49 protein-coding genes (1 of these 49 cut by a window edge) are annotated in these 45,261 nt (G+C 31.6%); 39 read left to right on the plus strand and 10 right to left on the minus strand.

From position 1 onward, the window contains the following. The 9 genes from CN946_RS17290 to CN946_RS17330 all read left to right on the plus strand — a co-directional run. Positions 1-1,029 carry the 3' end of a S8 family serine peptidase gene (locus CN946_RS17290; RefSeq protein WP_098862282.1) on the plus strand. It extends 3,069 nt beyond the left edge of the window, so only the last 1,029 of its 4,098 coding nucleotides appear in the window; the start codon falls outside the window, past its left edge; it ends in the stop codon at positions 1,027-1,029. Positions 1,030-1,334: 305 nt separating this feature from the next. Beyond that, positions 1,335-1,550, plus strand: a complete 216-nt coding sequence (locus CN946_RS17295; RefSeq protein WP_141546937.1) for a hypothetical protein — start codon at positions 1,335-1,337, stop codon at positions 1,548-1,550. A gap of 289 nt (positions 1,551-1,839) precedes the next feature. After that, on the plus strand, positions 1,840-2,280 hold the full coding sequence (locus CN946_RS17300) for a GNAT family N-acetyltransferase (protein WP_098862284.1): 441 nt from the start codon (positions 1,840-1,842) through the stop codon (positions 2,278-2,280). Between the two features lie 335 nt (positions 2,281-2,615). Further along, positions 2,616-3,719, plus strand: a complete 1,104-nt coding sequence (locus CN946_RS17305; protein WP_098862285.1) for an amidohydrolase/deacetylase family metallohydrolase — start codon at positions 2,616-2,618, stop codon at positions 3,717-3,719. Then, positions 3,697-4,806, plus strand: coding sequence for a DgaE family pyridoxal phosphate-dependent ammonia lyase (locus tag CN946_RS17310; RefSeq protein ID WP_098862286.1), 1,110 nt, complete (start codon positions 3,697-3,699; stop codon positions 4,804-4,806). Before CN946_RS17305 ends, CN946_RS17310 begins: the two co-directional genes overlap by 23 nt. Beyond that, positions 4,803-5,555 carry a 2-dehydro-3-deoxy-phosphogluconate aldolase gene (gene dagF / locus CN946_RS17315; RefSeq protein ID WP_098862287.1) on the plus strand — a complete coding sequence of 251 codons (753 nt, stop codon included), beginning with the start codon at positions 4,803-4,805 and terminating at the stop codon, positions 5,553-5,555. The genes CN946_RS17310 and dagF overlap by 4 nt, the downstream gene beginning before the upstream one ends. Next, positions 5,548-6,561 (plus strand): sugar kinase, encoded by a 1,014-nt coding sequence (locus tag CN946_RS17320; RefSeq protein ID WP_098862288.1) that lies wholly within the window; start codon positions 5,548-5,550, stop codon positions 6,559-6,561. Before dagF ends, CN946_RS17320 begins: the two co-directional genes overlap by 8 nt. Before the next feature lie 18 nt (positions 6,562-6,579). Then, positions 6,580-7,302 carry a GntR family transcriptional regulator gene (locus tag CN946_RS17325; RefSeq protein WP_098862289.1) on the plus strand — a complete coding sequence of 241 codons (723 nt, stop codon included), beginning with the start codon at positions 6,580-6,582 and terminating at the stop codon, positions 7,300-7,302. A gap of 52 nt (positions 7,303-7,354) precedes the next feature. Beyond that, on the plus strand, positions 7,355-8,680 hold the full coding sequence (locus tag CN946_RS17330) for a GntT/GntP/DsdX family permease (protein ID WP_098862290.1): 1,326 nt from the start codon (positions 7,355-7,357) through the stop codon (positions 8,678-8,680). A gap of 546 nt (positions 8,681-9,226) precedes the next feature. On the opposite strand, the gene CN946_RS17335 is transcribed toward CN946_RS17330, so the two are convergent. Then, positions 9,227-10,201 (minus strand): ring-cleaving dioxygenase, encoded by a 975-nt coding sequence (locus CN946_RS17335; RefSeq protein ID WP_098862291.1) that lies wholly within the window; start codon positions 10,199-10,201, stop codon positions 9,227-9,229. Positions 10,202-10,355: 154 nt separating this feature from the next. Here CN946_RS17335 and CN946_RS17340 point away from each other — a divergent pair, with 154 nt between their 5' ends. The 3 genes from CN946_RS17340 to CN946_RS17350 all read left to right on the plus strand — a co-directional run bounded on the left by CN946_RS17340 (position 10,356) and on the right by CN946_RS17350 (position 13,539). After that, positions 10,356-11,246, plus strand: a complete 891-nt coding sequence (locus tag CN946_RS17340; protein WP_286133969.1) for a DMT family transporter — start codon at positions 10,356-10,358, stop codon at positions 11,244-11,246. A 101-nt stretch (positions 11,247-11,347) separates the two neighbouring features. After that, entirely contained in the window at positions 11,348-11,884 is a 537-nt protein-coding gene (locus CN946_RS17345) for a GNAT family N-acetyltransferase (RefSeq protein ID WP_098862293.1), read from the plus strand. 137 nt (positions 11,885-12,021) lie between these two features. Then, a complete protein-coding gene (locus tag CN946_RS17350; protein WP_098862294.1) occupies positions 12,022-13,539 on the plus strand; it encodes a diguanylate cyclase in 1,518 nt (505 codons plus the stop codon). A 40-nt stretch (positions 13,540-13,579) separates the two neighbouring features. On the opposite strand, the gene CN946_RS17355 is transcribed toward CN946_RS17350, so the two are convergent. Beyond that, positions 13,580-13,930 (minus strand): transporter, encoded by a 351-nt coding sequence (locus tag CN946_RS17355; protein ID WP_098862295.1) that lies wholly within the window; start codon positions 13,928-13,930, stop codon positions 13,580-13,582. 741 nt (positions 13,931-14,671) lie between these two features. Here CN946_RS17355 and CN946_RS17360 point away from each other — a divergent pair. From CN946_RS17360 to CN946_RS17390, 7 genes are all read left to right on the plus strand, one after another. Further along, positions 14,672-15,715: an ATP synthase beta subunit C-terminal domain-containing protein gene (locus CN946_RS17360; protein ID WP_098862296.1), complete on the plus strand. Its 1,044-nt coding sequence runs from the start codon at positions 14,672-14,674 to the stop codon at positions 15,713-15,715. Positions 15,716-15,931: 216 nt separating this feature from the next. Next, positions 15,932-17,038 (plus strand): sensor histidine kinase, encoded by a 1,107-nt coding sequence (locus CN946_RS17365; protein WP_176547367.1) that lies wholly within the window; start codon positions 15,932-15,934, stop codon positions 17,036-17,038. Then, entirely contained in the window at positions 17,035-17,724 is a 690-nt protein-coding gene (locus tag CN946_RS17370; protein ID WP_098862297.1) for a response regulator transcription factor, read from the plus strand. The genes CN946_RS17365 and CN946_RS17370 overlap by 4 nt, the downstream gene beginning before the upstream one ends. A gap of 295 nt (positions 17,725-18,019) precedes the next feature. After that, complete coding sequence (locus CN946_RS17375; RefSeq protein WP_098862298.1) at positions 18,020-18,547, plus strand: hypothetical protein; 528 nt, start codon at positions 18,020-18,022, stop codon at positions 18,545-18,547. A gap of 789 nt (positions 18,548-19,336) precedes the next feature. Further along, positions 19,337-20,362: a Delta(5) desaturase DesA gene (desA, locus tag CN946_RS17380; RefSeq protein ID WP_098862299.1), complete on the plus strand. Its 1,026-nt coding sequence runs from the start codon at positions 19,337-19,339 to the stop codon at positions 20,360-20,362. A 104-nt stretch (positions 20,363-20,466) separates the two neighbouring features. Then, a complete protein-coding gene (locus CN946_RS17385; RefSeq protein ID WP_098426172.1) occupies positions 20,467-21,603 on the plus strand; it encodes a sensor histidine kinase in 1,137 nt (378 codons plus the stop codon). Then, positions 21,600-22,199 (plus strand): response regulator transcription factor, encoded by a 600-nt coding sequence (locus tag CN946_RS17390; RefSeq protein ID WP_098862300.1) that lies wholly within the window; start codon positions 21,600-21,602, stop codon positions 22,197-22,199. Before CN946_RS17385 ends, CN946_RS17390 begins: the two co-directional genes overlap by 4 nt. Positions 22,200-22,305: 106 nt before the next feature. Here the strand turns inward: CN946_RS17390 and CN946_RS17395 are convergent, their stop codons facing one another. Beyond that, positions 22,306-23,166, minus strand: coding sequence for an alpha/beta fold hydrolase (locus tag CN946_RS17395; RefSeq protein WP_098862301.1), 861 nt, complete (start codon positions 23,164-23,166; stop codon positions 22,306-22,308). A gap of 338 nt (positions 23,167-23,504) precedes the next feature. Between CN946_RS17395 and CN946_RS17400 the strand changes: the two genes are divergently transcribed. Next, positions 23,505-23,744, plus strand: coding sequence for a hypothetical protein (locus tag CN946_RS17400; RefSeq protein ID WP_098862302.1), 240 nt, complete (start codon positions 23,505-23,507; stop codon positions 23,742-23,744). 44 nt (positions 23,745-23,788) lie between these two features. Next, a complete protein-coding gene (locus CN946_RS17405) occupies positions 23,789-24,658 on the plus strand; it encodes a proline iminopeptidase-family hydrolase (RefSeq protein WP_098862303.1) in 870 nt (289 codons plus the stop codon). A 770-nt stretch (positions 24,659-25,428) separates the two neighbouring features. Here the strand turns inward: CN946_RS17405 and CN946_RS17410 are convergent. Beyond that, on the minus strand, positions 25,429-26,076 hold the full coding sequence (locus CN946_RS17410; protein WP_098862304.1) for a 2OG-Fe(II) oxygenase: 648 nt from the start codon (positions 26,074-26,076) through the stop codon (positions 25,429-25,431). Between the two features lie 472 nt (positions 26,077-26,548). Continuing rightward, a complete protein-coding gene (locus tag CN946_RS17415; protein ID WP_098862305.1) occupies positions 26,549-27,376 on the minus strand; it encodes a 5'-nucleotidase, lipoprotein e(P4) family in 828 nt (275 codons plus the stop codon). Between the two features lie 217 nt (positions 27,377-27,593). On the opposite strand from CN946_RS17415, the gene CN946_RS17420 reads away from it, so the two are divergent. The 4 genes from CN946_RS17420 to CN946_RS23565 all read left to right on the plus strand — a co-directional run bounded on the left by CN946_RS17420 (position 27,594) and on the right by CN946_RS23565 (position 29,671). Beyond that, complete coding sequence (locus CN946_RS17420; protein ID WP_098862306.1) at positions 27,594-28,058, plus strand: GNAT family N-acetyltransferase; 465 nt, start codon at positions 27,594-27,596, stop codon at positions 28,056-28,058. Positions 28,059-28,161: 103 nt separating this feature from the next. Next, positions 28,162-29,013, plus strand: coding sequence for an alpha/beta fold hydrolase (locus CN946_RS17425; protein WP_098862307.1), 852 nt, complete (start codon positions 28,162-28,164; stop codon positions 29,011-29,013). Positions 29,014-29,291: 278 nt separating this feature from the next. After that, entirely contained in the window at positions 29,292-29,444 is a 153-nt protein-coding gene (locus tag CN946_RS23560) for a hypothetical protein (protein WP_176547368.1), read from the plus strand. A gap of 68 nt (positions 29,445-29,512) precedes the next feature. Then, positions 29,513-29,671 (plus strand): histidine phosphatase family protein, encoded by a 159-nt coding sequence (locus CN946_RS23565; RefSeq protein ID WP_176547369.1) that lies wholly within the window; start codon positions 29,513-29,515, stop codon positions 29,669-29,671. 58 nt (positions 29,672-29,729) lie between these two features. Here CN946_RS23565 and CN946_RS17430 read toward each other — a convergent pair whose 3' ends face one another. Further along, positions 29,730-30,194 carry a hypothetical protein gene (locus CN946_RS17430; RefSeq protein ID WP_098862308.1) on the minus strand — a complete coding sequence of 155 codons (465 nt, stop codon included), beginning with the start codon at positions 30,192-30,194 and terminating at the stop codon, positions 29,730-29,732. Between the two features lie 198 nt (positions 30,195-30,392). Between CN946_RS17430 and CN946_RS17435 the strand changes: the two genes are divergently transcribed. Beyond that, complete coding sequence (locus CN946_RS17435) at positions 30,393-30,773, plus strand: FixH family protein (protein WP_176547370.1); 381 nt, start codon at positions 30,393-30,395, stop codon at positions 30,771-30,773. Between the two features lie 129 nt (positions 30,774-30,902). Here CN946_RS17435 and CN946_RS17440 read toward each other — a convergent pair whose 3' ends face one another. Then, on the minus strand, positions 30,903-31,343 hold the full coding sequence (locus CN946_RS17440) for a cupredoxin domain-containing protein (protein WP_098862310.1): 441 nt from the start codon (positions 31,341-31,343) through the stop codon (positions 30,903-30,905). Positions 31,344-31,543: 200 nt separating this feature from the next. Here CN946_RS17440 and CN946_RS17445 point away from each other — a divergent pair, with 200 nt between their 5' ends. From CN946_RS17445 to CN946_RS17465, 5 genes are all read left to right on the plus strand, one after another. Next, the gene (locus CN946_RS17445) at positions 31,544-32,299 is read left to right on the plus strand and encodes a sporulation protein (RefSeq protein ID WP_098862311.1); all 756 of its coding nucleotides are present in this window, start codon (positions 31,544-31,546) and stop codon (positions 32,297-32,299) included. Positions 32,300-32,471: 172 nt separating this feature from the next. Then, on the plus strand, positions 32,472-32,768 hold the full coding sequence (locus tag CN946_RS17450; RefSeq protein ID WP_097976928.1) for a hypothetical protein: 297 nt from the start codon (positions 32,472-32,474) through the stop codon (positions 32,766-32,768). A gap of 85 nt (positions 32,769-32,853) precedes the next feature. Beyond that, positions 32,854-33,138: a hypothetical protein gene (locus CN946_RS17455; RefSeq protein WP_098862312.1), complete on the plus strand. Its 285-nt coding sequence runs from the start codon at positions 32,854-32,856 to the stop codon at positions 33,136-33,138. Between the two features lie 11 nt (positions 33,139-33,149). Then, positions 33,150-33,473, plus strand: a complete 324-nt coding sequence (locus tag CN946_RS17460; RefSeq protein WP_286133970.1) for a DUF2085 domain-containing protein — start codon at positions 33,150-33,152, stop codon at positions 33,471-33,473. An 83-nt stretch (positions 33,474-33,556) separates the two neighbouring features. Then, the gene (locus CN946_RS17465; RefSeq protein WP_098862313.1) at positions 33,557-33,688 is read left to right on the plus strand and encodes a DUF4023 domain-containing protein; all 132 of its coding nucleotides are present in this window, start codon (positions 33,557-33,559) and stop codon (positions 33,686-33,688) included. A gap of 216 nt (positions 33,689-33,904) precedes the next feature. On the opposite strand, the gene CN946_RS17470 is transcribed toward CN946_RS17465, so the two are convergent. Further along, positions 33,905-34,057, minus strand: a complete 153-nt coding sequence (locus CN946_RS17470) for a YpzG family protein (protein ID WP_082459321.1) — start codon at positions 34,055-34,057, stop codon at positions 33,905-33,907. A 569-nt stretch (positions 34,058-34,626) separates the two neighbouring features. On the opposite strand from CN946_RS17470, the gene CN946_RS17475 reads away from it, so the two are divergent. Continuing rightward, the gene (locus CN946_RS17475) at positions 34,627-34,953 is read left to right on the plus strand and encodes a hypothetical protein (protein ID WP_176547371.1); all 327 of its coding nucleotides are present in this window, start codon (positions 34,627-34,629) and stop codon (positions 34,951-34,953) included. A gap of 45 nt (positions 34,954-34,998) precedes the next feature. Continuing rightward, positions 34,999-35,784 carry a DUF4931 domain-containing protein gene (locus CN946_RS17480; protein WP_483295404.1) on the plus strand — a complete coding sequence of 262 codons (786 nt, stop codon included), beginning with the start codon at positions 34,999-35,001 and terminating at the stop codon, positions 35,782-35,784. Between the two features lie 104 nt (positions 35,785-35,888). Here CN946_RS17480 and CN946_RS17485 read toward each other — a convergent pair whose 3' ends face one another. After that, complete coding sequence (locus tag CN946_RS17485) at positions 35,889-36,371, minus strand: DinB family protein (protein ID WP_098862315.1); 483 nt, start codon at positions 36,369-36,371, stop codon at positions 35,889-35,891. Positions 36,372-36,670: 299 nt separating this feature from the next. On the opposite strand from CN946_RS17485, the gene CN946_RS17490 reads away from it, so the two are divergent. The 6 genes from CN946_RS17490 to CN946_RS17515 all read left to right on the plus strand — a co-directional run bounded on the left by CN946_RS17490 (position 36,671) and on the right by CN946_RS17515 (position 44,080). Further along, positions 36,671-37,426 carry a DeoR/GlpR family DNA-binding transcription regulator gene (locus CN946_RS17490; protein ID WP_286133972.1) on the plus strand — a complete coding sequence of 252 codons (756 nt, stop codon included), beginning with the start codon at positions 36,671-36,673 and terminating at the stop codon, positions 37,424-37,426. Continuing rightward, positions 37,423-38,334, plus strand: coding sequence for a 1-phosphofructokinase (pfkB, locus tag CN946_RS17495; protein ID WP_098862317.1), 912 nt, complete (start codon positions 37,423-37,425; stop codon positions 38,332-38,334). Before CN946_RS17490 ends, pfkB begins: the two co-directional genes overlap by 4 nt. An 11-nt stretch (positions 38,335-38,345) precedes the next feature. Continuing rightward, positions 38,346-40,196: a PTS fructose transporter subunit IIABC gene (locus CN946_RS17500; protein WP_098862318.1), complete on the plus strand. Its 1,851-nt coding sequence runs from the start codon at positions 38,346-38,348 to the stop codon at positions 40,194-40,196. A gap of 177 nt (positions 40,197-40,373) precedes the next feature. Beyond that, positions 40,374-41,870, plus strand: a complete 1,497-nt coding sequence (locus CN946_RS17505) for a spore germination protein (protein ID WP_098862319.1) — start codon at positions 40,374-40,376, stop codon at positions 41,868-41,870. Further along, positions 41,860-42,963: a GerAB/ArcD/ProY family transporter gene (locus CN946_RS17510; RefSeq protein WP_218012665.1), complete on the plus strand. Its 1,104-nt coding sequence runs from the start codon at positions 41,860-41,862 to the stop codon at positions 42,961-42,963. Before CN946_RS17505 ends, CN946_RS17510 begins: the two co-directional genes overlap by 11 nt. Next, complete coding sequence (locus CN946_RS17515; protein ID WP_098862321.1) at positions 42,953-44,080, plus strand: Ger(x)C family spore germination protein; 1,128 nt, start codon at positions 42,953-42,955, stop codon at positions 44,078-44,080. The genes CN946_RS17510 and CN946_RS17515 overlap by 11 nt, the downstream gene beginning before the upstream one ends. A gap of 218 nt (positions 44,081-44,298) precedes the next feature. Here the strand turns inward: CN946_RS17515 and trhA are convergent, their stop codons facing one another. After that, on the minus strand, positions 44,299-44,946 hold the full coding sequence (gene trhA, locus CN946_RS17520; protein ID WP_098862322.1) for a PAQR family membrane homeostasis protein TrhA: 648 nt from the start codon (positions 44,944-44,946) through the stop codon (positions 44,299-44,301). Between the last annotated feature and the right edge of the window lie 315 nt (positions 44,947-45,261).

The raw sequence follows: 45,261 nt of genomic DNA on the forward strand, positions 1-45,261 counted from the left end.
CGAGCAGGTAATTCAACGATGGCAAAAGTCGTTTACTATATGAAACCAGGGACACAATATATTTATGCCAAACCAAATAAAGAATCCTTTACAATGGGCGATCAATTAACCTATACGTTCTATGCTCACGGTTTGCAAAATGCAAAAGATCTAACACTTAAATTTGATTACACATCAAGATTTTTTAATACAGTAGTAATTAATAAAAATAAAGCTTTATCTGATGATACCCAATTTACCGCTACAGCAACAGGAACTACCAGCAAATCAAATACAATTAATATAAAGGCACCAGGTGATGGTATAACTGGCGATACGCCATTGTTTGATATGATAGTAGATACGAACCGAGATACATTTGTAAACGTTAATACTACTTTTTTCTATGTCACCTCATCTTCGTATAAAGATATAAACGGTAAAACAGTAAACCCTTATACTCAGGTCGGTTATTTACCAAGCTACTCAGCTTATTCAGATGCTACTGCAAAAATCAACGCTGCGGGATTGTTAAATGCAAATGGAAGTTTTAACTATGCAATTGATTACACTACTATCGGTGCACAAGCAAAAGCAAGAGACTCCAAAGGACAATACTATACTGGTGAAATTCAAAAGAATGGAAACATAGTATTCAGCAAACTTCCAATTACGGAACAATTATATACAGTCATCATAGATGTTCCAGGTCATTTTACTACTTACTCACCTATGGAAATTGGTCGAAAAGATCGTGATATTTTTATTGGTGAAAGTATTACTTATCCTACTGTAAGAGAAAATGCTGGAGATCTTAATAAAGATAATGTAATTGATATTTATGATGTAATACTCCTCGAACAAAATTGGGGTACGAATAACCGTAATGCTGATATTAATTTTGATGGTAAAGTTGACTCAGTGGATTTCAAGTTACTAGAAACTAATTATTTAAAAGAGAATGATTATGTATTAGATACTCCTACGGGTGTTAAAGAGTTTAATGGAAAAACTATTGATTCGATTAAGAAGTCTTTAGGAATCAGTTGAATTTTGAACCTATCCAATTGGATAGGTTTTTTTGTATTAAGATGTGGATTGTTGATAACCTTAATCAAAAAATAAGAGCTTAGTTTAATCAGGATTGTCTAAGTTCCTATTTAAAAAGTGCAAATTCCCCCAAGATACAAAAACTTTTAACATATGTATTATTAATAAAAATACGTCCAAATCACGCTAATACAAAGGAGAGATAAATGAGGAATTTATACTATTTTATAGCAGTATTAGTAAGCTTTTTAATAGTATTTAGCTTGATATATACCATTCACATTATTAACAAAAGGAAGAAAAAATTGGAGTCAGAGAAACAAGAGTTTTTAAAAGGACTAGTGGACGATATAATCATGCAAATGAAAGAAGGGAGAACGGAACAATATTTAGATTATATGTATTTGGAAGGTAAATTTCAAAAGGATTCTCAAATTGTAGAGGAAAGTGAAGTTAGGGACTTTATTTATCAATTTTGGAAATCGGGGGCTTTTTCTGTATATAGGACTAAAAGTCGTTAGTTTTAAGATTTGGTCTACATAACATTAATAATGGCCAATAAGATTTGATTGTGAAGAAATATACTTCATCTAAAGCATGCGTATGTTGAATAAAAAATAGGCCGAAATTCGATTTATTTGTCCTAGATGGCACGATATTTACTTAAGATATTTAAAAATACATTAAAAATAGACTGTTTATAATCTGAATTAATATATAATTATTTAAATAACACATTCCTTAGTTAAAGAAGTACAAGTATTAAATAAAAAACAATTTATAAATACAATTTTAGATGGGAGGTGTAGTATGGATATTGAATATCGAATTGCTTCAACAAATGATAGTTCAGAAATTGCTAGATTATCAGGTCAATTGGGTTACAATGTTGAAGAAGATCCAGTCATTGAAAGATTAACTAAAATATTAGGACAGGAAGATCAGGTTGTAATTGTAGCAGAAATTGAAGGTAAACTTATTGGTTGGATTCATGCTCACGGACGATATTTAATTGAGTCTCCACCATATGTTGAAATTGGTGGTTTGATTGTTGATAGTACATATAGGGGGAAAAAAATTGGTAAGATTCTAGTGGAAAGATGCGAAGAATGGTCAAAATTATCGAGATTTAAAGAAATAAGAGTACGAACGAATGAAACTAGATTAGAGACAATTATTTTTTATGAGAAGATTGGGTTTCAAAACACAAAATCACAAAAAGTATTTAAGAAAGAATTAATTGTAAACTAAAGGATAATATATACTGATTATGAAAACGTATTCGGACAGTTCATTTCGCTTTAGCATGTAAACACTTGGAGTTTCCTCCAAGTTTACATGCTTTTTTTGTATAATAAAAAAATTTTAAAAGCAAATATTAAGTAGAATGTAAGTCGCGAATAGAACCATCTGACGCTTATTATTCGTGATAGGTTTTAAGAAATAGGATAAAAAAATATTTAAACATTATAACGTTATATTGACTAACGCAAAATTAGATGTTATTCTACATTGGAATAATAAACAAGATAGATGTAAACGAATACATTAATCAATTTAGTGTTTACTGAAAAGGATGAGGGGAAATGAAGGATCATTTCGTACTACAGAATTTAAAGATGGTAGACGGAAGTTCTGTAGATATCATAGTAGAAAATAAAAAGATTATTGACATTGTAGCTGCTGGAACCGGTAATGGTGAGAAAATAGTAGATTACAAGCACAAAGTATTTGTTTCTAGTGGTTGGATTGATATGCATGTCCATGCATATGCAGAATTTGAGCCATATGGTGATGATGTCGACGAGATTGGTTATAAAACAGGTGTAACTACAATTGTTGATGCAGGTAGCACTGGTGCTGATAATATGTCCAAATTGGTAAGTAGTTGTAAAAGGTCAAAAACAAATGTTTTCGCGTTTTTAAATATTTCGCGAATTGGCTTAAAACGAATTGACGAGTTATCTGATTTGACTTGGTTAGATGAGGATCAACTCAAAAATACTATTGCAGAACATAAAGATTTTATTATCGGACTGAAGGCAAGGATTAGCAAAAGTGTAGTAGGTGAAAATGGTGTGGAGCCTTTAAAAATAGCTCGTAAGTTTTCTAACGAAACCGACTTACCACTTATGGTGCATATTGGTTCTGGACCACCAGATATTAATGATGTTCTAAACTTACTTGAAAATAAAGATATTATTACTCACTACTTAAATGGTAAAGCTAATAATTTATTTGATGAGATGGGAAGACCTCTTCCTAAATTTTTAGAGGCAATTTATCGAGGTGTTCATTTAGATGTTGGGCACGGAAATGCAAGTTTTTCGTTCAAAACGGCATTGCAAGCTAAAGAACATGGAATTAAATTCAATACGATTAGTACTGATATTTATCGGAAAAATCGATTGAATGGACCAGTTTATAGTATGTCACATGTTTTATCAAAATTTTTATACTTAGGTTATTCACTAAAAGAGATTATTGATGCTGTTACCGTTAATGCGGCCAAGTGGCTTAATAAACCGGAACTTGGAAGAATTTCAGTAGGAGATCTTGCGAACCTCACTTTATTTACTGTTGAAGATGAAGTGACATCCTTACTTGATTCTGAAGGAGACGAGCGTAAAGCTGAACAAAAAATCGTAGTAAAAGGAGTGGTAATTAATGGAGAACACGTTGAATGCTAAATATGGTTTGAAAAGGGTAATTAATGCAAGCGGTAGGATGAGTATATTAGGTGTTTCCGCTCCAAAAGACACTGTAATGGAAGCGATGAAAATTGGTGGTCAAAATTACGTTGAAATTTCGGACTTAGTTGATAAGGCTGGAATTCATATTGCAGGTCTTCTTCAATCGGAGTCAGCTGTTGTTGTTAACTCAGCTTCAAGTGGAATTGCACTTTCAGTAGCAGCAATTGTAACTGAAGGTAACAGACGTAAAAGCGAAAGATTACACCAAGAACCAATTCAAAAAAATGAAATCATTATGCTAAAGGGACATAACGTTCAGTATGGTGCTCCAGTAGAAACGATGATTTTCCTTGGTGGAGGTAAATTAGTAGAAGTTGGTTATGCAAATGAGGGGAAAGTTGAGCATATTGCAGATGCGATTAATGAAAAAACAGCTGCAATTTTATATGTGAAATCTCATCATGCTGTTCAAAAAAATATGATTTCAGTTGAAGAAGCTTGGGGAGTAGCTCAAGCAAATAATGTACCTTTAATTATAGATGCAGCTGCTGAAGAAGATTTGCAAAAATATGTCAAAGTTTCTGATTTAGCAATATATAGCGGTTCGAAAGCGATTGAAGGACCTACTTCAGGTATCGTTGCTGGTAGAAAAAAATATATCGAATGGTTAAAAGTGCAATTACATTGTATCGGAAGAAGCATGAAAGTTGGTAAAGAAACCACTTTCGGTTTATTGCAAGCATTGGATGAATATTTTGTCAAAAAAGACAATAGTGAAAATGAAAAAGCTAGTTTAGAAGTTTTAAAATCACTAGAATCGATCGATGGTATAAAAGTAACGATTGTACAAGATGAAGCGGGACGAGCTATTTTTAGAGCTCGAATCCAAATTGATCCTGTTGTAACAAAAACTACAGCGAAGGATGTAAATGATCAATTAAAGAATGGTAATATTGCGATTTACACTCGTGATTACGGAGTTCGTCAAGGCTTTTTCGATATTGATCCACGACCACTACAATCAGATGATATTTACGTAATTGAAGCAACACTAAGAGCAATATTAGGAGGAACTGAACAATGACAAATATTGAAAAACGCTTTTATAACAACCGAGTAGCATTAAATGTTTTAGCTAATAGTATTGAAAATGCAGTTGAAGTTTTTGAAGCTGCAGAAGGTCATGTATTAGTAGGTGTTCTTTCTAAAGATTACCCAACTGTAGAGGCTGCTGTTACAGCAATGAATGAATATGGTGCAGCAATTGATGAAGCAGTATCGATTGGACTTGGTGCTGGTGATAACAAACAAGCAGCAGTTGTAGCCGAAATCGCTAAACATTATCCAGGAAGTCATATTAATCAAGTATTTCCTGCAGTAGGTGCAACTCGTGCTAACTTAGGTGAAAAAGATAGCTGGATCAATTCTCTAGTATCACCAACTGGAAAAGTAGGCTATGTAAATATCTCTACTGGACCGGTAAGTGCTGCTAGCGAAACAGCGATTGTACCAATCAAATCTGCAATTGCGTTAGTTCGTGACATGGGTGGAAATGCATTAAAATACTTCCCAATGAAAGGGTTAAAACACGTAGAAGAATTCCGTGCTGTAGCAAAAGCATGTGGTGAAGAAGGTTTTGCTTTAGAGCCTACTGGTGGTATTGATCTAGAGAATTTTGAAGAGATTTTAGAAATTGCATTGGAAGAAAAAGTACCTAAAATTATTCCACACGTATATTCTTCAATTATTAATGAAGAAACTGGAAAAACTAATCCTGAAGATGTAAGAAAATTATTAGCAATCACTAAAAGTTTGGTTGAAAAATATGCGTAAACAAATTGTTGCTTTCGGAGAAGTAATGATGCGATTGCAAGTGCCAGGGTATGAACTACTGGCACAAGCAAACGCATTACAATTTTCTTTCTCGGGAACTGGTGTAAACGTTGCGTCCGCGATGACTAAGCTTGGTCATGATGGCTATTTAGTAACAAAATTGCCGAACAATCCAATTGGAGATGCAGCGGTTGCTTTCTTGCAGCGATTAGGAATTAATCGAAATTATTTTACTAGAGGCGGAAAATATCTTGGACTGTATTTTTTAGAAAATGGTTTTGGACAGCGCTCTAGTCGTGTGACATATACTAATCGTTTAGAAAGTAGCTTTAATACGGCATCTTATATCGATTATGATCTTGATCTAATTGCAAAACAAGCAGATGTTATCCATTTTTGCGGTATTACACTAGCGATGACAGATGATGTCCGAGAAACAATGAAAATTCTTGCAAAAAAAGTAAAAGAAAATGGCGGATTAGTTTGTTTCGATTGTAATTACCGACCTTCTTTATGGGAGGGCGGATATAGTAAAGCAAAACCTCATTATGAAGAAATGCTAGCTTTAACTGATATCGTCATGATGAATGAGAAAGATGCGATGTATGTTTTAGGAATGGAGACAGAAGGAACTTCTAGGGAAACACAACTAAAAGACCTTATTCCTAAAGTTGCAAAACAATATCACATACAAACCGTTGCTGGAACGCACCGTGCAATTAATAGTGACAATACACATTCATTACGTGGATATCTATTCACTAATGGAGAGTTTCACTTCTCGGAAAATACTTCATTTTCCGTATACGATCGAATTGGTGCTGGAGATGCTTATACTAGCGGTATACTACATGGTGTGTTAGCTGAGTTTTCACCAGAAAAAACCGTTCACTTTGCACAAACAGCGGGTATGTTAGCATGTACGATCGTTGGAGATACCCCAATGTCAACTGAAGCAGAAATTTTATCAGCTATGGCTGGAACAATTGATGATATTAAGCGATAAAAAAGGAGAGGTAAGGGAATGAGTGTGAATCGTAAAAAAGGACCGTTGTATTTACAAATTAAAGAGATGATAAAGGATCGAATTTTACATGGAGTTTATCCAATTCACACGAATATTCCCTCTGAACCTCAATTAGAAGAAGAGTTTAGTGTTAGTAAAATTACGATTAGAAATGCCATAAAAGAACTTGTTCAAGAAGGATACTTAGAAAAGAAAAGTGGTAAAGGAACAAAGGTTATTGCGAATGTTACCAGCGCAAAACTTTCAAAAGGGAAACGTTTTACAGAAATTTTAGTTGAGGAAGGACATCATATTACTAAAAAAGTGCTGAGTATAAAAAAACCAGAAAAAACAGCGGATTCTATTCCTTATTCTGTATTTGATGATAAATATGTCCAAATTGAGCGAATTTATTTACTGGAAAATGAACCATATATTCACTTTACGCACTATATTTCAATTGATATCACTGATGAAGAAATAGAAGACGTACAGATCAGTTCCTTATATCGTTTCTTAGAAGAAAATAATATTCGGTTAGAATCATTCCGAGATGAATTTGCAGTAGCAGTTGCTCCGGATCAAGTTTGTGAGATTTTAAATTTAGAAAAAGGCACAACCACATTAAAAAGAATACGTCGTTCTAGTGATGAAGATGGAAATGTTTTAGAAATCAGTGAGGGTTACTATAATACGGTCAAACAAAACTACGTTGTAACCTACAATGATTCAACGCAGTAATGAATCTTCATTGTATAAAATGTAAGCGATTACTAAGGGAGAGTGTGCAATAATGGATCTATATTTGATAGGAATTACATTAGTCGCAATCGTTATCGTTATTTTAGGAGTATCGTGGTGGAAATGGCATGCATTTATTAGCTTATCAGTAGCAGGCCTTTTCCTAGCCGTTTTTTCTGGCGTATCAATGGATAAAATTGTAACTGCTTATGAAACAGGTGTTGGCGCCGTTCTCGGCCATCTTGTTGGGATTTTAGCTTTAGGTACGATTTTAGGAAAAATGATGTCAGATTCTGGTGCAGGTATGCAAGTAGCTGATTTCTTTATTAAAAAATTCGGCGTAAAAAACCTACCATGGGCAATGTTGCTTTCAGGATTTATTATTGGAATTCCAGTATTTTTTGAGGTTGGTCTAGTAATCTTGTTACCTCTTGTTATATCAATTCGTAAATCTACCAATTCAAATATTCTATTAATTGGTATCCCAGTACTTGCCGGTTTATCGATTGTGCATGGTTTAGTGCCACCACATCCCGGTGCGATGACAGCGATTGGTATTTATAATGCAGACTTAGGACGCGTCCTACTTTATTCATTATTCATTGCTTTTCCAACTGCAATCATTGCAGGTCCGATCTTTTCAAAATGGATTCACAAACGTGTAACACCAATCGGTGAACCAGAATTAATTCGAGTTGAAACGAAGTCAAATGCTTTACCAAGTACAGGTGTATCATTTTTCATCATTTTACTTCCAGTTTTACTAATGGTGTTAACGGTAATTACACCATACTTATCTCTACCTAGTGCAATTGCTAAATTCTTCATTTTAATCGGTAGCCCTGTAATTTCTCTATTAATCTCTTGTTTTGCAGCTTATTATTTACTTGGGTATCGCCAAGGAATGGACAAAACTTTAATAAAAAAATTAACTGATGAATGTTTAACACCTTTAGCATCAATTATATTAATTATCGGTGCAGGTGGCGCATTTAAGCAAATTCTAATTGAAAGCGGTGTAGGTACTGCCATTGCAACGATGGCTGAACAAATGTCACTATCACCAATCGTACTTGCATTCTTAGTAGCAGGTTTAATAAGAATAGCAACTGGTTCTGCTACGGTTGCTTTAACAACAGCAGCTGGAATTGTTTCACCAGTAGTGGCACATATGACTGGTGTAAACTTAGAATTACTTGTAATTGCAACTGGCGCAGGTTCACTAATGTTTTCACACGTAAATGATGCAGGTTTCTGGTTAGTAAAAGAATACCTAGGATTAACAGTCAAAGAAACATTCAAAACATGGACAGTAATGGAAACGCTTCTTTCGTTTGTAGCGTTTGGACTTACATTAATATTAGATATTTTTATTTAAGAATAAAGGAAGGGGCTGTCTCAAAAGTCAGGTTAACTGGCACGAAAGGCGCCTCTTTTTTTCAAACGCTTCGGGAAATATCAAATATTTACAGCTGAGGAGCTATTTTGATCTAAGTAATGGGGGGATCTCAATGGTACTTTCATCTGTTGTTAATAAAATCGTTTTTTATATATGATTATTAGAAGATTTTTATACGATTTTGTATGTGTTAGAGCATATTTTGTAGTTTTCCATTTCAAAGTTTCTACTATTGTACAATTTTTAGCTTTGAATACCCTTACTGGTATAGGTAATTATCAATTTTATTTGCGATACACTTGAATTTAATTGCAGTTTTGTAAATTTTAATTGCAGATTTGGAAGTTTTATTTGCGATTCTCAATATTTAATTGCAGATTTATTTTATCTGCAGTTCAGTCCTCTCTTCTTTTCCAGCAACTCATAATCCAATCTTATTTGCCGTTATAAAAAGAGGGTTCCCATCTTGTGGGAAACCCTCTTAATTTGATTACGCATATTAAATAATTAAGCCAATGTCTCAAATTAATTTTGATTAAAGTCTAATGGACGTAAACTTGCTTCGATTTCAGCACGTTTAGGCTCTAAAAATGGAGGCAATGCTAACCGTTCACCTAATGTATCAATATTTTCATCTACATCAAATCCAGGGGTATCAGTTGATAATTCGAATAAAATATGATTTGGTTCTCTAAAATAGAGCGCTTTAAAATAGTAGCGTTCTACTTTTCCTGAATTCGTAATCCCAAGTGAATTTAATCTGTCAGCCCATTTATTATATTCTTCTATGTTCGGTACTCTAAAAGCTACATGATGTACACTACCTCGTCCTGGTCTAGCTCTTGGTAAGTCTGATCTTACTTCCAAGTGAACTTCTGCTCCAGCACCACCTAATCCGGTTTCGTAAACTTCTATACTTGCAAAATTCCCTTCAGTAGAAGGGAAAGTACCAACAAGTCTAAAACCTAAAACATCCGTTAAAGTTTTACTTGTAGGAATTGAATCTTTTACAGTAAGTGTCACTGGACCTAAGCCAAGAATTCCATGCTCGGTTGGGATATCTGATTTATTCCAAGGAGTACCCGGTGAAACACCTTTTTCACCATCATCTGCTACTAAAATTAAACTTGTACCTTCATAATCTTGAAATGCGAGTGTATCTCGATTTGCTCTTTTAAGTATTTCATCATGTGAAATATTAAGTTCTTCAAAGCGATTCTTCCAATAATGTAGAGACTCAGTTGTGGCTACTCTTAATGAAGTGGAAGATACGATCGAGTGACCTGGATATGTAGTTCCTAGATGAGGGATATCGAAAAATGTTATTTCTGTCCCGGGATTTGCTTTTGCGTCACCGTAAAATAAGTGATAACTGGAAGTGTTATCTTGATTTACAGTTTTCTTAACAAGTCTCATCCCTAAAACCTTAGTGTAAAACTCGTAATTTTTTTCAGCCTTTGTAGTAAGTAGTGAAACATGATGAATTCCCAATAATTCCACTTTCATCACTCCCTTAAATTTTTATTTAAACTATGATCTGCATAATTTTTATGTACACATTGTAAATGGCTAGAGATTGAGGTAGAGTTTTATGTTAAACTGTTATCTAATAATTATAATATTCAGATAAATGTTACGGAGAGGGGAAAATGCTTTGTATATCGGTTATTTATTAATTTTAATATCTGCAATTGCCTTTGGATTAATGCCTATTTTTGCGCTTTATGCTTATAATCAAAATGTAAGTGTTAATACATTATTATTTTTAAGGTTTACATTTGCGACAATTATGTTCTTTAGTTACTTAGTGGTTAGTAAAAAGCTAGTTAAAATTACGAAAAAACAATTAGTATTATTTGTTTTACTAGGTGGAGTATTGTATATGCTTCAATCAAGTTTTTATTTCAGTTCAGTAAAATATATTCCTGCTTCTTTAGCAGCATTAATTCTCTACTTATATCCTATTTTTGTAGCAATTCTATCATTTTTAGTAAATAAAGAGCAATTAACAAAAAATATAATGATATCAATTTTACTATCGCTGGCTGGAATTGTACTTGTGTTGGGAGCTCCTTCGGAAAATATAAATCCGTTTGGAATCATATTAGCATTAGCTGCAGCAATCGTTTACTCAATATACATAATTGTTGGTGGGAGGGTTTCGATGCATGTTCCTCCATTAGTAACAAGTGCATATATTTCTTTATTTGCAGCAATTTCATTTTTACTAGTTGGCGTATCGACAAGCACGATACACATTCACTTTAAATTTATTGGTTGGATTTCAATTTTAGGTATTTCAATTATATCAAGTGTTATATCAATGGGGACTTTTTTTGCTGGTGTAAAACGAATAGGTCCGACAAAAGGGGCAGTATTAAGTATGGTTGAGCCGGTAGTGACAATCACATTTTCAACGATTCTATTTCATGAAAATATGAGTTTACTTCAAATGATAGGTGGGACTATTGTTCTGGGTGGAGCGCTATTAGTTGTTCTTACAAGTGAGAAAAGAAAGGTTGTTGAGAATAAAATGGATTTTTAAATGGTATATGATAAACTGTATTTAGAATATTAGTTTATTAATATGTAAATGTTAAGATGGCTGCTTTTGCAGCTATTTTTAATTTGTAAAGGAGTAATAGAATGTTTGAATTAAAATTAAAAAATGGAGAAATAGTCCAAGTTCGTCAAGCAACAGGAACTGATGCTAAATCAATTATAGATTTTTATAACATCGTAGGTGGAGAAACGAACTTTTTATCATTTGGGGGAAACGAGTTTAAAAGAAATGAAGCTGAATATCAGATATTTTTAGAAGATACCTTCAATGAAAAAAATTCAATCATATTATTAGGTACGATCAATGATCAAATAATAAGTATTGGTTCGATCAATTCAAGTCAAAAGGAACGTACAAAGCATGTTGGTACGCTAGGCATTGTAATTAAAAAAGAATATTGGGGATTAAGTTTAGGTAAGTTATTGATGCAATCATTAATCGATTGGGCTAAACAAAATGATCTAACTAGAAAAATTCAATTAGTTACGAATGAAGATAATTTTAAAGCCATTCAATTGTATAAAAATTTAGGATTTGAAATTGAAGGTGTAATGATAGAAGATACTTATATAAATGGAAAGTACTGTAATACTTTAATGATGGGCTTATTTATTAAATAACTGAAAATAACAAAGTTAAAGGCTCTATATAGACACTCAAGTGAAAAAAGTTTTAAATCTACTAGCAGACGAACTACAATCCAATTAGAGCATTTATATAATTAGAAAGAAGATTATGATTTTATAAAGGTGTAAATATGATTAAAGATTTATTTCTTAATTTTTCATTGTTACTATTTTTCTTAATTGGATTTAATCGAATTCAAGATTTTTTAAAGCAAAAGTTTCAAAAAGAATATCCACTTATTGTAGGTGTACTACATGGAATATTTGGCATTATTTTAATTGTTTTTGGAGTGAGCATCTATCAAGATAATATTCTTGATTTTAGACAGCTAGCTATTTTATCTGCAGCATATTTTGGAGGAATTAGAGCGACCATTTTTACAAGCATGATGCTTATTGCATTTCGCTTTTCTTATTTTGGTGTAAGTGATGGTTCAATTTATGCATGTGTAACGATCACAATAAATGCGGTCGTCAGTGGGCTTCTAAATAGGTGGATTAAACAATATTGGACTAAATGGTTTAGTATGATTTCTTTTTTAGTCATACTAAGCAGTTTCTTCTTTGTCTATCAACATATTAAATTTTCAAATTCAGTTTTTCCAGTAATGCTAGTTTATGAGGTAGCGATCATTTTAGGCGGAACATTCATTGCTTTTTTTATTCACTTTTTAAATAAAAATGACAAATTAAAAATTGCACTTAAAGAAAGTGAAGAAAGATATCGAACATTAATTGAAACTTCCCCAGATGGAATATTTGTCCAAATAGATGGAGAAATAAAGTTAGCAAATCAAAAGGCTGCTAATCTACTTGGAGCTAAGTCACCTTCTGAATTAATCGGAATCTATGTTTTTGACTTGATTGAACCATCAGGGTTAAATGATTCATTTAGACGTAATAAGCAATTTATAAATAGTGATCTCATACAAGATCGCAAAGAAAGTAGATATATCCGTTTAGATGGTTTAAAAATTGATTTATCATTATCAGGTTCTAAAGTACTATACGAGGGACAATTAGCAACGATGGTTGTTTTTAGGGATATTTCTGAACAAAAAGAATCAGAACGAAAATTACAACAAGCAAATCATTTATTGCATAAACTATCCATTACAGACAGTTTAACAGGATTAGCAAATAGACGATATTTTGATGAAGTTTTTCAAATTAAATGGAATGAAGCTCGTACAAATCAAACACCGATTACAATTATGATGATTGATATTGATTCATTTAAAACATTCAATGATACTTATGGGCATTTAGAAGGAGATAAATGTCTACAAATTGTAGCAAATGCCATTTCGATCAATTTATTAAGAGATAATGATTTCTCTGCCAGATATGGTGGTGAAGAGTTTGTTGGTATTTTATCAGAAACAAGTGAAGTAGAAGCAGTTAATATTGCAGAAAAAATTCGAAATGTAATAGTAGATTTAAAGATTCCGAATGAGAAGTCATTAATTTCCTCATATGTAAGTGTTAGTATTGGGTTGGTAAATTTAGTGCCAAATGACTCAATTGACATAGTAGATGGCATAAATTTTGCCGACAAAGCTCTGTACTTGGCTAAAATGAATGGTAGAAATCAAGTAAACGTAAATTCTAGTAATTTGGAAATGTCTTTCGTTAAAAAAGCCTTGTGATCGTTAATCACAAGGCTTTTTGCTAAAGTAGCGATAGTTTTTAGAAGCACGTAAACGATCTAATTCGTCTTGTATCAATTCCAAAGAAAACCCATCTCCAGCCAATCCATCTCCAGCCAGCAACTGATTGTCTGCCCACGAAGGTTGGAAAGTACCAAAATTGTTCTCCATTATTCAGCCAAACATAAGTATTTCTAAATCGACAACCAGCAATTGCACCTGGGTCTATTGCGAATGCTGTAGCTTGAGACATTGTTGGAGTGAATGAAGGTGGTGGTGCAGTCGGTTGACCTTGAGACCCGCCGTGACCTCCGCCACCCGGTTGCCCTGGGAATCCGCTTGGTTGTCCTGGAAAGCCTGGAAATGTCCGATATTGAGGGGGAAAGTTCATTTTATCAACTCCTTTTTAGTTTTATCCTTATTAAAGTATGAAAATTAATGTTTTTTGTTTGGGCTGATAGTTAAATATCCATATTAACTAGGGATGTTTGCAATATAGAAGAATGATTTTTATAAAGGTTCCTGAGCATGATCATTTTCTATTTTGAAATACGAACTTTAATTGAGAATTTGAAATGGTATAGAGTTTGTCAATTGGAATTAAGACTTTTGGGTAGTGCAAATAAAAAAGCCGAAGCTACAATTAAAAACTGGAAAAGTGCAAATAAAAAAGCTAAAACTACAAATAAAATTCGATGAGTGCAAATAAAAAAGCCATATCTGCAATTAAGATTGGGAGAACTGCAAATAAAAAAGCTAAAACTGCAATTAAAAACTTGTAAACTGCAATTAAGACCTAGCAACATTTAAAAATTGAGATTAAAACAACAATATTTACATGAATAAACAATAATATAGAGTGAAAATAGAACAATTCAAATAAAATTCAACAATTTCATTAAGAAACACATCAAAGAGAAGACTGAACCACTTCTCTTTTTTTATGTTCAAAGATAGTGAATTCTACTTATCTGAATCGTTAAAAACAACCCGATTATTTTCCGAAAAGCAATTTGCTTTTAGTGGAAAATACCGATTTTTACTTTATAGGGTAAAAAAATTACTTTTAAAAGTAAAAAACACTTGCTAAATTCTGTAAATTCGAATAAATTAAATTTAAAGGAGGAGAAAAATGGAAAATTTACGCTTGAATGTCGCATTATTACGTCGTAGAGTACCGAATTTAACTACTTCAGCGAAAACTGTTGGACTTAGACCAGCAACTGTATCAAACTTATGTACTGGAAAAATTCCAATTGGTCGCTCAGAAGTAAGAACACTAGTCGCCTTAGCTGCTTTAGCAGAATGTACATTGGATGAACTGATCATTAGAGGGGAGAAGATTGAGATGATTGAAACGGGAATAAAAACACTTGATTTATTTGCTCCATTAGTTAAAGGTGGTACAGTCGGTTTGGTTGCAAGACCTGGCATGGGTCAATTAGTTGTATTAGCAGAAATGTTGTATAAATTAAAGAATGATTCATATTTTACGATTTTATTAAAACCAGAAGGTGAACATCCAGAAATAGACGATATTTTAGCTGATGTAAATTTAGTATGTCATTCAATTGATGAAGTGTATGAAGCGATTGCAAAAGCGGGAAAAAATGTTGAGTTTGCTTTCGCAGCGGATCGTTCAAACGTTATTACCGGTGATATTAACCGTCTCCAACAAAAATTAGCAGATATTGGTATTGAAGGTGTAACTACTTTTTTAGTTGATTTAAAAGGAGAAGCGGTGGATGAAGATTTCCCATACGGACCTTTAGAAACATTATGGCAGTTTGATGCAGACTTAGCTTTCAGACATAAATACCCTGCAATTAATCCTATTCATTCAACATCTACAGTTTTAGAAGATAATCAACCAGACCAAACCCACAACCAAGTACAAAAAGCAGCTCAGAAATTACTACGAAGATATCGAGAGTTAAGGTCATTAGTAGCAGTACATGGAATTGATTCATTACCTGAAAATGAAAAATTAACATTTAAACGTGGTGAATTATTAGAAGCCTATTTAACTCAGCCATTTTTCGTTGCAGAAGAATTTACAGGTATCAAAGGGGCATCTGTTAATTTGCAAAATACTTTACAAGATGTTCGAAAACTAATCGATGGTGCTTACGATTCAATGGAAGTAGATAAAATGAATTTTATTGGTACCCTGTAGAAAATTTAATGAAAAGTGTGACACTTATGCATGTGTCACACTTTTTATTATTTTACTTAAATATAGTTTTCTGGAGGATGGTAGTATAAAATTTAAGAATTATTTAAGAATTTAATAATAGGCAATTAATTTTTCTGAATTATACTATGCCAAAAACAAGTATCAAAACTGAAATAAAGTAATAGTTCATCACTCATTTGAAAGTTGGAATATATTTTGTCGATTCGAAAACGGTTAATCTTATCTAATATTGCTATGATTGTAATTCCAATCATTTCTTTTATCCTCATCGAGATTTTACTCGGTGTGTTTTACTATAAGGTTTTTGTACCTAAATTTAATGGTCATCCACCTCATTCATTTTATTTTTTCCGTTTCGGAATTATTGTCCCTATTTTTGCAATTACAAATGGAGTACTATCTTATTTTGTTTCTAGAAGTATACTAAGACCAGTAAAAAATCTTACAAATGCTGCTAAACAAATTAGTGAAGGAAATTTAAATTTTGAAGTTAAACCAATAAACAAAGATGAACTCGGTCAATTAGCTATTAGCTTTGAATTAATGAGAAGAAATCTAAAAGAGGCAGCTGAAATACAGAAAAAATACGAAGAAAATCGTAAAGAATTAATTGCCAATATTTCACATGATCTAAAAACGCCAATTACATCAATAAAGGGATATATTGAAGGAATTAAAGATGGCGTGGCAAACACACCAGAAAAAATGGACAGGTATATTGAAACAATTTATCTGAAAACCTTGGATATGGATCAATTGATTAATGAACTATTCCTTTATTCGAAGTTAGATTTAAAACGAGTACCATTTCATTTTGAAGAAGTAAATATTCATGATTATTTAGTCGATCGGATAGAGGAATTGAAATTTGATTTAGAACCGATAAACGTAAGTATTACTTATAGTGAGAATGTGGATCGAGAAGTTAGTATAGTACTAATAGACCGAGAACAATTCAAACGTGTAATGACAAATATCATTCAAAATAGTTTGAAATACATGGATAAAGCTGAAAAACAAATTACCATAAAATTAATAGATGACAAAGAAAAAATAACGATAAAATTTCATGATAACGGTAAGGGAATTTCTAAAGAGGCACTTCCGTTTATTTTTGATCGTTTTTACCGAGCCGATCCATCAAGAAATCTATCAACAGGTGGAACGGGACTCGGGCTGGCTATTTCAAAAAGAATCATAGAAGAGCACGGTGGAGAAGTATGGGCAGAAAGTCAAATTGGTGAATATACAAACATTTTTCTTTCATTAAATAAGAAATCAATATTAAAGGTGACAAAATGAAAAAGGTTTTAATTATTGAAGATGATCAAAGTATCGCATTATTACAAAGAGATTATTTAGAAATAAATGATTTTGAAGTTGAAATAGAATCAAATGGGAAAAGCGGACTTCAAAAAGCTTTATCGAAGGAATATGATTTAATCATACTCGATTTAATGTTACCAGAATTAAATGGATTTGAAATATGTAAAAAAATCCGAGAAAGTAAAGATATTCCAATCTTAATTGTTTCAGCAAAAACAGAAGATATTGATAAAATTAGGGGATTTGGTCTAGGGGCAGATGATTTTATCGTGAAGCCTTTTAGTCCAAGTGAATTAATAGCCAGAGTTAAAGCTCATCTTTCAAGGTATCAACGTTTAGCAAGTAAAGGTCAAATTAATGAGGAAGAACTTCAAGTAAGGGGACTTACAATTCAAAAGGATTCTAGAAAAGTTCTAGTTAATGGAGAAGAAAAAATATTCACAACGAAGGAGTTTAACTTACTTACCTTTCTTGCTTCAAATCCAAATAAAGTATTTAGTAAAGAATTATTATTTGATCGAATTTGGGGATTTGAAACGGTCGGAGATATTTCAACTGTAACTGTTCACATCCGTAAAATCCGAGAAAAAATAGAAGTTGACCCATCCAACCCGAATTATATTGAGACGATATGGGGAGCGGGATATCGGTTTAAAGATTAAATTTCAATAATTTAAATTAAAGGGTGATCCTGTAAGTTAGTAAACTGGCTTAAAGGATGGCTCTTTTTATTTGCCTAATCATTTTTAATGCATTTATTTCAATACTTCACCAAAGTAAATACTGATATTTTCATGTTATAACATCTTGAAGAAAGTTAAACTGGTTGTCACACAACAAGCAATATTTTAATTAAGAAATGATTTAAGAATTATTTAAGAAATTGATAATAGTAGTTTTATATCTTGCCACTATGATGAAAAGTATTAGATTAATGAAAACGGAGGGAACAGAGTAGTGGCTAAAAAGAAATTAAATTTGAAGAAAAAAAATATATTAGTTAGTGTACATGTTTTAGCAGTATGTGCTTGGTTTGGAGGTACATTAAGTTTAATAATATTAGGTTTATATTTAAAAAATGCGCAAAACTCAGAGCAGCTTATTTATACATTATCCAGTATGCATATTATTGATGAAAATTTACTAAAATATCCTGCACTTGCAACTTTAGTTACGGGGATTTTACTTTCTGTTTGGACGCAGTGGGGATTAGTAAAGCATTATTGGATTGTTATAAAACTCGTTCTAACTGTCTTAATTATCCTGATTGGCATCTTTTTGATTAATGATTGGTTCGCGTATTTAGTAAAAACCGCAGAAGGATTAGGGGTTAGTGCACTTAATCAAAATAAATTTGAGTCAACTTGGCTTTCGATTATTATAACTGGAATTTTTAACTTAAGTTGTTTAGCATTCATGACATACATTACGTATTTTAAACCTTTTGGAAAAATAAAAAAGAATAAAAAAGTGGCAACCCTCTAAAAATCATATTTATTGAAGTTTTAACTGATGAGAAGTAATACTATTTGAGTATTACTTCAGAGTCAATATGAAAAGTATGAACATTAAGTTTAACATTACTCATAAGGTTCTGATTGTTGTTGATTAAGTAGTGTTTTTCACGTTTTTATTGAATTAAAATTGATTTTACTGAAGAAATTATTTGAGCCTTCTTTAAAAACAATGTAAAAATAATGAAGCTATCAATTTTAAGAGTAAAGTCATAATGATATTTACCATAATTGGAAGTGTAAAGTTGTGTTAGTAGAAATTGACATTAACTTTTAGGTACAGATTTGTAAATAAAGGGCAATTCTTGAATTAATGATTATTCAAATGATTTAAAGAGTAATTTTTATATTTGAAGAATTGATTGGAACGGAAGGATGCTCTACTCCTATGGGATATGCAGGAAGGGTGAGACCCCGCAGGAACGAGGAGGCTCAGCTCATGCCCCATGGAAAGCGAGCATCATGTAGTGGAAATCAAGAAGACATTACTTATATAATCGAATACCTCTTTTTTTAACAGCAAAAAGTAATACTATTTGAGTATTACTTTTTTTTATGAAAAAACTATAATATTAACCAGAAAATTAAACATTCTAATAAATGTGTTTATATAGATTCTATATTGAAAGTAAGCGTTTAATTAAATATGACATTTGTCATCTTTTTCATATGACGCCTGCTACTACCAAAGGTAAAAATAACTTATATAATTAGGATAATATAACAATGAAATGTTACAACATTAGGAAGGAACTTCTAAATGTCAAAAGAAAATCAAAAGAGTTTACGAAAGCAAATTATTCCTTATGAAAAATCAAATTTAAAAGCTAGTATTTGGCAAATGATGAATACTTTTATTCCATTTATATTTTTGTGGTATCTTGCGTATAAAAGTATGTCTATTTCTGTAGTATTAACAATCTTTATTGATATAGTTGCTGCACTATTCTTAATAAGGATATTTATTATCTTCCATGACTGTTGTCATCAATCATTTTTTAAGAATAAAACAGCAAATAAAGTTCTTGGCACAATTACAGGCGTTGTTACTTTATTTCCTTTCAGCCAGTGGAAGCATAGTCATTCAGTACACCATGCGACCAGTGGTAACTTAGATAAGCGTGGAATTGGAGATATGTGGGTTTTAACTGTTGAGGAGTACGTTGCAGCATCATTCTGGACAAAAATACAATATCGTCTATACCGTAATCCATTAATCATGTTCGGTTTAGGACCAATTTATATCGTATTAATTACAAATCGATTCAATACAAAAAATGCAAAATTAAAAGAAAGACTAAACACCTATTTAACTAATATTTTAATTGTTGGGGTTTCAGCGTTATTTTGCTATACAATTGGTTGGGAAAATTATTTATTAGTGGAAGGTCCGATCTTTTTCATTTCGGCAGTATTAGGAATTTGGCTATTCTATGTACAGCACCAATTTGAAGACACTTATTTTGAAGAAGATGGGAATTGGGAATATGTAAAAGCAGCAGTTGAAGGAAGCTCTTTTTATAAACTTCCAAAATTATTGCAATGGATTACTGGTAATATTGGATACCACCATGTTCATCATTTAAGTCCAAGAGTACCAAATTATAATTTAGAGTCTGTTCATAATAATACGCTTCCATTACAAAATGTACCTACGATTACACTAAAAACAAGTTTAACATCTTTGAAATTCAAATTATGGGATGAAGAATCAAAGCAATTTGTAGGATTTAAAGATATAAAATCAATCTATAAAGTAAATCGCGAAAGTTCAGACACTGTCTGAACTTTTGATGTATTTTATTTATATTTTTATAAAGATTAACTTTGCTTAAATATGATAAGATTGTTAAAGTAGGTCACAAAACGTTTGAATAATGAGGTAAATTTATGTTTAAAAGATATTTAGTTTTCCTAAAAAGTACTGGAATCTCACCATATATTTGGACAGTTTTAGGAATTTTGCCATTTTATTTTATTTTTCTTTCTGCTCATTCCACTTTAAGAATCATAATAGGAATTTTACTAACAATATCATTTTTTATAATCTATCGATTGGCGTACAGATCAAAAGGATGGTCAATTTTTCTATGGTCATCAATCTTAATCATCATATCCACTTCAATGAATATACTTTTTAGCTATGTGTATTTTGCATTTTTTATAGCTTATATGATTGGAAAGAGAAAAAATCGTGCTACATTTTTAACTTTATATATCCTTCATTTAGTAATCACTACAATATCAATCAACATCACGATTATCCTTCAAGAAGAATTAATAATTAGGCAGCTTCCATTTATAATCATTACTTGGATTAGCGTTATTTTATTACCATTTAGTCTTTACAGTCGAAATGAAAGAGGGCAATTGGAAGAAAAGTTAGTAGATGCTAATAAACGTATATCAGATCTTGTAAAACTAGAAGAACGTCAAAGAATTGCTCGTGATTTACATGATACACTAGGTCAAAAACTTTCTCTGATTGGCTTAAAAAGTGACTTAGCTAGAAAGTTAATTACAAAGGATCCGGATTTAGCTCAAAATGAATTAAAGGATGTACAACAAACGGCCAGAACAGCTTTAAATGAGGTTCGAAAAATCGTTTCTCAAATGAGAGGGATTCGAATTAAAGACGAACTAATAAGAATTAAGCAAATTCTACATGCTGCTGAAATTACAGTTGAATGTAACGAAAACTTTCAACTTTCAAATGTTTCCTTACTTACAGAAAATATTGTCAGTATGTGCTTAAAGGAAGCCGTAACAAATGTTGTAAAACATAGTAGTGCCACTTTATGTAAAATATCAATTAAACAAATGAAAAATGAAATAATTTTTTCGGTAATAGATAATGGAGTTGGTTGTAAATCGGAAAAGTTTACAACTGGCTATGGCTTAATTGGAATGAAGGAACGACTCGAATTTGTGAATGGAACATTAGAGGTAAACTGTGAAAACGGAATGACTTTAATTATGAAAGTTCCAATCGATGTAAAACAAATTGAAGTGGAGGAACTAGTATGATTAGGATCGTAATTGCTGAAGACCAACGAATGCTATTAGGTGCTCTTGGTTCTTTACTTAATCTAGAAGATGATATGGAAGTTGTTGGTCAAGCATCAAACGGAGAAGAAGCAGTTAAACTAGTCAAGCAATTACAACCTGACATTTGTATAATGGATATTGAAATGCCTGGTAAAACTGGAATTGAGGCCGCAGAAGAATTAAAACCTTTAGATTGTAAAGTGATAATATTAACAACTTTTGCTAGATCTGGTTATTTTCAAAGAGCATTAAAAGCGGGTGTAAAGGGCTATTTATTAAAGGATAGTCCAAGTGAAGAGTTAGCAAGTTCAATTAGAAGTATTATTGCCGGGAAGAGAATCTATGCTCCAGAACTTATGGATGATGTATACGCTGAAGAAAATCCGTTAACTGACCGAGAAAAAGAAGTTTTAGAACTAGTAGCGGATGGTAAGAACACACAAGAAATTGCGGATGAATTGAGTCTAAAAACAGGTACAGTTAGAAATTATATATCTATGATTTTGGACAAATTAGAAGTTAAAAATAGAATCGAAGCTATAAAACAATCAAAAGAAAAAGGTTGGTTTAAGTGAAGTTAATGGTAGGAAGAATGAAAACAAGAAAAGCAGGTAGGGCAAGAATTGAAAACAAAATTTTTCAATCCTTTAACGCCTAAATCCTGCATTCCTTGTTCACCATTTAGTTTCCTGCTTTTCTTTTTTCTTTTTTTCTAGATTTTGTTTTTCCTTTTCCAAATTTTTGTACTTCCTTAAAAAATTCGTCTAGCTCCTGATTGAACTTATCTGTTTCTTCCAAAAATAAAAGATGACTACTATTATAAAATGGAACGAATTTTGAACCTTTTATATTTTTTTGAATAAACTCACCAGCGGCTAATGGGAAAAATCCATGACTACCAAAACAAATTAATGTTGGAATATCAACATTACAAAGAGTATCCCGATAATCTACAGCCGTTTGATTAAATACTATTGTACTTGCAATCGCTGCAGGTAATTTATTCATTTCTTTTAATATCCATTTATGTTCTTTTGGATCAGGTTGATCCATATACATACCATATATAAAATCGCTATTAAATTTGTTCTGATCTTCTTGGATCGACTGCATTACATTTTTTAAAATCGTAAAATCAAATGCTCCAAACTCCCAATCTGGCCATATATAATCGGATGCAGATTGATCAACAACTGTTAGCGCCTTAATATTTTTACTCCCAAATTGATTAACATAATCCCACAATACAAAAGCTCCCATTGACCAACCTACTAAAATTACATCCTTTAAATCGAGTTTTTCTATAAAGCATTTTAAATCACGAGCGTACTGTGCTACGGTATGACCATATTGAATTTTTGAGGACTTCCCATGTGCTCGTAAGTCTAAAGTAATGACGCGATAATTTTTACTAAAATACTGTACTTGTTTATGAAAAAACTTACTACTCATCATAACTCCATGAACAAAAATAACTGTTTGACCTTCTCCATGATCTTCATAATAGAGCTTTGTATGAGAATCAAGTTCTACATATGCCAATTTAATCGCCCCCATTGGCTTATAAATGTCTTACTTTCCTATATTATTTCATCTCATAATATTTCATGACTTTTGCGCAATTACTTTGAATAAGGCTGTTTATATAAAAATAACTGTTTTAATCACTTTATTACAATCATGGTAAGAAACTGTATAGTTAAGAATTAACTTGTAAATACATAATGTTTTTCTATTTAAAATAAAAATGTGGTAAAATTCAGATAAATACAGAAATTATCCAAGCATACATATGAAATAATACCTATCGTTTATTATTTATCGGAATGATCTTTAAATATTTTCCTATAATACATAAAACTGAATAGGGTGTGAACTTAATGGAAAATGCTGGATTCTATTGGGTAGGGTTAATCTTTTGGTTGTTAATAAGTTCTGGATGCGTTCTTTTAGTTTTTGGACTATGGAAAAAATCCTGGAAAACATTAATAATGAGCGGAGTTGCATTAATACTACCAACACTATATTTTGGTGGAGCAGAGAGTTGGTTTATGTTGGTTGCATTTCTTCCAATGATTCCATTAGCACTTGCTCTCATCATCAAAAAAACCAATGTTTGAGATGTGGATTAATACAATGTTTCGAATGTAAAGGAGAGAAATAAATGAATGTGATTGAGGGTTTTATTGAAGTAACAGGCGGGAAGGTATGGTATTCGTTTCATAATAAAAATTCATCTAATATCCCTGTTGTTGTTTTACATGGAGGGCCTGGATCATCGCACTATTCCATGCAAGGTCTACACGTATTAGCAGAAGATCGCCCAGTTATTTTTTATGATCAGTTAGGCTGTGGAAAGTCTGACCGTCCAACAGATACTACTTTATGGAATATTGATAGATTCGTTGAAGAATTAGCCCAAATCCGAGAAGCGCTTTCGCTTGATGAGTTTCATATACTCGGTCATTCATGGGGAACAACACTTGCTGCTGCTTATTATTTATCGAGACCAGTTGGAGTGAAAAGTATAATCTTTTCAAGCCCTTGTTTAAGCGCCCCATTATGGGCTGAGGATCAAGATCGAAATCGAAAACTACTCCCGCTTGATGTACAAGAAACATTAAATAAGTGCGAGGAAAATGGAACAACAGATTCAGAGGAATACAAAAATGCCAACGCTGTATTTAACAAACATTTTGTTTGCAGATTAGACCCATACCCAGAATTCCTTAAAAAAGGAAAACACTACAGAAATCCAGAAGTATACAATATTATGTGGGGACCATCGGAGTTTCATGTAACTGGAAACTTAAAGGATTTTGACTGCACTTCAAAATTAAAAGACATCCAAATTCCAACGATGTATACTTGCGGTAGATACGATGAAGCAACACCTAAATCAACAGAATATTTCCGCGAGCTAACGCCTAATGGAAAATTCCACGTATTTGAGCAAAGTGCACATATGCCGTACATAGAAGAACCAGAAGAGTATATACGAGTAGTTGAAAGCTTTTTAAAGGGAGTTGAATAAACAATTAAATTGTGAAACGCAAGGTTGATCCCTTGCGTTTTTTTATGGTGGTTTTTGTTAGTTGTGGAGGGGTTAAGAGTAGGTGGAAAAGGAGAAATATGATTTTTATTAATTTTTAGGGTATTCATGGGTAAGTAAAAAAAGAAAAAATTGAGATTTGGGAACACACAGGTTGTTCATGAGTAAGTTAAAAAGGAAAAAAATGATTTATAGTACCTCTAGTGAGTTCATGAGTAAGTAAAAAGGGAAAAAAATGATTTATAGTACCTCATAGATGGTTCATGAGGAAGTAAAAACGGAAAAAAGTGAATTATAGTACCTCATAGATGGTTCATGAGGAAGTAAAAACGGAAAAAAGTGAATTATAGTACATCATAGATGGTTCATGAGGAAGTAAAAACGGAAAAAAGTGAATTATAGTGCCTCATAGATGGTTCATGAGGAAGTTAAAAAGGAAAAAATTGAATTTTAATACCTCATAGAGTGATAATGAGGAAGTTAAAAAGGAAAAAAGTGATCTATAGTACCTCATGGAGGGTTCATGAGGTAGCTAAAAATAAAAAAAGTGAATTATGGTACCTCATAGAAAATTCATGAGTAATTAAATAGAAAAAAATTGAGTTAAAGTAACTAATAAGTTGCTCATATGTAACTGAAAAAGCAAAAAGGAAAGCACCTTACATAAAATAGGACCAAATATTATTAGAATTATCTGAAATATCTGGTCCTAAAGATGCAAATTATTCTATTAAATAATTATTATTTTAATACTAGCGAATACGTTGTCGTCTCATCCACTGAGTCGCAACCCATTTTTCTCCTCTAATAACAGGGCTACCTGCATGAATCGTTAGTTCATTGATTGCTTCGTCCTGATAAAAATATTCAAAGTATAAAGCAGTGCCTTTTTTGGCGGCAACAGAATAATTAAGTGTAGGAAAAATCGTTTCGCCGCCTTCTTCCACATCATTTAAATAGAGGATGAGTGTACTAATCCTATTATTATTTGTCCGATGATTGGAAAAGTAATCGAAATGCGGTTTATACTGCTGTCCAGGTTCGTAATGAAGTACTTGTAATGGTTCTGCATGTTCGATTGGAATATTCATAATCGTTTCGATTCGTTTTTCAATGCGTTTGATAAGTTCCGTTTCACTTTCCTCAAAAAACATACCACTACTTGTTCGCATCTCATTTTCCTCATGAGATAGCCCAATTTTTGACCGTTTCATGCGTAACTTTGCATGGTTAATTAACTCATCACATTCTTCATCACTTAAAACATTATCAAGTAAGACAACTAATGGTTCCTCTTTGCGAGTAAGAATCTCAATCTCGCGATCAATTGTTTGGATAGTCGGGCCAGTATGATTAAAAATGGTTTGTTCGATTTCTTTTAATTTTCCTTTTTCTAACATTTTGTCACATCTCCTTGTATAGTTCATTAATACAAATCCTAGGAAAAATTGGTGAGATCATTGCTTTGAACAAATTTCGCAAATCATTTTTGTAGAAAAGAAAAAACTAATATTTAAATTGATGTATCCAGGTTACAATACATATAGACAAAAAATTCGTTTTAAGAATATATTCCTCATTGTGTTGTCATTTTCCTGCTTAAATCAAAGCTTATCAGACCTAGGTTTAAAGAAAGTTTTGAAAATTAATTTTAGAGCATTTTAATTGTGATAATTTGGGAGTTTTGTCGAATTTCGTGTATTGAAAACCTTTAGTTTTGATAATAAGGGAGATATGTTTGAGTTGAATAAAAAAAGAAATGATATAATTTAATCATATGAAAATAGTAATTATCCAATCAATTGTTGGATGTTTAATAAAGAAAAAAGGTCAGATAAGTTAAAACTAACTAATCTAACCTTAATAAGCTATCTATTTCATGGGTTGTAAAGCCTTATACCGATCGACTGCTTTTTCATCTGCAGTTTTTGACATTTTGTAACGATAGATCGCATCTTCCCAGTCCCCATACATCGGATTTGGTAATTGGATATACTTTATCCCTAGGTCTTTTGCAATTTTATCGACATTATCTTTTCGAGTTTTCAAATCCGCTTTATAAAAAATATCTGATAAATCGTTTGAATTATCGCCTACTAACATAACAATTTCATGAGTTTTTGCAATCTCTGCTTGTCTCGGTCCTTTTTGAGCTGTATCTGTTTTCAAAAATAAATGTTTTGAGTCAACATTCGGTAATCCATGTAAATTCAAATTTTTAATTGTGTCATCTCGTGTTTTTTCAGGACGATTTGTAAGATAAAAAACATCTACATTCATTTTTTTCGCTGCGAGCAAGAAATCTTTTGCACCAGGAATTAAATCAGCTTTTGCCATATGGATCCATTCATCCCAGCCTTGTGGGTAGGAAGTATTATTTTTAATGGACCAAGCAGTATCAGGGGAATTATCAAGAATTGTTTCATCAATATCTAAAATAACTGCGGCTGGTTTCGCTTTTTTATTTATTTTATCAATTGCTTTCTTTTTAACCATTGTTTCAGCAAGCTCTTCTTTTGCCTGATTATAAATTTGAATTTGCAAAGCCTTGTTTTCCGCAGATGATTGAAACCAATTAGTAGACATAACATTATGTTCTTGAGTGCTTCTTGCAAATTCGGCTTTACTAAAACCAATGCCAGCTAATGAACCAAATGCAAATGCAAATAAGATAGAGAGAATAATAACAATTTTTTTCATAATAGATTCCTTTCATATTTATTAAATGTACCTAGCTAATTAAAAATTAGGTAGTACATATAAAAATTGCTTTTTAAGGTTGTTATTACCTAAAGACTAAAAAATATTCGCCTTTTTAAAAAATTTCATTTACTGTAATTTCAGAAATTTCTGAATGCAAACAAAAAAGTGATATGATAGAAGGGATTAAAATTTTAAGTTTAAAGGGAGGCTATCGATGACTATTCATTTAGAAATCGTAACAAGAGAAAGTTGGGAAGAAGCTTTAAAACTTGAAGTAGATAGAGAACAATTGAATTTTGTTCCTTCAGTTGCAGTATCCATTGCAAAAGTATATATAAAACCAGATGGCGAAAATGTGGAATATATCCCATTTGCAATTTATGATGATCAGAAAATGGTCGGATTTATTATGCATGCTTATGAAGAACATACAACAAATAGTTATTGGATAAATGGGTTTTTAATTGGTAAACAGTTTCAAGGTAAAGGTTATGGTAAATTAGCATTTGCTGAAATGATAAAATGGATTGTGAATAAATTTCAGCAATGCAATGAGATTCGCTTAACAGTTCATAAAGATAATAAATTAGCTATGAATTTATATAAGCAATACGGATTTAATCCGACTGGTGACTACTTTGGAGAAGAAGCAGTTTGGTATTACAATGTTCAGAGATAACTGAATTTTACGTATTATAAATTTTGAATTATTTGTGAACAATTTTTTAAATGATAGGAATTATTACCTGTAGGGTATGTCAAAAAGTAGGGGTTTTTACGCTATGGAGAAATGGGAACGAAGACTAATTAATACGAAACGAGGTACATTTGAAGTATTTTGTAAAGGTGAGGGAGAACCATTATGTGTCACACATAATTACTCTGAGTTTAATGATACTGGAGATTATTTTGCCAATTCATTTACTAAATTATTTAAAGTATTTTTAATAAATTTAAGAGAAACCGGTAATTCTGAAAAAGCACATTTTCCTTATGAATTGAGTATGGTAGAAACAATTTTTGATTTAGAAGAAATTAGGAAATCATTAGGTTATTTATCCTGGAATTTTGCTGGACATTCTACCGGTGGTATGCTTGGAATCATTTATGGGATCTATTTTTCAAATTCTTTAAATCATAATATTATTGTTGGGGCTGCAGCAAGAGACTATGCAACATTTTCAAAAAACTGTATTTATAACTGGGCTCATCCGCAATTTAATAACATGCAAGATTTAATTGAAAGACTAAAAATTAATGAATTGTCTATTGAAGAAAGAAAAGCTCTATCAATTGAGCGGACAAAGCTATCTTTACATAAACCTGAGAGATATCATGAATATTTTAATTTACCAATTTCTAAAAAAATGTCAGCAATTCGACTAAATTATTTTAATAGGGAATTTCAAATTTACGATGTAACAAAAAAGTTAGCATTAATAAGCTGCTCAACTTTAATCATTTGTGGCAAACATGATGTACAATGTCCAATCGAATATTCAGAAGAAATGGCTGAAGGAATTGCAAATTCAAAATTAGTCATTTTAAATCAAAGTAATCATTATCCATTTTTAGAAGAGAAGGAACTGTTTTTTAAGGAAGTAACACAATTTACTAAAAAAAAGCTTGTCTAAATCTACTGTAAGAAGTTGAAAAAATGTATAGAATGAAGTCAAAATAAGTTCAAATAATTTAGAGCAATTTTTTCATCATATTTTATACCTTTGTTAAATTTAGCAAGAGGGTATACGAACCTAGGATCCTAATCCTGATTCCAAAGCGATTCAAATGAATCGTTTTTTTTTTTTTTTTGAATTGTTAGAAAATAGTTAATTCATGGTAAAATATTTTTAATAAAATAGGTTTAATTATGTCTAAAATTTATTATCTTTTTATTTAAGGAGAATATAAAATGAATTTACCAGTCCTTTTCGTTATTATTGCGTTTTTTTTATCATTAGTTTGTGGTTCTGGATTTAGCCCATTGTTAATTACAAATGTTTTACTTGCCTTAATCGCAGGTATTTTATATGAACGAAGAGAAGAAAAACAAGTTAAGGAATAATTTACTAAAGCTGGAGGACTAAAGTTGTTAACAATTTATTTAACAAAATTGTTACGCATGCAGTTGTATTGGCAACAATTGTAGCTCATTTAAAACAAGCGCTAATTGAAAAATTATGGGATTTACCTTATGTCCACGGAACAAGTTTAACGATTATTCATTTTGGTGAAGAGAAAGAGTTGGAATTTGAAGTACTATGCGATACAGGTCATTTGGATCGTATTTAATGTTCTTACTAAAATATGATAGCCTACCTAATTTAAAATAGGTAGGCTATTTTAATGATCAAATTGATTGGAAAGATTTTTCATTATTATTAAATTTGCTAACTTCTTGATCAATCACTTTAATTAATAGGATTGTTACTAATACAAAAACAACGTCTATAAAATAGATTAATATGTTTAAATAGGTTTCTTGTAGCATAATGCCAAGCATTGCTCCCATCATTCCACCCATAATTCCCGCAGTTATACCTTCTAATACAGCCATTAATGATAAAGGTTTACCTGTTAAGTATCCTATTAATATGCCTGCAGTCATTGAAATAATTGTAGGAATGGTCAAATCTGTATTCCGAAAAAAAATACCAAAGATTGTACCTACGGTAACACTTGTCATCATTGAATTCGTCATACTGATCATTTTTCCAGCTGTACAAGAAAGTTTTTCTTTTTTTCTATTTGCGATTATGATGACATATGATGAAAGTAGTACAGTTAATACAATGCTAGCCCATTCTAAGAACATTAAGTTAAACTCCTCCCTATGTAGGATCCTTAGTTGTTTGAGTTATAACGTTCAATTATATGTTGAAAAAGCTTAATTGTATGATTGAGATAAGAATAATTTTATTTTTAATTATGCTTTCACATTTTTATCACAAATTTAATTAACATTTTTAAATAAAGTAAGGAAGAGGATTTTATTTAAAAAGGAGTGATGTTAATGAAGAAATTCTTTTACATATTCATTATTATGTTAAGTATTTTACTAGTTTGTTCTGGCTGTGGCAAAAAGGCTGAAGTTAAATCGAACTCTTTTTTAGATCATATTCAATTATCAATTAACGAAAAAAAATTAACAAATAAAAACCATACACATGTCTATCAAGTAAATTTAGTAGATTCAAATGGAAAAGAAGTAGATGTAGATTCGATTAATTTGAAAATGGAAATGAAAAGTATGAATCATCATGTTGAAGCGAGTATGAAGAAAATAAATACAGGTATATATGAAGTGAGCTTGGAACTGCCAATGGAAGGTACTTGGAGTAAACAAATTACTTTAAAAAAGGGTAAAAATGAACGTAAAGTATCAATTAAATAAAGAAGAATAAGAAAAAGATAGTAAATTTAGTAAAATAGACTATTTTTTACTATCTTTTTTTGAAATACAATTGGTAGTCCATTTAAGCAAGATGGGTATAACTGCTTCTGTTAGTAAATAATTAATTAATTAGTCTACAACAATATAACCAATCATTGGTGCCCCGTCATGAGAATGAGTATCACAAATTAATCGGTATGTACCTTCTTTTTTAAAGAATAAAGGTACTTCAGTCGTTTTACCTTTAACAACTACACCCGTGATATTTGTTCCTTCGATATGGAAACTATGTTCTTTTCCGTTTATTCCATGAATTTTTAAATTTACTTTTTGGTTTTTTTCAATCACTATCGTACCTGGATCCCATCTATAAGCTTCGATTTCCGTTCCATCATCTAGCTTTGTACTGAATTCGGCTGTTATCATATCGATATCTATGGTTTTTACGTGCTGCTGCTCAACTGCAGTCTGAACTGAATTGGGTGTTAAGTAATACCAACCACTTAATCCAATAACTACAAGGAGAAAGCAAATTAATAACCATTTTTTCTTAATAAAAATAAAGTGCATAAGACACCTCCAAAATTAATTTCATATTATAAAATATGCTTATCCTATTAATAACTTGTCTACTAATTCTACTTTCATAAGTTTCTTAGTTATTTCTTTTATTCATAATGTATTAAAGGGAATAATTACTAAATTTGGATTATTCAAGACGGGTAATCTGCTATATAATGGAAATGTAGTAATTTTTTGGAGGGGATCTGATGTTTAAAAAAGTACTAGCTAGACTAGGAATTGGAGCAGCTTCGGTAAATACAATTATTCATACTAGAGATTTATATCCAGGAAAAAATGTTGAAGGTGTAGTTGAAGTTAAAGGTGGTTCAGTTGCACAAGAAATTAATCATATTGGGCTTAAGTTAAAATCTTATGCTAAAAAGAAAAGTGGAGACGATGAGGTAAACGTTAAAATTCAATTACATGAAGAGCGTGTATCCGGAAAGATGAAAATTGAAGCGAATGAAGAAATAGTAATTCCTTTTTCGTTCCAATTGCCATTTTACACACCGATTACTATAAGGCATGGCCAAGTTTGGATTGAGACTGATTTAGATATTGATTTAAGTTTAGACCCAACAGATACTGATTTCTTAAAGGTTCATGCACATGAAGAATTAGCAAACTTTGTAGAAGCATCTAAAATTCTTGGCTTCCGTTTACGTCAGGTCGAGGTGGAGGCTCAAAATGGTCGATTCTATCAAGAGTGGGAGTTTGTTCCAAGCTCTAAAAGAGAATGGCGATTTGATGAAATTGAATGTATGATCGAACCGAATAAAGATGGACTGTTTATGATGGTAGTAGTAGATAAATCTGGTTCAAATCGTGGTTTAACAGGTTTACTACAAGAATCATTAGGATTAGATGAAAAGAAAACATCACTTAGCTTTAAAAATGAGCAACTTAAAGATGCGCAATCAATTGCAAATTCAATTAGGGTATTTTTACAACAATATAACTAATTAAAAAGTAAGAGACAGATTTGTCTCTTACTTTTTAATTTACAGTTGGAAATTCTCATTCTTAAGACCGAATTTAAATTGAATTTATAATAAAAACTATCCGTATAAGAATTTATAGAATACAATAGTATTTATTAGAAAAAATTAACATTTTTGTTGAAAAGGAGTTTTTATGAGATCTAACGTTAAAAATATGAAATGGATTTCGGGTGGTTTTGAAGCATTACTCGGTATACCTGTTTTAGGTGGTTCGATCGTTATTGGCTTTGGTTATACGCCATTATTTATTGCTTTAATCCTCCACATCATTACGCTCGTGTTAGCGAAAAAAGCAGGTGTCTCTGCTAGTGGAAATATTTTTGGGATTGTAACTTCATGCCTTGCATGGATTCCTATATTAGGTATGATTATGCATATTCTATCAGCCATCTTTATTTTAATTGGTGCGGCGACTCAACGTTCAAAATAGACAGATTTTTAAGTTTATGTTTGTGACTAAGCACAAGACTAACTTTAGGTTAGTCTTTCATTATTTTTAAGAAAGAGTGATAAAGGTGGTCTTTTTCTTAATCAGCGGTTTTTTTATTCTTCTTATCCTAGGAATCGTTTTAATTGTAAAGGGTTTTTTAGTAAAAGGGCTAATATCGATTAGTGCAAGTATCGTTATTGGCATTGTTATGATTATTTACTATGAGCGCAGAAGAACGAAAAGAAGAGCAATCGATTGGTGTGATTGCGGTGATTTTGGTTTTATACCAGATTGTGACATCCCTGATTGTCATCATCACACTCCTGATTGCACACCGGATTGTGATTGTAGTCCAGATTGTCCAAGCTAGGGGGATTAATTTTGATTTTAAATTGGATTCCATGTCATCGTAAGCAAGAAAGATCATTTCATATAGGCTCTTATACTTTTCCACTTTGTGCAAGATGTACAGCCATACTTGTGGGTTATTTGTTTCTTCCATTTGTATTTATGATCTCATCATTTATATTTTGGTGGTATATTCCTATTTTAATGATTCCGTTATTAATTGATGGGTATACACAGAAATGGAAATGGAGAGAAAGTAATAATTTCTTTCGTTTCATAACAGGATTCCTATTTGGAATTGCTCAAACAATATTGATTGTAAGGTCTGTTCTATTTTTGATAAAAATTCTTATGTAAATTCTATATATATCTATTATGAATTTTTTTCTCCCTAGTTGGTTAAAGTAACATTTAGATTCTTTATTAAGGAGGATTAAAAAATGGAAGATACACATGAGTTTGTCGAAAAATTACATGAAAGACAAAGAAAAGACCAAAAAAATAAAGAACATCAAGGTAATGGAACACCAAACGAAAAATTACCTACTAAACAACATGGTACAAATAAATAAAATTTAAAAAAGCATGAAGCCGTGGCTATAGTCATGGCTTTTTTTAATATATTAAATATAATAAATAATTTGCGTTCATTTAAAATGCTATTTAAAAATAATAACGATGCTCAAATTATAAAATATAATTATTGTCATAAATAAATCAAATCTGCAAAATTAAATAAGAAAGAAGACACAATGTCTTCTTCCTTATATTTTAAAATATCCTTTCAGTTACAGACTGTGGGCCTTTGTGTTAGTTTTCAAGATAAGGTTTGGCTGAGACATCATCGTATTACCGTTCACTTGAGATGCTGAACGCTTAGCCCTTGTCCAATTATGAACAAATTTCTGAGAATGTGGATCTAAATGATTTTTGGAGTTCATGTTTGATTCACCTCTTAGATATTATAGGATATTTTCGATATTCAATTGAATATCGTATTTAGTATTTGAAAATAGGTTGAAAAAGATACTATTTAAATACATAAAATTAAATATCGATTTAGCATTTTGAAACTCAGGGATTGTTTATTAAAGATACCATTGTTAATAGTAAAACAATAAATTTTAACATAGTTAATTTTTGAAGGATTTGTATATACTTTATTGAATTCTTTTAAGTTCAAAATAAACATTTTTGATTTGAAAGGATTTTATTGATGGAAAAAATTATTAAAACATTTACTAAAACAATATCCATTATCAGTTAAATCAATTGAAATTATTAAAGACTTAAACATAAAAAAAAATGGCATAATGAAAAGCATTTTAAAATTTTAGTTAACAACTGTGCTTATTCAGCTAGATTTATTAGGACCCATCGATCAAAAAATGAATTTTTTGGTGAACTTTCAGATGAAATAATTGAAGAACAAATAAAATTCACAGAATTATTGGTTGAAAATAGAATTCCAATTATGCAGATTGTTAAATCTAGAAAGAATGAACGTTTTTTGAGCGTTTTAATTGAAAATCAATCGTATCGTTTTATATTATTTAAATGGATAGATGGAATACATATTACTAAATTTAATCATTTGATAACCGAAAAAGTTGGAATGATGGCTGCTAGTTTTCATAAGACTGCGGCTCGGTTTAAATGTAATTCTTTTCCTAAAAATATTGATCGACTTACTTTATTACTTTGGCTTTCTGGGTGCATAAATTGGGGGTTCTATCAAATAACTTCAAATTTAATCAATACAAATGAAAATAAATTAAAACCTCATTTAGATTATTATTTAAAAAGAGGTAAAGAATTAAAGGCGTTATTAATTTAGAGACATTGTTAATATACTTTTTTCAAAGGGGAAACCATGATGGATATTCAAAATGAGGTCTTACAATTTAAAATGGATATAGGCGTTAAAAAACCTGATAGTATTAAAAATAAAGAAGTTAAATGCCCATTCTGTGATCGTGAAAGCTTAACGGATATTATCGATACATCTGGATCGATTATTTATTTGAAAAATAAATTTCCAACATTAGAAGACACTTTTCAAACTGTTATTATTGAAAGCGACGATTGTGAAGGTGATCCTTCGAAATATTCTTTAACACATTTGACAGAATTATTAGCATTTGCAATTGATAAATGGGATGAAATGGAATCGACAGGAGAATACAAATCTGTTATTTTATATAAAAATCATGGCCCATTATCAGGAGGAACACTAAGTCATCCTCATATGCAAATTGTTGGTTTGAAAAATATTGATAACAACAAAAAGGTAACAGATGTGTATTTCGAGGGGATTACCATTTCGTCGGATAATGGATATGAATTAAACATTTCTACTCATCCAATTATGGGATTTAGAGAATTCAATATTCTTATTGATGATCAGAAATTTATTCCACAAATGGCCGTCTACTTACAAACGGTTACCCATTATTTGCTTAACCATTTTTTTAAAGGTCTTCACAGCTATAATTTATTCTTTTATAAATGGAAGGGGAAAATTATTTGTAAAATTATTCCTAGATTTGTTGTCTCTCCATTATTTATCGGCTATTCAATTTCTCAAGTGTCTAATCAGTTAGAAGTACATAAAGATCAAATACTTAGTCTTTACCAAAAAGAATTAGAGGCAATTTCTTCAATATAAAAAAGAGCTTACGCGATGTAAGCTCTTTTTCACGTTGTTGAAAAACAAAATTGTTCACTTATTATCAAATTTTCGTAAAAGGAGGAGAGTGATGTTGATTTCCACTATAATTCGTTTTTTAATTCTCTAATTTGCTCAATATGACGTTTTTCATGAACACCTATAAAAGGAATCCATTGTTTTAAATTGATTTGCCCAAAAATCGGATGTGGCATGCCTTTATCATCTAATTTATGATCTTTAGTTAGTTCAACAAAATCAAGTAGTGATTTTCTAGATTGGTTCAATTTCTCAATCATTTCTTTTTTAGTAATGAATTGATCAGTTGGTTCAAAATGAGGTGGGGAGGATATTTTTTTAGTACGATCAGTTGCTAGGTGAATTGGCTTATCTTGAATAACTTCACTAGGTGGTTCATTAAATGTTCGTGTCATTAGCTTTACTAATTTAGATTCCATTAAGTATAAATGTTCAAGAACTTGCATAATGGACCATTTTTCATTATTTACCTTCTTATTTAACTGTTCATCTGTTAAATGATCAATAACTTCCATAAGTTCTTCACGAATTTGGATATTCTCTTTCAAAAGATATTCCCCATTTCTATTTTAATAATTGTAAACCGAAATTTTTTACCAGACTCTATGAATCTAAAATTTGAGTATTACTCTTATTTAGATAAATATTATGAGTAAACATAAGAAATAATATAAAAAACAAATTTAAATTCTTATTTTTAGTTTAATGTAGCCTGTAAATTTTTACAAATTTGAACGGTTTTAAATGGGTTTGAACGAATTAGATTGTTATTGAACGTTTTTGGAAGAAAATGATTGATTTTTTATTTTTTGTGTCTTATACTTGGTTTTATGAAAGGATGAATTCTATGTTAACTCCGGAAAGACAACAATTCATTATAGAGATGATAAAAAGAATGGGTATTGTGAAATTAAGGGATATCGTAGAAGCCACAAATACTTCTGAGTCGACAATACGACGTGATTTAGTTGAGCTTGAGTCTCTTAATCTCTTAAAAAGAGTTCATGGTGGAGCCGCTTCAATCAATAGCAAAGCCACTGAATTAAGTATGACTGAAAAAACATCCAAAAACGTTCAAAGTAAAAAATTAATCGCCGGGCTAGCAGTAACTCAAATTAATGAAGGCGATTGTATATATTTAGATGCTGGAAGCACTACATTTGAAATGATTCCTTTATTAAAGGGGTTAGATGTAACAGTCGTTACGAATGGATTAATGCATGTTGAAGCTCTTTTCGAAAATGAAGTGTCCGCCTATCTTATAGGTGGAAAAATGAAAGGGCATACAAAAGCGTTGATTGGGAGTATGGCTTCGGAAAGTTTAAAGAATTATCGGTTTGATAAATGTTTTATTGGGGCGAACGGTATCCATCCCGAGTTTGGCTATACTACGCCAGATCCTGAAGAGGCGTTTGTAAAGAAAACAGCAATCTCTATGTCAGAGAAAGTATTCATAATAGCTGATTACAGTAAATTTGGCGAAACAAGTTTTGCAAAGATTGGTGAAATTGAAGAAGCGATTATTTTAACGGACGAAATAGATGATGTACTTGCCAAACAATTTGAGGAAAAAACATCTTTGATAAAGGTAGTGAAATCATGATTTATACAGTAACACTTAATCCTTCAATCGATTACATCGTTGAAGTAGACGATATAGGCTTAGGAAAAATTAATCGAATGAAAAGGGAAAATAAATTTCCTGGTGGTAAAGGAATTAATGTTTCTAGAGTTTTGAAAAGATTAGATGTCGAAAGCATAGCACTTGGTTTCGTCGGAGGATTTACAGGAGATTTTATTAAAAATGTATTGGGAAATGAAAGAGTTACATCTGACTTTGTTCAAGTAGAAGGCGATTCTAGAATTAACATAAAATTAAAATCTCAATTAGAAACTGAAATTAACGGACAAGGCCCAGCAATTTCCGAGGAAAAATTAGATCAATTTTTTTATAAACTAAAACAAATTAAAAAAGGTGATTATGTTGTATTAGCTGGTAATATCCCTAATACATTACCATCTGATTTATATGAACAATTGACTTTGTGGGGACAAGAAAATGGGATCCATATCATTGTAGATGCAAGTGGAAAAGTACTTTTAGATGTGGTTAAACATCGTCCATTTTTTATTAAGCCAAATCATCATGAATTAGGTGACTTATTTGATGTCAAAATTACTTCAATTGAACAAGCAATCCCGTACGGTAAAAAGTTAGTTGAAATGGGTGCTCAAAATGTAGGGATCTCATTTGCAGGTGATGGAGCGATTCTTATTACAGAGTCTTCCGTTTATGTATCAAATGTTCCAAAGGGAGAAGTAATTAATTCAGTCGGTGCAGGTGATTCACTTGTGGCTGGTTTTGTTGGTACTTATGTAAAAACAAATAATATTGAAACTGCATTTAAAGTAGGTGTAGCATCAGGTAGTGCTACCGCTTTTTCAGAGGATTTAACAAAAAGAGAGAAAATTGAAGAATTACTTAATCAAGTAAAGATTGAAAAAGGTTAGGGGGGCGAACTATGAGAATCACAGAATTATTAAAAATAGATACAGTTCTCATTGATTTAAATTCATCATCAAAAATGTCAGTAATTGATGAATTAATACAGGTTTTAGATCAGGCAGGGAAATTAAACGATAAACAACAGTTTAAAGAAGCGATATTAACACGTGAAGGTCAAAGTACAACAGGAATTGGAGAAGGTATTGCAATTCCACATGCTAAGACTGTAGCGGTTAAGGCTCCGGCAATTGCATTTGGTCGATCAAAAGATGGGATTGATTATGAATCACTTGATGGTCAACCGGCTCATTTATTTTTTATGATTGCAGCTAGTGAAGGCGCTAATAATGCGCATTTAGAAACATTATCTAGACTATCTTCACTTTTAATGGATGAAGAATTTCGTGGCTCATTATTAAGAGCAAAAGATGCAAATGAAATTATTCAATTAATCGATCAAAAAGAAAAATCGTTAAATGATGAAAATGAAGAAACAGTAATAGAAGATTCTTCACGTCCACTAGTCCTTGCAGTAACTGCATGTCCAACAGGTATTGCTCACACTTATATGGCGGCAGATGCTTTAAAGGCAAAAGCAAGAGAATTAAATATTGATTTAAAAGTTGAAACGAATGGATCAACAGGGATAAAAAATGAATTAACAAAAGACGAGATTAATAGAGCAGCAGCTATTATCGTAGCAGCGGATAAACAAGTAGAAGTAAATCGCTTTGATGGAAAACATGTCATCCAAGTACCAGTAGCAGATGGAATTCGTAAGTCAAAGGAATTACTTGAAAGAGCTGTTAAACAAGATGCACCAATTTTTCATGCTAATCATAATGGTGGTGGAAGTTCTTCAACTAATCAAGGTTCTGGTATTTACAAGCACTTAATGAATGGTGTAAGTAATATGTTACCTTTTGTAGTTGGTGGAGGAATTCTAATTGCGTTAGCATTTGCGTTTGGAGGTATTCATACAAAAGGTCCAGTTGCTGAATTACTAATGAAAATTGGAGGAACTGGCGCTTTTAGTTATTTAGTTCCTATATTAGCCGGCTTTATTGCAAGTTCGATTGCCGATCGACCTGGATTTGTACCAGGGGTAGTTGGTGGGTTTTTAGCTTCAAGTGCTGGCGCGGGATTCTTAGGTGGTTTAATTGCTGGTTTCTTAGCTGGTTATGTTGTACTTGGACTAAAGAAAGTATTTTCTAAGTTACCTAAGTCATTAGAAGGTATTAAGCCGGTTCTATTATATCCAGTATTTGGATTATTAATTACTGGTATTTTAATGGAATTAGTCGTAAATCCTCCTGTAACTTATTTAAATTCCGCTTTAACTCATTGGTTAAGTAGTTTAAATGGTGGAAACGCTGTATTGTTAGGATTAATTCTTGGTGGAATGATGGCAGTAGATATGGGTGGACCTATAAATAAAGCTGCATTCACATTTGGTATAGCTGCAATTGCAGCAAATAATTTTGCGCCACATGCTGCTGTAATGGCAGGTGGTATGGTACCTCCATTAGGTATTGCTTTAGCTACTACACTTTTCAAATCGAAGTTTACTGAAATGGAACGTAAATCAGGTATTACAAACTATGTTATGGGGATTTCTTTTATAACAGAAGGAGCGATACCATTTGCTGCAGCAGACCCAGTAAGGGTAATTGTAAGTTCTGTTGTAGGTTCTTCAATTGCAGGTGGACTTGCAATGGCATTTGGTATTACATTACCTGCGCCACATGGTGGAGCATTTGTTATTCCGTTAGTAAATAAACCAGTATTGTATTTACTAGCTATATTAATTGGCTCAATCATCACAGCGATCATGCTTGGAATTTGGAAAAAAAGAGTAAATGAATAATTAAGAAAAATAAAAAGGCGACCTTAAAGTCATTACTTTGACTTATGGGATCGCCTTTTTTTATTCAAATGTTAACAGTTTTACAAATACTGGAATTTACAAGTGAATAATAACCTTAATTTAACGCAAAATAAGTCTAATTTATTGTATGAGTTTGGAAATTGGGTGAAATGCATAATGCGTTCTAATAAACATAACCAAAATAATCGAGGTTCAATAATTGAAATAAGTGGCGATTTGGATCGGGATGTAGAAAATGTAAAAAAATCACTAATAAATACGAGTGATTTAACGATCAGACATTTAATGTTTCATAATAAAAAGATTGTAGTTGTCTATATTAGTACAATCGTAGGTAGAGAAGCTCTTGAAGTCCAAATCATTCAACAAATTATTAATAATCCAAAGAATACGATTCCGAATACTGTATCAATAAATGATGTTAAAAGTTCGGATTCATTTGATGAAGGTATTCTCAGTATTGTAAAAGGAAGCACACTCATTTTCACAGAGGATGAAAAAACTGTATTTATTTTAGAAACTACTTCCTTTCAAAATAGATCAATTCAACAGCCTAGTAGTGAACAAACGATCAGAGGCTCCCATGACGGGTTAGTAGAATGTATACTGACAAATATAAATCAAATAAGACGAAGAATTAGTAGTCCTAATCTTGTTGTAAAAACTCTATCACTAGGGGTAGAATCTGATACACGAATAGCAGTCTTATATATTGATACGATTGCAAATGAGGATTTAGTTAAGGAAGTCCATAGAAGACTTTCATATATAAATGTTGATTATGTCCATTCACCGGGTAATCTTGAGGAATTTATAGAAGATGATCCATATTCACCTTTTCCACAAGTATTAACAACTGAGAGATCTGACCGAATAGCGGGTAATTTAATGGAAGGAAAGGTTGCTATTCTAACAGATGGTAGTCCCTCAGCCTTTGTTTTACCAATTACTTTTTTCGCGTTTTATCAATCACCTGATGACTATAATAGCCGATGGATGGTTGCATCATTTGCTCGTATTTTAAGATTGGTTAGTTTTTTAATTGCTATTTCATTACCGGCACTATATATTGCATTAGTTTCTTTTCACTTTGAAATTATTCCAATTGACCTAGTGTTTAATGTAAAAAGCTCATTAGAAAACGTTCCATACCCACCATTAATTGAAGCACTAGGTATGCAAATAACATTAGAATTACTTAGAGAATCTGCAATTAGACTACCGAATCCTATTGCACAAACATTGGGTGTTGTAGGTGGTTTAGTAATAGGAACTGCAGTTGTACAGGCTAATTTGGTATCAAATACGATGATTGTTGTCATTTCACTTACGGCAATTGCATCATTTGTTGTACCAGATAATGAAATCGGAACCTCTGTCCGATTACTTGGTTTTCCTTTAATGTTTGCAGCATCACTAATAGGCTTAATTGGAATCGTTTTTGGACTTAGTATTATCTTAATCCATTTATGTAAACTTGAATCGTTCGGATCACCATATTTCGCGCCATTTGCTCCATTTAGAAAATCAGATTTAAAAGATACAGTTGTTCGCGTTCCACAATGGAAAATGAAAAAACGACCATTTGCAGCTTTACCAAAGACGTTTAAACGAGAAAATAATTCTAGAGGATGGGAAAATGATGAAAAATGAAAAGATGCTTTCAATAACGCAATTCACATTCGTCATCATTCAAGCTCAAATTGGTGTAGGATTACTTTCCCTACCATATGTAGTCCATAAACATGCACAACACGATGGTTGGATTTCAACATTAGTTGCTGGTGGTGGGGTGTTTTTACTTTTACTAATTATGTGGTTACTTGGTAGTAGATTTCCTAAAGATACGATCTATGAATATACAACGAAAATAGTTGGTAAATATATTGGGATTGTAATTTCGTATCTTTATATCTTATTTTTCTTTATTGTTGCGATTTATGTGGTGATCATCACCATTTCTGTACTAAAAAAATGGATTCTTACATTTACTCCACCTTTTGTATTAATCATATTTATAGTTGGTACAGGGGTTTATTTAGCAAAAGAAAATATGAAAGTAATCGCACGATTTTTTACTTTCGTTTGTGTTTTAATTTTATTTTTGATTTTCTTTGAATTTTGTTCTTACAATAATGTAAATTATCGCTATTTATTTCCAGTTGGACAGGCAGGTGTTAAAAACATCCTTCTTGGAGCTCACGATGCACTAATCTCAATGATGGGATTTGAGTTCATTTTAGTCTTATTTCCGTATGTAAAAGGAAAGCCAAACAAAATATTAAAAGCTGGAACAATCTCAATTAGTTTTGTAAGCATCTTGTATACATTTTTTTTAATTACAAGCTATATGAGTTTTAGCAAAGCAGAAATTGAAATCGTACCTGAGCCAATTTTATATTTACTAAAATCATTATCATATGAAGTGATTGAAAGATTAGACCTTGTCTTTCTTTCTATATGGGTTGTACCAATCTTAACTTCATTTGTGACCTATTTATATTTAACTAGTTTCGGAATCAGCAAACTCTTAAGGTTTAAAAGCCATAGTAAAACAACTATTTTTACAGGACTTGCTATTGCGATCATCTGTACTTTTTTACCAAATAGTGAAGAATTTGTAAAGAAATTTGGGACAATTCTTTCTTTTATAAGTTATTTTTTTATCTTTGCATTACCATTAATTTTATTAATTGTTTCGCTTATAAGAAAAAAGAAAGAACTCGGTAATTCATATGAAATATAAATTAGTATTGATCTGTTTAATTTGTATTTTGCCATTAACTAGTTGTTGGGATCAAAGATTACTAAAGGAGTCTAGGCTAGTTTATAGTGCTGGATTTGATTTAGCAGAGGATAATAATATGCTAGTAACTGCAGTCATTAAAACAAATAGCCAAGGTGGAAGTGATCCTACACAAGTTAAAACAACAAATGTCATTATTACTGCCACTGGAAAAACATCAAGTGATGCAAGAATAAAAGTTACTCGAAAAGTAGCAGGTGATTATGCTACTAATAAAACAAGGGTTTTATTACTTGGGGATGAATTGTCTAAACAGGATATTTATCCTATATTCGATGTTATATATAGAGACCCAAGAAGTTCATTAGGGGCAAAAGTTATTATTACTAAGGGCCGAGCGGTAGAAATTTTAAAACTAAGCAAAGTAGAGGAAACACTCATAAGCGAAGAAATTTTGGATCTAGTAACTAACGCAGAAAGTCATACGATGGTTCCGATTGAAAATGTTGAAACAATCTGTACAATTATGTTCGACCCAGGTGAAGATATTTTTTTGCCGCTAATTGAAAAAGATGAAGATAAATTGATCGATATTTCTGGGGTAGCATTATTTAACGATCACAAATATACAGGGTATAATCTTTTAGGAGATGAACCTACTATGTTACTTTTATTTAAAAATCAAATGAAGAAATACGCAAGATTCAATGTAGAAGTTAGTCCGAAAGAAAAAGATATTAGGGAACGATATATAACGATTCAAGTGAAAAAAAATAAGCCAAAAATGAAAATTAAAGTATCAAAAGGAAATAAAATAACCGTAAATTTAAATCTAAAACTGGACGTTGATACACTTGAGTATTCACATGATGAATTAGATTCCCAAAAAGAAATTGATAAGTTAAATAAAAAAATTTCAAAGCAATTAACAATAAAAGCTGAAAAAATCATTAAAACACTTCAAGAATCAAACTGTGATGCTTTAGGAATTGGCAGACAATTAATTTCATTTCATCCAGACGTGTGGAAAAAACTGGATTGGAAAAAAGACTATGCTAAAATTACCATTAAACCAAAAGTTGAAGTGAAAATTGTTGGAACAGGTATTTTAAAATAATAAAACCATCCATTGAGGATGGTTTCAGACTGTTGACAAACGCTCGCTTTCTTCGTTACTTCGCCTGTCTGCGGTGCTCATTACCGTCTAGGGTAACTCCGCTCCTCACCAGGCTTCGCGCCTCGAAAGACAAGCGCTTGCAATCAGTCTGAAAATCAAGTTTAAAGTACTTTGTCTACACACTGAAACCATCCATTGAGGATGGTTTTTTTGATTAGTTAGATTACAAAGTAATAAACACAGAAGAAATGACAAAGTGTTCCTAGCATAATAAATATATGGAAAATTTCATGGAATCCCCAATTTTTAAAAGATAAAAATTTAGGCTTAATTCCATAAATCACGCCACCAACTGTGTAGAAAATTCCACCTAAGATTAGCGCGAACATCCCTTTCATACTAATCGCATCAGATAAAGGTGCCGAAGCAAGTATAATAACCCATCCTAAAGCGATATAAAGGGCTGTTGATAACCATCTTGGACAACTAAACCAAATCAACTTGAACAAAACACCACAAAATGCAATGAAAGATACAATAGAAAAAATGATCCATCCCAATGTACCTTTTAGACTAATGATACAAAAAGGAGTATATGTACCTGCAATTAAGACAAAGATCATTGAATGATCCATCCGTCTTAAGAAAGCGATTATTTTATCGCTAGCTTTAGACATATGATAGGTCGTTGAAGCTGAATAGAGAAGTATCATACTTACACCGAATGCAATAACCGCAGATGTTTGTAATAAACTTCCACCAGAAAAAGTTGACTTTAAAACCATCGCTAGTAACCCAAATAGTGATAATATAGCACCGACTAAATGTGTCATGGAATTAATAGGTTCACGCATAAAGTTCCCCATGTTTATCTCCTCCAACTATGTTATGTAGTTTTGATAACTACATATAAAGTTATCACTAACTATATTATATAGTCAAGTGTTTAAAGAGAAAATTTTTTATGATAAAATTAACCTGTAAATTACATAAAAAGAGGTTAACAACTGTTAGTTTAAATTTATAAAAGTTTATAAAAATATCACAATTTGTTCTAAATGCAAATCACTCATTGTGTTTATATAGAATACATGAGGTGAGTAATTTGAAAGTTGATTCGATCTGTGGAACTGAACAAACTCTTAATAATATGAATAAATCATTGATACTTGCAAAAAGAG

The sequence above is a fragment of the Bacillus sp. AFS053548 genome, assembly GCF_002575105.1.
In the GTDB taxonomy this organism is placed as follows: domain Bacteria; phylum Bacillota; class Bacilli; order Bacillales; family Bacillaceae_G; genus Gottfriedia.

Excerpts from the sequence above, each read along its gene's own strand:
- pfkB (WP_098862317.1), top strand. The coding sequence starts at position 37,423 with ATGATTTATACAGTAACACTTAATCCTTCAATCGATTACATCGTTGAA.
- CN946_RS17465 (WP_098862313.1), top strand. The coding sequence starts at position 33,557 with ATGGAAGATACACATGAGTTTGTCGAAAAATTACATGAAAGACAAAGA.
- desA (WP_098862299.1), top strand. The coding sequence starts at position 19,337 with ATGTCAAAAGAAAATCAAAAGAGTTTACGAAAGCAAATTATTCCTTAT.
- CN946_RS17515 (WP_098862321.1), top strand. The coding sequence starts at position 42,953 with ATGAAATATAAATTAGTATTGATCTGTTTAATTTGTATTTTGCCATTA.
- CN946_RS23560 (WP_176547368.1), top strand. The coding sequence starts at position 29,292 with ATGAATTTACCAGTCCTTTTCGTTATTATTGCGTTTTTTTTATCATTA.
- CN946_RS17440 (WP_098862310.1), bottom strand. The coding sequence starts at position 31,343 with ATGCACTTTATTTTTATTAAGAAAAAATGGTTATTAATTTGCTTTCTC.
- CN946_RS17400 (WP_098862302.1), top strand. The coding sequence starts at position 23,505 with ATGGAAAATGCTGGATTCTATTGGGTAGGGTTAATCTTTTGGTTGTTA.
- CN946_RS17330 (WP_098862290.1), top strand. The coding sequence starts at position 7,355 with ATGGATCTATATTTGATAGGAATTACATTAGTCGCAATCGTTATCGTT.
- CN946_RS17435 (WP_176547370.1), top strand. The coding sequence starts at position 30,393 with ATGAAGAAATTCTTTTACATATTCATTATTATGTTAAGTATTTTACTA.
- CN946_RS17505 (WP_098862319.1), top strand. The coding sequence starts at position 40,374 with ATGCGTTCTAATAAACATAACCAAAATAATCGAGGTTCAATAATTGAA.
- CN946_RS17310 (WP_098862286.1), top strand. The coding sequence starts at position 3,697 with ATGGAGAACACGTTGAATGCTAAATATGGTTTGAAAAGGGTAATTAAT.
- CN946_RS17470 (WP_082459321.1), bottom strand. The coding sequence starts at position 34,057 with ATGAACTCCAAAAATCATTTAGATCCACATTCTCAGAAATTTGTTCAT.
- CN946_RS17390 (WP_098862300.1), top strand. The coding sequence starts at position 21,600 with ATGATTAGGATCGTAATTGCTGAAGACCAACGAATGCTATTAGGTGCT.
- CN946_RS17410 (WP_098862304.1), bottom strand. The coding sequence starts at position 26,076 with ATGTTAGAAAAAGGAAAATTAAAAGAAATCGAACAAACCATTTTTAAT.
- trhA (WP_098862322.1), bottom strand. The coding sequence starts at position 44,946 with ATGGGGAACTTTATGCGTGAACCTATTAATTCCATGACACATTTAGTC.
- dagF (WP_098862287.1), top strand. The coding sequence starts at position 4,803 with ATGACAAATATTGAAAAACGCTTTTATAACAACCGAGTAGCATTAAAT.
- CN946_RS17500 (WP_098862318.1), top strand. The coding sequence starts at position 38,346 with ATGAGAATCACAGAATTATTAAAAATAGATACAGTTCTCATTGATTTA.
- CN946_RS17490 (WP_286133972.1), top strand. The coding sequence starts at position 36,671 with ATGTTAACTCCGGAAAGACAACAATTCATTATAGAGATGATAAAAAGA.
- CN946_RS17430 (WP_098862308.1), bottom strand. The coding sequence starts at position 30,194 with ATGTTCTTAGAATGGGCTAGCATTGTATTAACTGTACTACTTTCATCA.
- CN946_RS17420 (WP_098862306.1), top strand. The coding sequence starts at position 27,594 with ATGACTATTCATTTAGAAATCGTAACAAGAGAAAGTTGGGAAGAAGCT.
- CN946_RS17325 (WP_098862289.1), top strand. The coding sequence starts at position 6,580 with ATGAGTGTGAATCGTAAAAAAGGACCGTTGTATTTACAAATTAAAGAG.
- CN946_RS17415 (WP_098862305.1), bottom strand. The coding sequence starts at position 27,376 with ATGAAAAAAATTGTTATTATTCTCTCTATCTTATTTGCATTTGCATTT.
- CN946_RS17305 (WP_098862285.1), top strand. The coding sequence starts at position 2,616 with ATGAAGGATCATTTCGTACTACAGAATTTAAAGATGGTAGACGGAAGT.
- CN946_RS17370 (WP_098862297.1), top strand. The coding sequence starts at position 17,035 with ATGAAAAAGGTTTTAATTATTGAAGATGATCAAAGTATCGCATTATTA.
- CN946_RS17405 (WP_098862303.1), top strand. The coding sequence starts at position 23,789 with ATGAATGTGATTGAGGGTTTTATTGAAGTAACAGGCGGGAAGGTATGG.
- CN946_RS17445 (WP_098862311.1), top strand. The coding sequence starts at position 31,544 with ATGTTTAAAAAAGTACTAGCTAGACTAGGAATTGGAGCAGCTTCGGTA.
- CN946_RS17350 (WP_098862294.1), top strand. The coding sequence starts at position 12,022 with ATGATTAAAGATTTATTTCTTAATTTTTCATTGTTACTATTTTTCTTA.
- CN946_RS17345 (WP_098862293.1), top strand. The coding sequence starts at position 11,348 with ATGTTTGAATTAAAATTAAAAAATGGAGAAATAGTCCAAGTTCGTCAA.
- CN946_RS17300 (WP_098862284.1), top strand. The coding sequence starts at position 1,840 with ATGGATATTGAATATCGAATTGCTTCAACAAATGATAGTTCAGAAATT.
- CN946_RS17510 (WP_218012665.1), top strand. The coding sequence starts at position 41,860 with ATGAAAAATGAAAAGATGCTTTCAATAACGCAATTCACATTCGTCATC.
- CN946_RS17355 (WP_098862295.1), bottom strand. The coding sequence starts at position 13,930 with ATGAACTTTCCCCCTCAATATCGGACATTTCCAGGCTTTCCAGGACAA.
- CN946_RS17360 (WP_098862296.1), top strand. The coding sequence starts at position 14,672 with ATGGAAAATTTACGCTTGAATGTCGCATTATTACGTCGTAGAGTACCG.
- CN946_RS17425 (WP_098862307.1), top strand. The coding sequence starts at position 28,162 with ATGGAGAAATGGGAACGAAGACTAATTAATACGAAACGAGGTACATTT.
- CN946_RS17320 (WP_098862288.1), top strand. The coding sequence starts at position 5,548 with ATGCGTAAACAAATTGTTGCTTTCGGAGAAGTAATGATGCGATTGCAA.
- CN946_RS17385 (WP_098426172.1), top strand. The coding sequence starts at position 20,467 with ATGTTTAAAAGATATTTAGTTTTCCTAAAAAGTACTGGAATCTCACCA.
- CN946_RS17450 (WP_097976928.1), top strand. The coding sequence starts at position 32,472 with ATGAGATCTAACGTTAAAAATATGAAATGGATTTCGGGTGGTTTTGAA.